Source organism: Algoriphagus zhangzhouensis, assembly GCF_900148515.1.
Lineage (GTDB): Bacteria > Bacteroidota > Bacteroidia > Cytophagales > Cyclobacteriaceae > Algoriphagus > Algoriphagus zhangzhouensis.
The window spans coordinates 230,240-287,910 of record NZ_FRXN01000003.1; the positions used below are offsets into that span (position 1 = coordinate 230,240).

Sequence of the window (57,671 nt, forward strand, 5' to 3'; positions counted from 1 at the left end):
AAACTCTTTTACCCTACATGGAAATCACTTTGGAGCTTTTTGGTCCAGAAAGATGCATGTATGGATCAGATTGGCCAGTATGCTTAGTAGCTGGAGAATATGAACAAATCTTTTCTACCGTGGCGGATTTTACTTCTAGCCTTTCTGATTCCGAACAAAAACTAATTTTAGGGGAAACAGCGACCCAATTTTATAACCTACACTAATATGGATTTACAATTAAAAGATAAAGTCATCCTGATCTCAGGTGGCGCAAAAGGAATCGGTGGAGCCATTTCCAAAATGCTTATTGATGAAGGCGCGATTCCTGTTTTCATTGACCCATCTGAAGAAGAAGGAAGAGAGTTAGTGGATTATGCAAAAGGAAAAGCCTTACAAATTCCTGTTCGCATGTTCACTCCTGAGGATGCCCAAGCTGCAGTCAAGATCTGCCTAGAAAAATACGGTCGAATCGATGGAATCGTCAACAATGCCGGAGCAAATGATGGAGTTGGCTTGGAACATGGTACTCCTGAGGCCTTCGCAAAGTCTGTTACAAAAAACCTGAATCACTATTATTACTTGGCGCATTACGCTCTTCCTGAATTGAAGAAAACTCAAGGAGCGATTGTCAATATTTCTTCAAAAACTGCCATCACAGGCCAAGGAGGAACATCAGGTTATGTAGCTGCGAAAGGTGCTCAATTGGCTTTGACCAGAGAATGGGCTGCTGAATTATTACCATATCAAATCCGGGTAAATGCAGTAATCCCAGCCGAAGTCTACACTCCTCTTTACAAAAACTGGATCAATACCTTCCCTGACCCTGAGAAAAAACTGGCTGAAATCAATCAGAAAATCCCATTGGGCAGAAGAATGACTCAACCTGAGGAAATCGCATCTATGACGGTTTTCCTCCTATCCAAACAAGCAACTCACATCACCGGCCAACACCTATTTGTTGACGGAGGCTATACCCATTTGGACAGAACCCTATGAACAACAAACCCACACTAATACCCAAAAACCTACTCCTCCCCTTTATCCTTATCACTTCGCTTTTTGCCCTTTGGGGCTTTGCCAATGACATCACAAACCCGATGGTCGCGGCATTCAAGCGTGTATTGGAGCTGAATAATGTCCAGGCCTCCTGGGTTCAATTGGCATTTTATGGAGGTTATTTTACCATGGCTTTGCCTGCAGCTTTTTTTATCAAAAAGTACTCCTACAAAACAGGGATTCTTTTGGGACTTGGCTTGTATGCTTTTGGAGCCATTCTATTTTACCCAGCAGCGGCATTTGAAAGCTATGGGTTCTTTCTGGCTTCTCTTTATATCCTCACATTTGGATTGGCTTTTCTAGAAACAACTGCCAACCCCTACATTCTATCCATGGGACCGGAGGCCACTGCTACTCAGCGATTGAACCTTTCTCAGGCATTCAATCCGATGGGAGCTTTGGCGGGTTTATTTGTAGCCAAACAGTTTATCTTAAATCAACTTCAATCCAATGCAGTTGATGATGAAGGAAACTTGATTTACAGCACCTTGGATGAGGCTTCCAAAGCCATCATTCGAACCAACGACTTGATGGTGATCCGTAATCCTTATGTAATGTTGGGTTTGGTAGTCTTAGGCATGTTTGTCGTGATTGCCTTAGTAAAAATGCCTGAGAGCAAAGACTCATCTAATAAAGTGGACTTTGGACCAACCATGAAAAGACTGTTTAAAAACAGAAACTTCGTCGAAGGTACTTTGGCACAAATGTTCTATGTTGGCGCCCAGATCATGGTTTGGACTTACATTTATCAATACGCTGAAGCTTTGGGAATCGACAATGCCTCAGCCGTTAACTATGGGTATGCAGCATTGGTTGTTTTCTTAGTGGGAAGATGGGTTTGTACCTTCTTGCTTCGCTATGTATCCTCTTCCAAGCTACTAGCAATATTTGCTGTTCTTGCGATGGGCTTTACAATTGGTGCAATTTTCATCCCTGGAATCACCGGACTTTATAGCTTGGTAGGAATCAGCTTTGCCATGTCTTTGATGTTCCCTACTATCTACGGAATCGCATTGGAAGGTTTGGGTGAAGATTCTAAATTCGCAGCCGCCTTCTTGGTAATGGCCATTGTGGGTGGCGCTATCATGCCTACACTACAAGGAATGATCTTGGACTGGGGCGGAACCGGATATACCGACATTACCATTATGGGAGTTTCAGAAGTGAATTTCTCATTTGTTCTTCCTCTTGCCTGCTTCTTGATGGTATTCTTATTCGCTGTTAGAGTAAAAAACCTTTCAACAAACCAATAATTAGAAACTCATGCAGACATTTCTATTGATTTGTGATCTCAAAGATGAGCCAGAGGCGATCCAAGCTTATGTGGATTGTCATAAAACTGTAGCACCTGAAATCCTGGAAAGTATCCGAGTTGCAGGAATAGTTCAAATGAGTATTTATCGCTGGAAAAATCGGCTTTCCATGATTATGGTAGCGGATGATGATTTCTCTTTTGAGAAAAAGGCCGAGCTAGATAATGCCAATCCAAAAGTTCAGGAATGGGAATCTTTTCTTGGACAATATCAAACGAATTTACCGGGCACTCCTCCCAATTGGAGATGGGCCATCACAGAAAAAATATTTGATTTTAAAGCTTGAATTTAGCTTAACAAACCTGAGGGAAACCTCAGGTTTTTCATTTTTGAGCTATATATTTGAGTATTAATTATTGACAACGGGGTGCCTAATAATGGCTGAGATCATACCCGAAAACCTGATCTGGATAATGCCAGCGTAGGAATTGTGAATTGCTATTTTTCAATTTGTACCCTCTCTTGGTATTCATTCTGGTCTAGACAAAAAGACGAATGAAAGAACTTTTAAAGCAGAAGAATTTTGAGGTTGCCCCTGAAGAACTCCGAACTTGGCAGGGAAGAAAAGAATGGTTTTTCAACCGAGACGATACCGATCATTACGAACAGTACTACGAAGGTCCATACAAGGAACAAGAGATTTGGCAAAAGAAAACCTTGGAAGGTTTGATCAAGCAGGATTCCCGCGTGAAAACTCTATTGGAGTTTGGTTGTGGAACTACCCGTTTTACCCGTTGGTGGCATGAGATAGGCTTAGAAGCAACCGGAGGAGACATCTCCCCTTTCATGCTCGCTCAGGGAGTTCAGCTTTTTGATGGGGACCTGGTTTTGGCCGATTCACATCACATGCCTTTCAAGGATCATTCGTTCGATGCTTTAGCCTTTGTGACCACTTTTGAATACTACAAAAACCCAATTGAAGTAATTCGTGAAGCTGTAAGAGTGGGTAAATATGGGATCATCTTTGGAATGATGAATCGAAACACACCCAAACTCATCCGAAGACGAGTCCAGCAGGTTTTTGGTAAAAACAATTACTATGTGACTGCCAATTTTTATACTCCAGCAAGCCTGAAGGATCTGATCGCTCAAGCTCTTCCTGACCGAAAATATACCATTGAATGGAATGCCACTGGATTACCTAAATGGTTTCCAAAGCAACAATGGAAAGTTCCCTATGGAGATTTCTTTGCTCTTCATGTCAAACTCCTTGATGTCTAATGGCTGCCTTTGAAGATTTCTCCGGAAAAATCAATGCAGACCTTTTCAAACAAGAACTGAAAGGGAATTGTGGTGCGATTAGAAAGGAGGTTATTTGTGGGCCTCAATTCGGAGTAGACACGGCTGTGATTGACCTAGGAAATGCAAAAGCACTAGCAGTTTCTAGTGATCCACTTTCCCTAATTCCATCCTTAGGAATGAAAGTTTCTGCATGGCTTTCGATCCACCTTTTGGTCAATGATATGAGTACTACAGGCTTTAAACCTCAATATGCACAGTTTGTATTGAATTTACCCTCAGGCTTATCACAGGAGGACTTCAGAGATTACTGGAATCATATCCATATACTTTGTCAAGAATTGGAAATTGCCATCACAGGTGGCCATACTGGTCAGATTCCTGGACAGGAATCCACCATTTCCGGAGGAGGCACTATGTTTCTTCAGGCTCCAAAAGACCAAATCCTAAGCTCCAATCAAGCTCAAGCCGGCGATTCTATTATCATGACTAAACAGGCAGCAATCTCAAGTACTGCCTTACTGGCAATGGCTTTTCCTGAGTTAGTCAAAGAAAATCTAGGGGCAGAAATCCAAAAGAAAGCTGTTTCGAATTTCTGGAATATATCTGTCCTGAAAGAGGCCTTGCTTGCTTCTCAAACTTTGACTCCACGGGTTGAATTACATGCCATGCACGATGTAACAGAAGGTGGGATTTTGGGAGCTTTAAGCGAAATGGCTGATGCCTCAGATTTAGGGTTTCGTATTGAAAAAGAAAGCATACCTTTCACTAAGGAAATAATGCAGGTAGCTGAGCTTTTTGAAATAGATCCTTTGATTTCTATTGGTGCTGGTTCCATGTTGATGGCTGTCAAAGCCGGAAAAGAAAACCAACTCATCCAAGCCTTAAATCAAGAAGGAATTCAAGCGACCACCATTGGCTCTTTCACTTCCGAAAAAGAAAAATTGATCCTGGAGTCAAATAGATCTTGGAGTCCATTTCAATTTGACGGGAAAGATCCCTACTGGGATGCTTTTTATAATGCTTTTAAAACTGGTAAAAAATGAAAAAACTAGAAGGCCTTTATTTGGTTTTAGACCCAAAAAAGGACGAGAATTTACTTTTGGAAAAACTTGAAAAATCTCTGAAAGCAGGAGTCAATGTGGTTCAAATTTGGAATCATTGGGATCCTGAACTTTCAAGAGCAGGGCAAATTAGATTTTGCATCAAAGTCAAAGAACTTGCCCGCAAAAGTGGAACCCCAGTGCTGGTCAATGAAGATTGGGAACTGGGAATTCAAGCCGATTTGGATGGTGTTCATTTTGATCAAGTCCCAGAAGATTGGGAAAAAATCAGACCTCAGCATGAAGGGAAGCTTATTGGTTTGACTGTAGGAAACAATCTCGATTTGATTTCTTGGGCGGATCAAAATGCTATTTCCTATATCAGTTTTTGCTCGGTTTTCCTCTCATCCTCGGTGGATACCTGTGAATTGGTGCAGCCTGAAAACATCCAAAAAGCCAAAGAATTGACTCAAATACCCATTTTCCTTTCCGGAGGAATCAATCCTGAAAACATCCATCTCTTGGAAAACTATTCCTATGAAGGTGTGGCTGTCATCTCGGGAGTTTTAAACGCTAAAGAACCGGATACCGCTGTGAACTTATATCTCAGCAAAATGAAAAAAATGCTATGAATAGAAAATTATTAAATAAGCTCTGCTGTCCCTTTGACAAAAGTGATTTGAATGTGGAAATCATCCAAGAAACTGAGGATCAACAGATCATTGAAGGCATCTTGACTTGTCCTAATTGCCAAAGATATTTTCCGATCATCTATGGAATTCCGATCATGACTCCAGATGAATACCGCGAGAAGGCACTGGAACTGCCCAAATTGCAGAAATGGGGTTTGGAAATGGCTCCAAATCAAGAATCCTTTCAATTACAGGAGCCATCAGGACATGATAAATTAGATATTTGATTATTTTCCAATCTGTTTGGAATCAAGCTTTTCAAACGGATTGGAATTTTTAATCATTCTCAAAATAACCTCACATGAAAACCCTGTTTTCCACCATCCTATTTACCCTTTTAGGCAGTTTTGCAATGGCTCAAAATTATACTCTCCCACTTTGGAATGGAACTCCACCACTTCAAAAAGAAATGAATCTTCAAGAGGATGTCAGGGATGAAAATATCATTAGAATAGCCAATGTTCAGACGCCAACGATTGAGGTTTATTTGCCAAACAAGCAAATTGCAACTGGAGAAGCTGTTGTAATTTATCCTGGAGGTGGATATGCAATCCTAGCCTATGATTGGGAAGGAACAGATTTTGCCAAATGGCTTAATTCACAAGGAATCGCAGGCATAGTTGTCAAATACAGACTTCCAATTTCTGAATCTTTGACCGATCCAAAAGAGGTTCCTTTGTTGGATGCCCAACGCGCAATCCGTATGACAAGAGCCAATGCAGAAGCTTGGAATATTGATCCTGCTAAAGTTGGTGTTATGGGTTTCTCGGCTGGCGGTCACTTGGCTTCCACCGTTTCCACACAGTATGATCATGAAGTAGACAGAGCCAAAGATGCTATAGATGCTTTATCTGCAAGACCTGATTTCTCGATTTTGGTCTATCCGGTGATTTCTTTCAGAGATGCGGCTGTTCACAGCGGTTCTCGCAAAAACCTGATCGGTGAAAATGCTTCCCAAGAGCTTCAAGATAGATTTTCAGGAGAATTGAACGTGGACGAAAACACCCCTCCGACATTCTTGGTTCATGCTCAGGATGACAAAGGAGTTCCTATCGAAAACAGCTTACTTTACTACAATGCTCTCAACAAACATGGAATTCCGGCATCCCTTCATATTTACCCAAAAGGTGGACATGGATTTGGATTTGGCATGGGAAAAGGAGCAGTTGAAAACTGGAGATCTGTATTATTAGACTGGATCAATCATTTGGATTAATGGCTATTAAAGTAATCACATTCGACGCAGATGATACGCTCTGGGTCAACGAACCATTTTTCAGGGAAGCGGAAGAAAAATTCGCTTCCCTATTGGAAGATTTCCTTCCTGCACACCAAAGTATCAAAGAACTCTATAGAACTGAAATAGAAAACCTCCACCTCTATGGCTATGGGATCAAAGGCTTTATGCTTTCTATGATCGAAACGGCTATGAATGTGACCGATCAGAAGATGCCAATTTCATTGGTGGAAAAGGTCATCCGGATCGGGCGGGAAATGCTGGAAAAGCCTGTGGAACTGCTTCCCGGAGTAGAAGATGTACTCAAATCCCTCAACGGAGATTATCGAATCGTTTTGGCTACCAAAGGTGATTTGTTGGATCAGGAAAGAAAATTAAAAAAGTCCGGCTTGGAGGATTACTTTCATCATATCGAGATCATGAGTGAAAAGAGGCCATCCGATTATGCCAAATTGATCCGACATCTGGATGTGGAGCCGGAGGAATTTGTGATGCTGGGAAACAGCCTTAAATCAGATATTTTGCCTGTATTGGAATTGGGAGGACATGCAATCCATATTCCTTTTCACATTACTTGGGTTCATGAGCAGGTCGATCATGTCATCGAGCATGAGCGATTTATGGAAGTTGAAAATATCAGTCTTGCAGCCGAGCTGATAAGGAAAATGTAAAGGGAAGAATTACCCCTCTTTCCGCTTCACCATCTCATTGATCCAAATCGGAGCAAATGGAGATGTACATCCCTTGGAAGTAGGATAATCCCGAAGCACTCCCAGCTTCTCACCGATTGCCAAAGCCCGGTCTCTATATTCTGCATGATGGATGCCAATATATGCCAAGCAGGTATTCATAGTCCACTGGACCAATGGATCTGCCGAACCCATTTCAGCCTCCAGTCTATCCAGAAGCTCAGGGATATTGACCTGATCTGGATCTCTAGCCACTTTTCCGGCCGTCAAAGCCCATGCTGCACGAGCTTCCATTGGGTGCGAGGATTTCATCCCTTCTATCCTAATAGCATCTTTAAAATCCAATTCCTTGATCACATAGGACTGAAACCAATCTGCAACTTGACTATATTGCATGGATTTGATCATTTCACTCACCTGGTCTTGAGATAGCTCTTTGGGTTTCATAATCAAAATAGCCAGTAAGCGCGAATCCACATTTCCGGTTTCCCATAAAGCCAAAGCCAGTTCATGATCTGTTTTGATCTTTTTGGCCAAAGCACGGATATCTCCCATTTTCACTCCAAACACATTTTCCTGAGATCCGAATTTGATATGGTGGGCTTTCATCTTAGGATTCCCCAAGGCCTCTAGTTGACTGATTACTTCCTCTTTGTTCATAAAAAAAAGCTCCAAATGATTGAGGAATGAAGATAAGTCATTGAATTCAAAAAATGGAAATCACTTCATCATAGCACCCATTTTTTTCACGATAAACCGAACCGCTTTTTCTGGACTCAGTCTGTAAAATTTATCCAAAAATGAGGCATCCTTACCAACCAAAATTCTAAACTTATCTTTCTCAATTCCTGAAATCATGATTTCTGCAGCTTGGGAAGCCGGCAAGGCCATTTTTTCAGCTTGAGCAGAATCAGCAGCCGTTTTGGTGCTTACGCCTGAGTTTTCTGTGATATGCGTATTAACTGCTCCCGGATGAATCACGGTCACTTTTACATTTGTATCCTTCAATTCGGCATACAAGCCCTCTGTCAAAAGCTTCACTGCTGCCTTGGAAGCTCCATAGATCGTTTGGCCGGGAAAAGGAATAAAACCTCCCATACTACTTACATTGGCGATATGTGCTTCAGGACGTTTTAACAATTCAGGAAGAAAAGCTTTGACCATGTACAAGGTGCCATAAAAATTAATCTTCATCACCTGTTCGATTTTCCCATACTCTAAATCATTCACATCCACAAAGGGTTGAATGATCCCAGCATTGTTGATGATGCCATCCACCGCTCCATGAGTTTTGATCACTTCTTTAGGAAAGTTGGAAACCTTTTCCTGATCGGTAATATCCAGCACATGGATAGATAGATTGCTTGACAGATTTCCAGCTAGTGAAAGCGTTTCCTCCATGGTCTCCTGATGGATATCACAAGTTGCCACTTTGGCTCCTTTGGCAAGAAGTTGAAGAACCAATTCTCTTCCCATGCCACTACCTCCACCGGTAACAACCCATACTTTACCTTGAATTTTCATAAACGATCGCTATCCCAATTTTTCTTCAAGAAACAAACTCCATGGCCTCTTCCATCTGAGAGATATCAAAGTACTTTTCAAGTCTACCTTTACTTGCTCTTTCAAAGAAGAGATTATCGATCGGCACCAAAGCCTTCAACACTTTTGAATGAGCAACGATGGCCAGATGCCCCAACTTTTTATAATTCCGAAGCACCCAAATCGTATCCTCCATAAAAGCCTTTACTGAACTGTTTGAAATTTTCAACTCATCCAATTTGACCAGCACATTTACCTGATCAAATCCCTTATCTAGCTTTTCTTGAAACAGTTTTTGAGAGAGTTTTTCATCGGTTTCATCAAAACCATCAATCACCTGGATTGCCAAGGTGTTTCCTTCGAAAGTTTCCAATTGCTCAATCATTTTAGAGGTATTTTTTGGTTAATTTTTTATTGATTTTTACGCTTTTGCGAATATTAAAATTTACCCAAAATCGATCAGAATGCCGAACAATTAACAGCTTTTAATCCCTGATTTAAATCATCCAGAAAACATACAATTTAGCTTTTAAAGCTTTTCCTGAATTCTCTAATCAAAAGGATTGAAAACAACCAAAAAGGAAGACTTGAAACAAGAATTTTCCAGTTTGGCCCGATGATGCCAATAAATAAAATCAATCCAAAAAGGAGCCCTAAACCAATAATCGCTGCAATCACCAACCACTTTTTCGGCGCTTTTTGAAAAAGGGAAATCAATAGCAGAATTTGTCCGATAAATGGAATCAATGTGAATGGATGAAGCACTGAAAGTGGGTCTTTAATCCCTTTCGAAAAAATCTCCAATTCGGACTCGATTAAAAAACTAGATTGATCATCTCCCCATTCCAAATAGCCAAAGAATGTACTCAGGAATAAAAGAAGTATTAAAACCCGCTTTTTCTGATGATCCATTATTTTTTCTTTTTGGAGGACTTTGCCCTTTCATTGAACTCCAAACATAGATCTATCCAAAACTTAAATTCATCTGGGTTTTGAAAGCCCAATGGCTCTACGTAGCAATAACCTTTCATCGCCTTTCCCTTCATGATTGTTGGCAAATACCCAGACCTCTCTGCAATCTCTTCTTCCCGAGCTGGGTCAAATCGGCACATTAGATTTTCTCCGGAAATATTCACACACATTTTATCATTGATCAGAAAAGCCATGCCACTAAACATCTTCTTTTCTTCAATCTCTAAATGGGGAAATTGAGCCAAGTACTCTCTAACTCTATCTGCCAATTGAATGTCGTAAGCCATTGCATCAAATCATTGATAGACAGATAATTTACATTATTCCGAGCAAATATTTGAGACCTTTTTAGTAATTTGAACCGAAAGGAATACCATTCAAAGTATGGGTGCAACAAGTGCAAAAAGGCTCTAAATCAGCCGCTTTCAATTCTGGATTCACCAATTGCAATAGTCCTTCTTCATCAATAAACAAACCCGAAAAATACGAGGACTCACCCACCCGAACATAATCCTGACCTTCTTCCTGATCATCTGCAACCAACACAAAAATAGGGTCTGGCCTATCCAATCTGGAAACTGCTTCTGAGTACACGGAATCCCAGTCAGCACCAACTTTTGAAAGCAAAAACTTATACAGAGGAGTATAATCCAACCCTCGATTTTTACTTCCATGCATGGAGCCTTTAACTAGCTCTCTGGACTCATCCTTTTGGTTCCTGACATGTTTGAAATCCCCACCAAAATCATGATGAACCCCTCTTGCCTTGGTATTGACTTTTCGATAAAGCTTCTTTTTGTGTGGGTCTGGTTTCATAATTTCGAAAATACTTAAAATTGAATTATAGAAACCTCATTGGTAAAAGCCTAGGTCTTCCATTTTTTCAATATCCTCTGATCTTACCTCCACTAGAATTCTTTGCCCTGTTCCACATGCACATGACTCACAGTAAACATCTAGTTTAGATTTATCATCAAAATCCAGATTTTGAACCTGTACTCCCTCATCTTCCAAAAATGAAATAACCGCAGTCTTAGTCTCTTCATTGGTCTTGTTTTCACCATTTCCCCATGGATCCGCACATTTGGTTTGGTCCCAAATAAATGTGAGTTGATTGAAGGGTCTATCATTATCTGATTTGCAAGAAAAGAGAAAAACGGATAGTACAAAGAGGGTAAAAATGGATAGCTTATTCATTTAGTTTTTATTTCAAAACGCAAAGGTTTTGCTTTTTGCTACAGGTAAGAGAGGTAAAGTTTCATTCCCTCGTGGCTTGCTTCGAAACCGAAGCCTTCATAAAAACGAATGGCTTTGGATCGTTTTTTATTGGAAGTCAATTGAATCAATTGAGCCTTGCGTTCCTTAGCCCGAGCAATCGCCCAGTTCATCATCTTACTCCCGATTCCTTGACTTCTATGTTCCTTCTTAATCTGTACCGCTTCAATTTGGGCTCTGATCCCTCCTTGGTACATGAGATATTGGATAAATGTCAATTGCATAGTGCCGATTACCACACCTTCTTCGTTTTCTATTACAATCAATTCTTGATTTGGATCAGCAATAATCTTCTCAAAAGCTTGAACATAGGAGCTTGGTAAAGGAATCTTAAAATCCTCCCTTGTTTGACCGATTTCATCATCAGTCAGCATTTCAACAATAGCAGGAAGATCATCTAATGTCGCTTTTCTAATTTCCATAGTTTATGGCTGGTTCAATTGAATAAAAGACGCAAAATCATTCTTCTTCCAAGATGGATTTGCCCTCAGACATATCTCCGGAAGTCCAGCGCCATTCCTCATGCAGCCGGGTTTTCCCATTGGGTAAAACTTCAGGTTTGGAATGGCAAATTCCGGTCATCAACTCTCCTTTTTCATTCACTTGATGGTATCTCATATTGATATTTCCATGCTCATCCACCAATCCTATCAAATGTCCTTTTTTGATTTTCCCACCCTGATACTCTGAAGTCAAAACATTACCTTCTTGCTTATAAATAAACACCGTCTCCCCACTGGTTTCCCCATTCTCGGAGTTTAATACAGGTCTAAAAATTCTATTGTTATAATTAATCATTTTGGAATATTGTTATTTCTTATCCGAATACTCTTAGAGTTTTAAGCTTCACTTTTCCCATTCCTTTTCGCAAAGAAAAGAGCTCCTATTCCCAGCAAAACATAGATGGAAAGGATATAGTAAAACTGCTCTTTGTTGACTGTAAATTCAAAATAAATGATCAACAAACCAGCAAAAAACAACCCTAAAAGTGCTACGATGGTCAAAAGAAGGGAGGAATTGGTTTCTTTTCTCTTTTTATAATTCGTGTAAGCCATCAAAAGGGAAACCCCGATAAATGTAATACTCCCGAATTCTAAAATCACCTGAAGACCTCCCGTTGCCAAAAGGATAAAAGCTAATACACTCATCGTAATAATGGCTCTATCAGGAATATGAACTTTAATTTTTCTCCCCAGAGACTTGGGGAAATAACCGTCATTAGCTATGACAGCCATCAGTCTGGAAGCCCCAAACAAGGTTCCACTGATCGCGCTAGAAGTGGCTAGCAAAGCTCCAAAAATTACCATAAACTGCCCCAAAGTTCCCAAATAAGTCTTTGCGCCAGCGGCCAATGCATATTCCTTATCCGAAATGATAATTTCCTTGGGGATGGTGGCCAATGCTGATATCGCCAATACCACATATAGGGCTGTAGCAATTCCTATGGATGAATAGATGGCTCTGGGAATATTCTTCTGAGGATCATCCATTTCATTGTAAGCATGAATCACCAATTGAAAACCTTCAAATGCGACAAAAGTGATAGCTGCAACAACAAGAATTTGGTCTAAAGTGGTCTGATTTTCAAAGACTGGATAAAGATTCTGAATATCCCCTTTCCCTACCAACATCCCTGAAATAAAAAGTAGGATAATGATCTTTGAATAGACCAAAAGGTCCTCCAACTTCCCCATTCCTTTGACACTAACCAAATTGACTACTGCGAAAAAAGTGATCACCAAACCAGCAACAATCTTCTGCCAAAGAGGGTCATTCAATGCCTCAATCTGGCTGCAAAAGTAAGATGCGAAGGTAAAGGCATACAAAGCCAAGGTGCTGATATATCCGAATACAATCAACCAACCAATTGCTGAGGATGCCAATGGGCTATTAGGAAAGGACTTTTTGAAAAAGGAATAAGTTGCCCCTTCATCCTTATAGTACAAGGCCAACTTCACATAAGAGTAAGCCGCAAAAGAAGCCAAAACACCTCCGATCAAAATCGCTATTGGAGTTGCATTCCCAATGTACTCTGTCGCAATTCCCAAAATCGAAAAGATCCCTCCTCCTACCATGCCTCCCAATGCAATGGCAATCAACTCCCCTAAACCCAACTCTTTCTCTCTTTTTCGAATGAGTTTGGTAGTTCTTTCTTTTTTAAATCTGTCGGAAAGAAATTGATTAAAAGATTCTTTAAGAGACATTGTTTTGAGGTTTGGAAAGCCTTAGTTGTTTGGTAAATAAAGTCTCATCTCTCCTATCACCAGCTCATCCAAATGCCCCATTTTGCTTTCATCCTTTGTAATCAAATGCATATGCAAATAGGAGTCATGGTGAGTAAAGACCCCTTGATGTTCGGTTGAAAAGAAACCCACAATTTCAACTTCTTCTTCCCCAATTGGATAGCTAATTTGGCCTTGATGAGCTTCATCCGGATTGGACACCTTGGTTCCTTCTGGAAGATTCTGGATATGGATTTTGGCTTTGGAAACTTTCCCAGTCAATTTAAAAGCAAATGGGCGCTTGAGCTCCAAGGACTTTTCATCGATGAATCCCTCCAAATCCTGAATACTTTTAACCTGAGAAGGTAATTCTACTTGATCCCATTCAATTACATTTCCAAAGACAAAAAATGGAGCTGAGATGTCAAAACTTTGGATCACTTCCATAGTCGAATCTGAAGTCACTTTGGAAAAATAGCTTTTCCCATTATTGATCAAAATCTCTCCTTTCAGGAAAGCCAAAGGTCCTAAGCCATATAATCCTGTTTTCTCGGAAATTGTATCTAAGCCAATTTTCCCTTCCAATTCTCCTTTCCACATGACATCCCTCATGGCACCCGCGATTTTCAATTCAGAGTTGTTATTTGGATTTTGGGATTCCTTCTGATCTTTTTTGCAACTGACAATCAAGACAAGAAATAGAATCCAAGAGAAATTCTTTACTGACGTTTTCATAGATGAGGCGCTGGTTTTACTTGGGATTATATTTCGGTCCAAGAATTAATTTATCTCCTGAATCATCCATTTCAAACAAATTGGGATAGCGGATATACCGACCATTTTCACTTCGATGACTATGTACGGACATCAGGAGCTTTCCTTCCAAGGTTCTGAACAACATACCATGACCGAAATTTGGAGGAGTGATAGGTTCCTCTTCCTGAATCCAAGGTCCATCCAACGTTCCACTTTCTGAATAGGCTACTCCCTGAGTATAGACATCATAAACCCAACTTGTCCAAAGCATTCCCAGCTTTCCAGTTTGAGTTTTGAATAACCAAGGACCATCCGTCACCTTACTTGGCAGGGTATCTCCTTCACTGTTCACTTCTCTACTCCAGGGCGCATCAAAAGCGCGAAACAGCGTATCACTTTCTCCAATAGAACCTGATAAATCGGATTTTAACTCAATCTTGGACATCGTTCCATTCCAGTTTTGGAGCCACTCTCCACAATAAATCATGTAGGGAATCCCATCTTCCTCCCAAAATGTCCCATCTAAAGTTGGTGCATCTGCAGGAAGATAAGTAGGATCTTGCATCGGGACATAAGGACCATCAGGTTGATCGCTAACTAAGATATGGCTAGCACGCCGAGGAATCACATTGTCTTTGACCGTATCAATCTTGATTTGATCATTGGTGAAAGTGCCAAAAAAGTAATACTTGTCTTTGTATTGATGGAGCTCAGCCGCCCAAATCATAGGCCTTTTTCCCATCCAGGAATTCGAATCTGTTTCTGCCACCCAATAGGGACCATTCCAAAGTTTTAAATCTTTGCTTTTCCAAAGCCAACCGCCGGTTCCGGTCATATAATACATTCCAGACTTTGCATCCGCCAAAATCGCCGGATCACTCAAGCGAATTGAATCCAAAGGAACATTTTCCTTGACTTCACGAATCCTCCTGCCACTATTTTGTTCCTGAATAATTTCTGGTTCTTTAGAATTACAGGCAAAAAAGATCAATAAGCCAAAAAGCAGGAGATATCTCATTTCATTTTTTGTTTCAGACAATTCTAAAAATAGCCATAAATAAAAAAAGAGGGAATCCCCTCTTTTAATCTTGTCACTCTATTTTTTATTCAGCTTGTACCTGATATGAGTGGTATATTCTGAAGGAATTATCTCCATTACTTTCAGTTCATATTTATCCTCATCTATCCCTTCAAACAGCCGGATTCCCTTCCCCAAAAAGATGGGGGTGATATGGAGAAAAAACTCATCAATCAGGCCCGCATTGAGGAACTGCTGAATGGTTTCGGCTCCCCCTTGAATCCGCACATCTTTACCTTTTGCTGATTTAAAACCTTGTACAAAGCGTTTTCTTTTCCCTCATTCAATTAAAATTCTCCAGAAAGCCCATCCTTAGACCTAATCTGGTGAAAATTCATTGTTCAATTACCTATTGTGAAGAAAGTATTCAAGACCAAATGGCATTTAATAAACATGCGCGGTATGTCAAGGAAACCCTGTTTTTGGGTCTAAAAGAATTCTTATTCATATCTCAAAACATAAATTGGGTTTCGAGTCGCTGCTCTCCAGCTTTGCCAGCTAATAGTCAATAATGCAACTACCATCGCCAAAAGACCTGTTGCTGCAAAAATCCACCAGCTAATCGCCGTTTTATAAGCAAAATTTTCAAGCCAAGCATACATTAAATAATAAGAAATAGGAACTGCCATGCCAAAGGCAATACATACCCATTTTACAAAATCTCTATTGAGCAGAACCATTATTTCAGAGATTTTGGCACCGTTTATCTTTCTGATTCCGATTTCTTTTGTCCTGCTCAAGGCCATTTGTTTGGATAAACCATAAAGTCCCAAGCTTAATATCAGAAAAGCAACTGCAACAAAATATGACAGAAGCTTCAACATTTTGTTTTCATCACGATAGGTTGCAGTAAATTCCTCCGAGAAAAAATAATATTCAAATGGAAACTCAGCAACGTAATTTTGATATTCATTTTTTACCAAAGAGATGATTTCAGCTTTGTCTTTATCATTCTTATAATGAATATATAAATCATGGGTATCCGTGCCATAGGTGATCATCAAGGGCCTTATTTTATGCGAAAAATGGCGACTGTGAAAATTCTTCACCACTCCGATGACTTCATAGGTTTCATCCTTTAATTGTACTGATTTCGATATTGGGTTTCCCAAACCCATGATTTCAGCTGCTTCTTCGTTGATGATTACTTTATTTTGATTGGAAGTTTCGGTTGAAAAATCCTCTCCTAGTAGAAGCTCCAAATCAAATGTATTAATGAAATCAGCATCTGCTCGAACTATTGCAATTGAATGCTTATCCTCCTTATCAATCCCCTCCCAAGTCCATCCAGGTGTTTCAACTCCCGATTTAATCATGGGAGAAGTGTTTGTAATGTTTTCAATTTTGGAATTTGTAAGAAGTTGTTCTTTGATGATGGAATAGTTCTCCCCCATCTTTCCTTTGAGCGGAACATGAATTACATTCTCTTTAGTATAGCCCAAATCTTTATTAAAAATAAATGTTAACTGCTTGTAAATAAGAAATGTAGAACTCATTAATACAAGAGCAAGTGTAAACTGGAATACAATCAAAAATCTCTTAAAGCCCCTTCCAATTGCCAATTTCTTAAGCCTAAATTCATTTGACCGAGAAAAGTTGACTATTAAACCAAAGGAAAAAATCCCTACGATAATGGCAATAAGCAAACCCATTCCTATCAGAGCACTAATAATAAACCCGTTTTGATGAAATCCTATATTAGGATTTTCTGAAAACTGACTAAACAATGATCTGAAACTATTAAAAAGTAAAAATGAGCCAAGCAAAGAAATCAAAACCAAAATAAATGGCTCCGTTAGAATGGACACTACAATTTCATATTTAGAAGCACCCAAAATCTTTTTTAAACCCGTCTCTTTTTGTCTATTGGCGATCCAAACACTGACAAAACTGGAGAAATTCAAAACGGCAATTATAAAAATGAAAATAGCTGCAATAGAAAAAATATAAACATATTGGATCGAGCCAGGATGATAAACAAACTGTTGAAAATCGCTATGAAAGTGCATATCCTTCAATGGATGAAGGTACCATTCAATATCAAAACCAAGATTTTCATAATCATAGAATTGGGAGATTTTCTCTTCAAAATTAATTTGATCAACCCCATCCGGCAATAAAACAAAGGTGGATTCACCAAAGGCAAACCAATTATTGGGTTCATTTAGGGAATTGGGAATCAAAAAGTCAAACTGAAGCGAGGAATTATCCTGGATAGTTTCATACACACCATATATATTATATTCCCTTTTTTCATCTGTATCTACAAAAAATGAAATTGACTTATTTAAGGGATCAGTATTTCCAAAAAACTTGTCAGCTAATCTTTGGGAAATCAGAATAGAATTGGGATGAGTAGCGATTGCTCCAGCCTCTCCAACTTTCATATCCACAGTGAATACCTCAAAAAATGAAGGCTCTATTGCGAATCCCTGCTCCAGAAATTTTTTACCTTCAACTTCCAAAAACCTTCCGCCAAATTGCTTTTCAAATCTAGTACTTTGAATCACCTCAGGAATATTTTCTTTCAAATAGGGTCCTAAAGGCATGGGGGTTTCCATGATAAAATCGGACTTTCCATCAGAATATTTCCATTCAGAAGCAACCATGAAAATATTTTCATAGTTGTCATTATGCTTATCAAAGGAAAGTTCGTGATGGATCCAAATTAAGATAAAAATGATAGAAGTGATTGCCGTCGTTAACCCGATCAAATTCACAATCGAGGCATTTCTGTGCTTCCATAGATTTCTAAAACTTATTTTAGGGCTCTTCATAGCGGCAATTTTTACTTTCGGCAGACATTTTCAAAAACTATAGAAAACATAGCCAATTATTAATTATAAATGTGGTCCTAACCTAATCGCTTAATAAATAGGAGAAAATCAATATACCGCCTTCAATTTCAAATTTGAAACAGTCTCTATTCTTGTAACTCTATTTTTTATTCAGCTTGTACCTGATATGAGTGGTATATTCTGAAGGAATTATCTCCATTACTTTCAGTTCATATTTATCCTCATCAATCCCTTCAAACAAGCGAATTCCCTTCCCCAAAAAGATGGGGGTGATATGGATGAAAAACTCATCAATCAGGCCTGCATTGAGGAACTGCTGAATGGTTTCGGCACCTCCTTGAATCCTCACGTCCTTTCCTTGAGCTGATTTCTTAGCCAATTCCAAAGCACTCTCTAATCCATCATTGATAAAGTAAAAAGTCGTAGATCCTTTTTGTACCCAAGGTTCGCGCATTTCATGGGTCAGAACAAAAACATCTGCCTCAAATAGATCCTCGGCCCAGACTACTTCCCCTTCGTCAAACATTCGCTTCCCCATGATATAGGACCCTGTTCGGGCAAAAACATCATCAATCAACTTTCCATCTTGTCCATCCTCTTCGCCACCTTCCTGCTTGATATGCTTCCAAAATGCTTTTTGCTTAAACATCCATTGATGAAGCTTCATAGAAATGCCTCCCATGGGATTACTGGGACTTCTATTTTCCCCTGCAAAAAAACCATCCAAAGAGATCGCACAGTCAAAAATTACTTTTGTCATAGGTTATTAGGTTTATTTCAATTTAGTCTGAAATCACCAAAAAATCACTCTTTATCAATATGGTCCTTGAGCTCTTCTTTTAATCGGTAATATTGTTTCAGTTTCCTCTCAAGAATCTCTTCTTCGGAAAGATTCTTTCTTTCACTTACCGGCTTATCAAAATTATCCGAGATCACTTCAATTGTCACTTTATCTCCCGCATCCAAGGCATTAATTGCCCAATCAAAATGCTGATGGGTTTCGGAGTTCATCCCCCCGATTTGCATATTCAATTCCTCAGATTCATCATTTGCCCTTCTGACCGAGTGTAGGATACAGGTCACAATTGAATCCTCTTTTTCAAAACCTGCTCGGCAAATCACCTGTTCATTTAGGCTTACTTTGAAGCCAAATATTTTTTTCATTTTTGATTGATTTCAATTTTAAAGCTCATAAAAATATTTTGTAAGAAACGATGGCAACTATATTTCTCACAAACCTTCACAACTCACTTCTGTTTGGCCAACGTAACCCATCAAAGGGTTGGATCCTTTCATACTGGACAAAAACACCAATCGACGAATACATAAATCATCGGAAATTTTATAAATAATATCCGGTTTGGAGTCGCTATCAATATCGCCGATTATAATTTCAGAAATATTGAATCCATGGTCATGAGGGAATTTGTATAATGCTTGGTGGACGCCTGAGTCACGATTAACCAGTTCTAATTCAACATTAAAATACGTTGGATCGATAGTTCCAAATCCTTGAAAAGAAAATCCATTTTGGCTAAAATCAGCCGAATAGATCAACTCGTAATCTTCATTGTTCAAACTGAAATTGAACTTGACGTTTTTCTCCAAAGGATGTTCTCTTGGCGAACTATTCCTAGGAAGATCAATGGGATTTGCTGGAGAAATTAAATGCATCTCAAGTTCTTTCTCATTAAGTTCAATTGTAGGATCAAATAAGCTGATGACCTCTCCAATATTTACCCCCTCGACTTCTATCGTTCTCTTTATGAAATAACCTCCACCGGTTTCTTCAAATAGGTAATGTACAATGCCGACAAGTTTTTTAACAGCAAACTGGTTATCTACAGATTTGATTACCCCAAAATATTCATTCTCTTCCCCATCATCAGTAATCCTATTCTCTACTTTCCATTGGTTTAAAATATCCACGATTTCACTATTCCACCAAGAGGTATCAATGTGCAGGGCTACATTCTCAATCAGATGATTTTCCAATTCATACCAATTCGGAAAAGCAACGCTATCTACCAAGTACTTGTTCGAGGCATCTATTCTCTCGACACTAGTGTAGGGAAGTGAATCTCTTGGAACTTCCTGACTTAAAGAATTAAAAGTCAGCAACAGGAAACAGATAAAAACTGAATGACAAATTCTGGACTGCATTATCATTGTAAAAGTTTTTCGGGTTTGAAAAAAAATATTTACCCTGGCTTCTCAACAAGAAATCTGCCAAGTAGAGCTAACTGGAATTTAGAAATGAATTGAAAAACCCGCCGAAAAGAGCTATCTGATTGAATGAATCAACTTGCTTTGGTTATGATTCCAGAAATTGAGCAGGATGATTTCACGGTATTAAAAATGGTCCCAAAATTCTCAATATTCCTTTTCAATAGTTCAATATTCAGTTTTTCATCTTGACTATAAATAGTCAATTCATACTTGATTTCATCCATTCGGGGAGGTTTTTCAAGCCTGATTCCTTTTACGGTAATCTCAGCTTTATCGTATTCAAAATTCATCAACTGAGAAAAACGCTCAACATTTTTTAACATACAGGCGGAAAGAGAACCAAGGAACAGTTCAGCAGGATTGGGCAAAGTATCGGCTGTCTCTGGAGTTATCCCAAAACTTATATCAGCATCTTTGACTTGGAAAGAAGCATCTTTTTTGGAATAAGAAACAGCCTGGGTGATATACTCCATAGAAATAAATGATTTGGTAAAAACTTGAAATCAGGCAAAAACTGGATGAGGAACCAACTTTTAAAGGAACTCCTCTAATTTACTCATCCTGTTCTATTGAATCATAATACCCTGCCAATTGCCCAGCTCTATTTCTCACAATATCTGTCTTTCGTCCTGCAGCTATCACTATCCACATCGTTCCTTGCATTTGCCCGGGATATAGTTCATTTATCATCTCAAACTCCTTATCCCGAAACTCTATCCATTGCCTTTGAGCGATCTTAAGCTTTTCTTTACCTGCTGAGTCGAGCAAACTCATTAGCAATTTGTAGTACTTATTCAATTCTTCATCCCATTCTTGCCTGGCAGTAATTTCACAATTGACCATTCCTGAAGTGGTGAGGTTAGTCTCCAAGGAAAGACAGTTTGAACGTTTCCTATCTATAGAAAGCGCTTCAGATCCTTCAGTTTGGCTAAAAGCCAGAGTTGAAATAGTAAAAAGTAGAAACAGAAGGGATGTTTTTTTCATGGAATAAAATAACGAAAAAGCATTTGTTCATTTGATTTTATATTCTGTCCAATATGTGTTTGGTCAATTCGTTTTCTGTGTCTCCAGTATTCAAAGTTGTTGCCGGTTCAAAAAGCATAACCCATACTTCTTCGTCAGCTACGGGTTTGTGTTCTACACCTTTTGGCACTATCAAAAATTCATTTTCATTTACAATTACTGTTTTGTCTCTATACTCCATTTTGAAATTCCCCTTTACGACAAAAAAGAGTTCGTCTTCGTGATCGTGTTTGTGCCAAACAAACTCGCCTTTGAGTTTGGCAAGTTTGACGTGCTGTCCGTTGAGTTCGCCTACTATTTTGGGAGACCAATGTTCCGTAAAAAGTTGAAATTTCTGTTCTAGGTTTACTTTTTCCATTTTGTTGTCTTTTTTTTTTTCAAAATTGAGTATTCAATTTCGTATCCGTTTACTTGTAGTCTGTTACTGTTTGGTTTTACAAATTGACTCCTAACCGTGAGTATTTGCAAAATAGGTGATTGAGGGCTACAAACTTGAATTTACTGCTATTTCGCCTATTTTGTAGATACATTGTTAGCGCTTTGTTGTTGTCAATATGTCCGTTTTGTTTTTTGAAAATCTTCAGCCTTTGTGAAAAATTCTATTGTCAAAACCAACAGCATAAAACAGAGAAACGTAACTTTTTGCATCACAGCCAACAATCCCCAGTTGCCTGCACCAAACAAATACAAGGTGGAATAAAATATCAGAAGACTGACTATACAAAGCCACTTCAACCAATGAATCTTTGTCTTTAAGATAAATATGGTAATGTAAAACAATCCTATCATGGTCAAGGTACTAGAAACTGTAACCATGATATCATGCAAGGATGTCGCTATCAGGAAAGTAAAAAGCATATTTACAAGCCCTACAGCCAGTAAAACCAACTTCGTATGTTTGTGGGGTATTTTTCGAGAGGTATGAATAAAAAAAAGTCCATATCCTATTGAATTGAATACCATACCGATAAGCGCCCAAATCCTTGAAGGATTCACAGAACCATTGAGGGCTATGGGTAAAAATAAATTACTGAAAAAATTTGTGGACCAGTCAAAGCCTAAAGAGTTTTTATCCTCGATAGAACCTCCTGGATAAAGATTAATGGCAATTCCAAGAAAAAGCACAGAGAGAATAACGCATAGTAGAACCCAATACCTTTTCATATGCTATCGGAATTTAATTATTACTTTTCTCAATCTAATTGGACAACTCGTTTCCTTCAAAAAATCCTGACTCAATCCCCATAAGAACCTTTCCGGTTCCGTGCAACATAGGTTTCATCGTTCGTGCTACGCACGCGACGAAAATCTAGTTGTTGGGTGCTGGCCTTCTATCCAATCCCTTGTCCAAATTGGAAACATTCATAGTGTGCCAAATAAATTATCCAGTCCCTTTTACTGTTAATAATTAAAAGGTCGTCCGAGCTTGGGCAATAGAAGACCTCCCAGTTGTCAATGAATGTTTGAAGGTCTGTTAGAATAGCTTGTCCGGTTTCCCAAATTAAAATTACTTCATCTTCTCTATTTTCAAATTCTAGAAGTCGCTTCGTTGTCCAACTATAGTCGTCATTGAAATCTTTTTCTTCAAAAGTCTTAAATCTGTCCTTGTTCAGCGTGAATTTACCAACTATGTTATCATTAAATAATTTGTCCCAAATTAAGTCATAAGCTTTTTGGTCAAAGCTTTTAATTTGAGTCAAGACTTCCTTTTTATCCTCAAACCTCCAATTCATGTCAAGGTTTTCAGAAGTTACATATTTGTCTAAGTTGTCAATCATTCTCTTTTTGTCTCAAAGGCTTGCGCCCAACGGCCTCGCATAACCCAAGGCACGGGTTTAAAGGTATATTGTTTTCAGTTGGTTCTCTTATGGTTTCCCTCCTCGATCATTCAGTTTTGCGGTTCAGCCGTGCTTTGGGGTATGCGTTGTTGTGCACAGTTTTTTTTATTCATTCAGTTTCTTTTCGGAAATACGTTTTATATTTTTTGTCAGTCCAAAATGCTATTAATTTTCTCAAATCAAGAGTTCCATTTTCGTTAATCCGATAAAGTTTGTTCCTTTTCCAATAGAGTTTGCTTGGTGGTTTAACTCTGTTTTGTCCGCCACTTGATAATGATGACATTATAAATTCATTTAATTCAATTCGGTTAATTTTTAGGTCAGCTGAAAGCACTAATGAATCTTTGATTTTATTTCCATTTGAATCTCGAACTTGCAAAGAGTCCGAAACTAACTCGGTTTTTAAATAAATAGTGTCATTTGACACTTTCCATTTTCCAGTTGTCCAACTTGAAGAAAGGTCAAATCTGTAATTATGAACAAAGGTTGAGTCCGATTTCAATTCAATACTTTCAGAAAAACGGTCATTATAAATTCCGACATACTTGTTTTGTCCAAAAGTAAAATTGGATATCAGCAAAATCAGGATTAATTCGGTTAGTCTCATTTTTGGTCAACTTGCACACAACACTTGTATAAACTCAACTCCTTCTAAACCTACTAATCTTTTTTTATTTAATAACCCACCCAATTAGCCCAAAAACAAAGATTATCCGACAACAAACGACTACTATCGGATACTGTCGACTATTCACCGACTAATCTTTGCTCTTCCCATGAACTTTGGATCATCAAGTTTTCCCTCTGGCGAAAACGAAAAATCAAATTCTTATTTAAACAATACTTATTATGAATGCGCTAAGAAACAAAGTACAGCTAATCGGACGTATGGGTGACAAAATCGAAATCAAAACCTTTGAGTCTGGAAGAATTATGGGCAAGGTAAATTTGGCAACCAATGAAACCTATAGAAATGCCCAAGGAGACAAGATCACAGACACTACCTGGCATCACCTCGTTATTTGGGGTAAGCAGGCCGAAATCCTAGAAAAATATACTGACAAAGGTTCTGAAATCGCAGTTGAGGGAAAGATCTCCAATCGAGACTATACAGATAAAGATGGGGTAAAAAAATATATCACAGAGATTGTGGTACATGAGTTTTTACTACTAGGCACTCCCAAAGGAAAATCCGAATCTAATTCGGCAGTAACCGACGAAGATGACCTTCCATTTTGATTAAATAAGTTCTATTGAACTCCTAATACACCTAAAGCACAAGTCATATGGCTTGTGCTTTTATGATCTTTAGACTCAGGTCAAGAAACTTGAATCTTTTTAGGCAACATGAGTAAAGGTCTTTCCAACAATATTATCGACACCTCCTCGGCATTTTATCGATTCCCCTAACAATGCTTTCGTGGCCGAGGGAAATGGAAAGCCACCTAAAATACCCTGGGCTAAAGCCCAGGGCTATTCAATCCCAAATCTTTAGACCTAGGTTCAAATTTTGTAGCCAATCAAAATTATAGTAAGGACCCGCCTTCCAGTTTTGGGTGTTAAGAAATCAATTGTGAGGGAGGCAATTAGGAAGCCTGCCTGCTGCAGGCAGGCTTGTTTGACGAAAATTTTGCTAACTCTAACTTTCAGTTTAAAAGAGATTCTATGCAAAATTGAGGAGTTTGCCGACGTGTGGGGAGGAAATTGATTTTAACCCAAAAATGGACAGCGGTGGTTTTTTTGGTCCTTTTTCACCTACAGGAAAAAGGACGGAAAAGTAAAGTCAAAGAATAGATACCATAGAGAAAACGTCACCCCCCTTTCTTCAACCATCCAATAATTTGATTTTAGTTTGCAAACTCTATGATTAAGAGTTCGAGATTACAAATCTCAAACAGCATCGGATTCGAGATTGCAAATCTCGAATAGCATGTCTAGTTAATAATTGTTCGTGATTACTCCCGCATAGCTATCAGGATCTTAAACAGCAAGAATCAAAATTCCACATTTTAAATATTTGAAGATAGCTTAAATCTATCGGTGCGGTGGGAGGATTTGGCAGCGGGGTGTGCGCGGGACTTGTGCGGCTGAAGCTTTGCCAAATCTTGATCTTTTGGTTCTTTTGTATCAAGACAAAAGAACAGGTTACTCCCACATAGCTATCGGGATCTCGAATAGCAGGTCTCCTGCTTTGAACCGTTTTTGCCAAGACGGATATCATCCCCTCTCTTTCAATTAAAGTAAATTCTCTTCCTCTCTCATTTTGAATGTACTTTTGGCATGGCCCAAAAGTACGAAAAGGCCTAGTCGCAGCTAAGCTTCCCCCCGCAAATCCTACCCACACCCCGCGGCTGCGACGACCCACCGCACAACTAGAGTTGAGTTATGAAGACGATTTAAAAAAAGTGGAAACTTAAAAGATTCCTGAATTTGCTTTGAAGTGGCTGGTGACGGATTGGAGGCAATAAGCGTTAAGAAAATCGGCTAGTTCCGAACATGTTCGGAAATCCGCCGATTTTTAGCATTTGACCCAATCCGGCAGAAGATGTCCGAAGGCATTTTCAAGCCACTTCAGGCAAAAGACTTTTGTAACTTTTGGTCTTTCAAAAGTTAGATAGAAAAACACCTTAAGCTCTTCGTATGAATTTAATAAAAATCTAATTAGGCTTGTCCAAGTCAGGAGACTTGAACCACAAGGGTACTTGATGCCGAGGAGAAAACGTCACCCCCCTTTCTTCAACCATCCATTAATTTGATTTGAAAGTTACAAACTCGATGGATATGGGTTCAAGATTGCTCCTGCATAGTAATCGGGATCTCGAATAGCATGGACACGTTATTTTTAACCTTAATTAACTAAAAACCAGCCCCTTTTAAAAGTAAAAACCTCCGAGACATAGTCCCGGAGGTTTGTTCAAAAAAAACCACCAACCTTAAATCAATCATGCTTTCACTTTGCGAAGCTTCATATTCAGCTTATCTGCCAGTAAATACATGACTGGTACGATCACTAACGTAAGGAAGGTCGCAAAGGTTAACCCGAAAATCACTGTCCAAGCCATCGGGCCCCAGAAATCTGCGTTATCTCCACCTACGTAGAATTGCGGATCAAAAGAACTCAAAAGAGTTCCGAAATTTATATTCATTCCGATTGCCAATGGGATCAAACCTAGTACAGTTGTGATCGCTGTAAGCAACACCGGACGAAGACGAGTCTTCCCAGATTCAACGATACTTCCTACCAGATCAGTATAGGAAAGCACATCATTTTCTCCGATTCCCAACTCTTCTCTTTTTCTACTTCTCACCAGATTGGTATAGTCAATCAATACAATCGCATTGTTCACCACAACCCCGGCTAAGGAAATAATCCCGATACCTGTCATGATCACTACGAAGTCCATATTGAAAATCACCAAGCCCAAGAATACCCCAATCGTACTCAAGACCACGGAAGCCATAATGATGAATGGAGTAGTCACTGAGTTAAACTGCGCAACGATGATCAAGAAGATCATGGATACTGCAATTGCCAATGCACGCATCAAGAAAGCCTGAGACTTTGCCTGCTCTTCCTGCTCCCCTGTGAACTTCACCTGAATCCCATCAGGGATCTCATAGGTAGCCATTAGGTTTTTCAACTGAGCATTGATTTCAGTAGCATTATACCCTTCCAACACATTGGAAGAAACAGTAATCACTTTCTCCAAGTCTTTTCTTTTCACAGAACCATAAGTTGAACCATATTCTACATCAGCCACTGCCGAGATAGGCACTTCTCTTTTGGTTCCAAACTTATCTCTGAATCCGATTTTCTTATTGATCAAAGTATTGATATCATATCGGTATTCATCCATCAATCTCAATTGAATCGGATAATCATCTTCCCCTTCTTTGTACTTGGAAACTTCCAATCCAAATAGAGCTGTTCTCATTTCTGTTGCAATATTGGAAGTGGAAAGGCCAAATCTTCTGGCTTTCTCTCTATCAATATTCAGGATCACTTCTGGACTTCCCAAAGACAAATCCGTCTTAAGTTCTTCAACACCCGCTACATTTTGTTTGTCGAGGTATTCCTTGGTTTGGTTCACAAAAGCAATCAATTGCTCATAATCCTCACCGATAAACTCAATGTTTACTGCTTTACCAACAGGAGGTCCATTTCTCTGTTTATTTACAGTAATCTGAACACCCGGATATTTTTCTACCAAATCACGGATATCTTCCATCACTTCATTGGTGTTCGCACCTTGACGGTCGATGTAATCCACAAAACCAATGGTGATTTTAGCTTTATGAGGAGTAGCCTGGTTACTAGGTCCTTCCAAAGGATCTCCTGTTCCTTCTCCTACCTGAGTAATCATCGATTCAATGATTGACTGATATGGAGTCAAAGTAGCCCAAACCTCATCCTCCATTTGATCCACAAATTTATTAGTCGCTTCGATATCTGTTCCGATAGGAAACTCCACAAAGACATTGATCAATTGAGGCTGATTATCTGGGAAGAAAAGAATTTTTGGAGCTCTGATCCCCAACAATCCTAAGGATAAGAATAGAAGCAAAATCGTACCTCCAAAGAAGAAGTAAGGTCTTTTCCCATCCAAAGCGTAAGACAAAGTTGACTCATACCAGTTTTCCAACTTCACCAACAAGACAGTCTGGAACCAACGGATTGCTTTTCTCAATGCAAAAACATTGAACAAGGTCAATACGCATGCAATCAGCATCAAGGATCCAAAAGCGGTCCATCCCATCAAATAAAGAATGGTAGAAAGCACCAAGAAAATCCCCGCAATAATGATTGATTTTTGCTTCGGCTTGTCCTTAGTCACATCCTCCACTTTCATATACATGGCAGTCAAAACCGGGTTGATTACCAATGCCACAAACAAAGAGGAAGACAATACAATGATCAAGGTGATCGGAAGGAACTTCATAAACTCCCCTACGATATCATCCCAGAAAGCCAATGGTAAGAATGCCGCCAAGGTCGTCGCTGTGGAAGTGATAATTGGCCAAGCCACTTCACCCACACCTTCTTTAGCTGCCTCAATGGCTGATTTTCCTTCAGACATCAATCGATAGATGTTTTCGACCACCACGATACCATTATCCACCAACATCCCCAAAGCAAGAATCAAGGAGAACAAAACCATCAGGTTCAAGGAAATTCCCAATGCATTCAAGATCAGGAATGAAATGAACATGGAAAGCGGAATCGCAATACCAACAAACAATGCATTTCTAAATCCCAGGAAGAACATCAAAACCAAAACCACTAAGATCACCCCAAAAATGATGGAGTTTTCCAAGTCACTCACCTGCAATCTGGTTTGCTTGGATTGGTCATTGGTAATTGTAATCTCCAAATCAGAAGGGAATCGATTAGCTTTTGCCTTGTCGATGATTTCCTTGATTTTATCTGCTGCGATCAACAAGTTTTCACCTGATCTTTTGGTCACGTTGATAGTGACTACTGGAAGGTTTTTACTTCGTGCATATGAACTTCTCTCCTTATAAGTATCGTCGACAACAGCCACATCTCTCAAGTAGACGATTTTCCCATTATCAGTCTTTACGATGATATTCAACAGATCATATGGATCAGAAAATTCTCCATCCACACGAAGAGTTCTGGTATAATCACCAGCGCGGATATTACCCCCAGAAATAGTTACGTTTTCTGCCTGAACAGCCCCAGAGATATCACCAAAGGTCACTCCAGTAGCTTCCATCTTATAGGGATCTACATTGATCTGGATTTCTCGCTCTACAGTACCTGCCAGGTCAGCCTTGGAGATTTCAGAAAGCTTCTCGATTTCATCCTCTAGGTATTCACCGAATTTCTTCAGCTCCGTCTCAGAATAATCCCCCGAGATATTTACGTTCATGATCGGGAAATCCGAAGTATTCACTTCCAAGACATTTGGATCCTGATCCAAATCTGTCGGAAGCTCACTTTTGGCCTTATCGACAGCGTCTTTTACATCCTGAATCGCCTTGGAGATTTCCACACCAGGGTTAAACTCAATGATGATGGAAGAGAAATCCTGAACGGAAGTAGAATTAATGTCTTTGACATCATTCATCCCTTTCAGCTCCTTCTCTATCGGTCTGGTGATCAAGTTTTCCATATCTACAGGTGAGTTACCCGGATACGGAGTCCCTACATAGACTGTAGGAATAACGATTTCAGGAAAACTCTCCTTCGGCATGGTTCTATAGGCACTTAAGCCCAACACTGTAATAATCAGTGTCAAAATCACCACCGAGGTAGAGTTATCTACACTCAGACTGGACAGTCCAAATTCCCTGATATGCTTAGATTTTGGTTGCTCAGCCATAATTTATTGTTGTGAAATATTAACCTTGAAATTATCTCCAACTTCACGGAAACCTTTGTCAACCAAAGTTTCTGATCCCTGCAGTCCTTCAAGCACTTCAGTTTTGTCGTCGAAAGTTCTTCCTCTCTTGATGTAATGCTTTTTAGAAACTCCTTCTTCTACGGTATAGATATAATCTCCTTTGTTATCACTCAAGATCAAATAAGCAGGAACGATGACCGCACTCTTATTTTCATAATCCTTGATCTTCAAAACTGAAATCATATTTGGCTTCACCTGAGGGAGATTTGGAAGGAAAACTTCTACTTTGAAAGTTCTGTTGTTAGGATTGATGATTGCACCAACTGCGCTCACCTTCGTTTTCAATTCCTGATTGATAGAAGGGAATGAAACATCCACGCTATCTCCTTTGCTCAGCACTCCGATGTAAGATTCAGAGATATCAGCTTCGATAAACAAATCGCTTTCTCCCACAAACTGGAACATGGAAGATCCTGGCTGAACCAATTCTCCCAATCTCACCTGAACAGTTTCGATAGTTCCGTTAAAAGGAGCCACAACAACTGTTTTATCCAACTGAGTTTTCAAAGAAGCCAGACTTCTCTCCAATCCTTCTTTTCTGTTTTTAGCTTCTAGAAATTGAACCTCAGTCCCGATTTCCTGATCCCAAAGTCTCTTTTGCTTTTCATACAAAGTAGTCGCCAAGTCCAGGTTATTCTGCAGCTCGTCGATATTTCTTTGGATAGTCTCAGAGTCGATTCTTGCCAATACTTGACCTCTTGTCACTCTCATACCCTCAATAGCTGGCACTTCTAGTACACGACCTCCAGTCTCAGCACTGATGATCACGTTTTTCTTTGATAAAACAGATCCAGTCACCTCTACATAGTGATCAAATTCTCCTTTTTCAGTTTTGGTAGTCGTAATCAAAATTGCTTTCTGATTCTGCTTGGCATACTCAGGATCCAAGGTGGCAATCTCAGCTTCCAACTCAAGAATGGAGGTCTGCAATGTGGATGCTTCTGTGCGAAGCTCTTCCAATTTTGCTTTCTTTGCCTCCACCGATTCATCTGAAGCACATCCGTAAGCAACAAGCATCAGGATGGTAATAGGTAAAAATTTTAAACTTGCTTTCATTTCTATTCAGATATTTTCTTTACTCCCTTTCGGGAAAAGTTGGATTAGTTAAGATTATTGATTTTTAAAAGGCCCAAAGCTTTTTCCAAGTCTACCTTAGCAACTAGGCCGTCATACAATGCCGATAGGTAATTGATTTCAGCCTCGATCAAAGCTGCATCTGCTTCTACCACCTCTAGGTTTGAGCCTACACCTTCATTGTATTTGATTTTTGCGATGTCATAAACCTCCTGTGCCAAGTCCAGGTTTTCCTGCTGGACTTCCAAGATGGTCAGGTCATTTTTCAGATTGGTTTTCGCAGTATAGATTTCATTTTTGATGTTTTCATTCAGGAAAAACTTCTGGTTTTCCAATTGCATCATCTGAATTCTATTCTTTTGGATTCTTGCACTTTTGGAAAGGCCATCAAAAATCGGAATCGACATACTCACACCTAATAAGGATGAACCGAACCAGTTTTGCTTATTAAATACCGCATCCATTGAATTACCTGCTCCTGCTCGTTGCGCATTGGCTACGAAATCAATGGTTGGCATGTACTGGGCTTGATTGTTTTTCAGATCCAAATGAGTCAGTTCCAAATTGGTTTGCAATTGACTCACTTCCACTCTTTCTATTCCCTCTTCCAATAGCAAAGCATCCAATTCCTCTCTAGGATTCAGCTCCAACAAAGTCTCAGTCAACTCAACATCATACTCCATTGGCATTCCCATCTGGATTTTGAGAATCTGCTTGCTCACTTCCAAAGCTGTCAAGCTTCTTTCCAATTGGGAATAGGTATTGTTTCTCTGAACCTGAATTCTGGATACATCGATTTTCTCAGCAAAACCCGCTTCATTCAAAGCTCTGGTTTCATTTAAAAGCGTGTCGATTCTTGCCAAGTTGGCTTGAGACAATCTGATTCTCTCTTGATTGACCAAAACGCCGAAATAGGCCTTTTTCACAGATTCGATGACATCATTCTCAGTTTTCACCAAATCCAAGTCAGTCAATTGTCGGTAAGTCTTAGCTGCACGCAATCCCACGAAGAAGGAACCATCAAAAATCATCTGGGTCAGATTAGCTCCCAGATTGGAAGAATAGCTCAGGCCAAATCGGGCTGGAATCACATCACCAGGAATGCTTGGGTCTCCGAAAGGAGGCTCATTAGGCAAGAAAACCACTGGAATAGAAGGATTGTAATTCAATCCAAATGATCCAGTAATCTGAGGCAAACCAGTGGCAGTGGTTTCCTTCACGGTAGCTTTGGAAATCAAGGTTTCCAATTGCGCATTCTTAACATTGACATTATTCTGCAAAGAATAGGACAAGGACTCCTTTAATGTCAAAGGCAAAACTTCCTGTGCCGTTCCCCCAAACGAGATGGTCAAAAATGCAAAAATTAATAGTAGGTATTTTTTCATCACAAATAATTCAAATGTGCTTTGCTTTTTGGGTTTTATAGGCTTCCCTGCCTTTTTCAGTAAATATTCCATGAAGAAAATGATCCATAGTCTGGAGCTGCTCTTCTGCTAAATTGACGCTTCTATTAGAATAATTATTTGGGTTCATGGCCTCAGAAATTTGGTTGACACGAAGTCTCGCCATGATCTGAGAATCAATTTCATCCCTGAAATAACCCAATTGTTTTCCTCTCTCTATAATATTGACGAAATCTGTCATAATAACTTTTTCACGGTGCTCCTCGAACAGATCCCAAATCTCAGGAAAGTACTTCTGCACCTCGAAAATTGCCATGGGATTAATCTCGCTCAACCTTCTTCTGATCATCTTGGAAATCTTCACCAAATGATCCACCACATCGGTTCCTGAGTCCTTAATAAAGACCATTTCCTTTTGATCTTTTTCCAATATCAACTCGAAGGTCACCCGCACCAAATCCTTTTTATCTTTGAATTCTTGATAAAGTGTCTTTTTGGAAATCCCCATCAACCGCGCAATATCATCCATGGTGGTATTTCTTACCCCATACTTGGTGAATTGCTCCATTGCTACATCCAAAATTTTTTCTCTTGTCTCCACTCCAAATTTGATTTGAGCGCAAAACTATGGAAACGATCAGCAACTCCAAAGTTTCCTGAGTTTATCTTTAAAAGAATATTCTGATTTTCAGTATGAAACAATGTCTCAAAACGTTCAAAACCGAACATTACAGAACATTTAAAACACATTATTTTGCACACTTCCAAGGAAACTTTGTTTAGGTATTGGCTTTTCCACCATAAATTCAACTGAAAAGCCTATTCAAAGATTTTAAATTGAACGGCCTCAATTGATTATTGAAAAAGTAAAAAATTGAAATGGGAAGATCCCTGATTTGAATGTTACTATTTTATTATAATCCGCTATAATGTCAGAACGGCTAAAAAGCAGCTTTGATATCCTGTTAAACTTCTGTCTCCCGTCTTCTGTCTTCAAGCCATTTTTGCAAAGGAAATTAGTGCCATGGTACAAAAGCGAATGTACTCATACAATCCTATCCATTTCAAAAGCAAAAAATACTTAATAGAAAGGCTTGAATAGAAGGATATAAATTCAATTCTAGTTTTTCACAATCCACCCAATTCCTTACCTTTGCAGCTTACCAGCTCAAGGACATGATTTTCTTCTTTGAATCCCCTCAAAAAGTAGTCTACGCAGTACAGACTCCACAACCTTTCGCCCAAGAAGACATCGAAAAACTCACCTGGCTCTTTGGCGAAGCCACTCCTATCCAAACCTCTGAAGTTTCCGGTAAATTCTCCGGCCCTCGGAAAGAAATGATCACCCCTTGGTCTACCAATGCCGTAGAAATCGCCGGCAATATGGGAATCTTGGGAATTCAGCGAATTGAGGAATTTTTCCCAATGGCTGAAGGCGATCAAATCGACCCTATGCTTCAAAAGGCTTATGATAATCTGGATCAGGAAATCTTTGATATCCACTTGGAGCCAGAGGCAATCCAAAATATCGAAGACATCGCTTCCTACAACCAAGAGCAGGGCTTGGCATTGAGTGAAGAGGAAATCACTTATCTGGAAAATGTGGCCTCTCAACTGGGTCGCCCTTTGACTGACTCTGAGGTATTCGGATTTTCTCAAGTAAACTCCGAGCACTGTAGACATAAGATCTTCAATGGAACCTTTATCATCGATGGAGAAGAAAAGCCTAAGACCCTTTTCCAACTGATCAAAGAGACTTCCAAGCAGCACCCGAACAGAATCGCTTCCGCTTATAAGGATAACGTAGCATTCGTTCAGGGACCAAAAGCTTATCAGTTTGCTCCAAAGACCCAGCATCAGGCGGACTTCTTTGAGCAAAGAGAAATCGATACGGTGATTTCTTTGAAAGCTGAAACTCACAACTTCCCAACTACTGTAGAACCTTTCAATGGTGCAGCTACCGGTTCCGGTGGTGAAATCAGAGATAGATTGGCAGGTGGTACAGCTTCCATTCCTTTGGCAGGAACGGCTGTTTACATGACTTCCTACTCCAGATCCGAAAAAGGAAGAAGCTGGGAGAAAAATCTAGCAGAAAGACCTTGGCTATACCAAACGCCAATGGATATCCTGATCAAAGCTTCCAATGGAGCTTCTGATTTCGGAAATAAATTTGGTCAGCCATTGATCGCAGGATCTGTGTTGACTTTTGAGCATGAAGAAGACGACAAGCAATTTGGCTTTGACAAAGTAATCATGCTTGCAGGTGGTATCGGCTTCACCAATGCCAAATACACCAAAAAAGACGAACCGAAAGCAGGTGACAAAATCGTCATCATGGGTGGTGACAACTACCGCATCGGGATGGGTGGATCTGCTGTTTCTTCCCTGAACACAGGAGAACTTTCCAATGCCATCGAACTCAATGCGATTCAGAGATCCAATCCTGAAATGCAGAAGCGAGTGGCAAACGTGATCCGTGCCATGGCGGAAAATGAAAACAACCCAATCATTTCCATCCACGATCACGGAGCTGGAGGACACTTAAACTGTCTTTCTGAATTGGTAGAAAATACCGGAGGAACGATTCACATCGACCAACTTCCTGTAGGTGACCCTACCCTATCCGCGAAAGAAATTATCGGCAACGAATCCCAGGAAAGAATGGGATTGGTAGTCGGATCCAAAGATATCGATACCCTTCAGCAGCTATCTGACCGTGAAAGAGCTCCTTTCTACGTGGTTGGTGAAACTACTGGAGACATGCATTTCAAATTCGAAAACCAAAAAACCGGTGAGAAGCCAGTAGATTGGAATTTGGCTTACATGTTTGGTTCCTCTCCAAAAACTGTTTTGGAAGATAACACCACCAATGCTGCTTTCTCCGAAGGAGCTTATGATCCACAGGCGATCAAAGGCTATATCGAGGAAGTATTGCAATTGGAAGCTGTGGCTTGTAAAGACTGGTTGACAAACAAGGTGGACCGTTCTGTAACAGGTCGAGTAGCAACTCAGCAGACTGTCGGTGAAATTCAGGTTCCTTTGAATGACGTAGCTGTGATGGCTTTGGATTTCACTGGAAACAAAGGAATCGCAACTTCCATTGGACATGCTCCTGTGGCAGCTTTGGCTGATCCTGAAGCAGGTAGCCGATTGGCGATTGCTGAGGCTTTGACCAACTTGGTTTTTGCACCTGTTTCTGATGGCTTGAAAGGTGTTTCTCTTTCTGCCAACTGGATGTGGCCTGCGAAAAACAAAGGCGAAAACGACAGATTGTACAGAGCTGTGCAGGCGGTTTCTGACTTTGCTATCGAATTGGGAGTAAATATCCCGACTGGAAAGGATTCACTTTCCATGACTCAGAAATACCCTGACGGAAAAGTAGTTTATTCTCCGGGTACGGTGATCATCTCTTCCGTAGGTGAATGTTCTGATATCAACAAAACTGTGAAGGCAGCAGCACTTCCAGTGGCAGGATCCAAAATCCTGTACGTTGACTTCTCCAAAGATGCAGCGAAATTGGCGGGATCCAGCTTCTACCAAGTTCTAAACAAGGTAGGAACTGAAACCCCAACCGTTCAGGACTCTGGATATTTTGCAAAAGCATTCGAAACGATTCAGGAACTGATCAACCAAGGATTGATCTTGGCTGGTCACGATATTTCTTCCGGTGGTATCATCACTGCCCTTTTGGAAATGTGTTTCCCTACTCAAAACTTGGGTATGGATGTGCAGGCGGATCGATTGGCTGAATCTGATTTGGTAAAAGCCCTATTCTCTGAAAATCCGGGAATCTTGATTCAGGTGGCTGATGATCATCAGGCTGAGGCCTTCTTGACTGCTCAGGAAATTGACTTTGTCGAATTGGCGAAAGTGAATCATTCAGGAATAGTCAACTTGGAAGGAAAAGGCCTTGAATTGAACGTTTCCGAGCTTCGTGACACCTGGTTCAAGTCATCTTATCTATTAGACAAAAAACAAAGCGGCGAGCAATTGGCGAAAGACCGTTTTGACAACTATAAAAACCAGCCACTTTCTTTTGAATTTGCTGAATCTTGGAAAGGTGACTTTGCGAAAGCGGGTATCGATCCATTCAGAAGCGAGAAAGGAAAAGCGAAAGCAGCTATTATCCGTGAAAAAGGTGTGAATGGCGATCGCGAAATGGCTTATGCGCTTTGGTTGGCAGGATTTGAGGTGAAGGACGTGCATATGACGGACTTGATCGCAGGTCGTGAAAACCTGGAAGATGTGCAGATGATCGTCTTCGTAGGTGGATTCTCCAACTCCGATGTATTGGGATCTGCCAAAGGATGGGCTGGTGCCTTCCTTTACAATCCTAAGGCAAAACAAGCACTGGACAACTTCTATGCAAGACCTGATACTTTGAGTTTGGGTGTATGTAATGGTTGCCAGCTGATGGTGGAACTAGGCTTGGTAGGTTCTGAAGATCCTAGCCAAAAAGCCAAGATGCTTCACAATGCCAGCCATAAGTTCGAATCCAGCTTTGTGAGCGTTTCTATCCCTGAAAACAACACCGTCATGCTATCTAGTCTAGCTGGACAGGATCTGGGAGTTTGGGTAGCTCACGGGGAAGGTAAATTCTCATTGCCAAAAGCTGAAAGCGAATACCATATCGGTATGAAGTATAGCTATGCGGCTTATCCAGGCAATCCAAATGGATCTGATTATGCGGTAGCGGGTATAGCATCTCAGGATGGCAGACACTTGGCGATTATGCCACATATCGAGAGATCCTTGAAGCCATGGAACTGGGCACATTATCCAATGGATAGAAATGATGACTTCACTCCTTGGGTGGAAGCATTTGTGAATGCCCGTGCTTGGGTAGAAGAGAAAATCTAAAATCTAAAGTCAGAAGTCTGAAAGGATTAGAATTCAAACTTCAAAAAACATAATACTAAATTCTAAAAAATCCCCTTCAAGTTTATTTGGAGGGGATTTTTTTTGGCATTTTTTAATATATTGAATCACTTTTAGTTCAGATCAAATGAAAATCAGTTTTATACGAAGCCCAAATTTTTGGAAAAAAGAAAGAGTTCTAATGGAATTCAATTATGCTGAAAAGCTCAATGACAGCCTAGTGTCATATCTTTTTATAACTGGGGCTGTCTCCATGAATGTGCAAGATCTATTGGGGCCTTATTCCATTCCAATTCCTATCGGGATAAACTCATGTGAGCAAGAAAAGTCTTCAAAAAGTACGGAGTCCTTTTGATGAATTATAAAAGAATAAAACCAATAAACCCGTGTTTAGCGATCCAAATCAGATAAATAAGCACGGGAAATTCGTATAAATAAACAAGTTGGCATTCATACAGAATAGATGAAAATAAAAAATGTTACCATAAACAAGTTTAAGCGATTTACAGACTTATCAATCGCGGATATTCCTGAAACATCTAGGTTGATTGTCTTAGTTGGACCAAATGGTAGTGGTAAAACTTCATTATTTGAAGCTTTTAATCACTTTTATCAATTAAGTGGCTATGGACAAGCAGGCACTCAGGATTACTTTGAAAAAAAGAGTGAAACACCAGTAACTGGAACTTGGTATCAAAACCGTGTGAAAATTAACTTTCACAACATCCAAGCCCCTAATCGGCAGCAACTAAAAGGTAAATTCTATTTTAGATCAGCATATAGAAATGAACCTGACTTTACTGTCAACAATCTTAAAAAACAGAATAACCCGACAAATAGCATAAAGCTTGAAACATTAATGCTGAATGACCAGACTGTTTCTGAAAATTATCAGCGACTTGTTGCACAAACATTAGCAGGTGTATATGAAGCTTCAAACGACAATAAATCAGTTCAAGAATTAAGAGAAGAACTAATAGGTAAAGTTAAATCATCTTTATCCTCAATTTTTGATGACTTGAATTTAAGTTCCATAGGTGACCCTTTATCAAGTGGTAGTTTTTTCTTTGAAAAGGGTTCTGCCAAGGATTTTCATTATAAAAACTTATCTGCTGGTGAAAAATCAGTATTTGACTTAATTCTTGATATGATTATTAAGTCAACATTCTATTCAGATGCTGTATTCTGTATTGATGAACCTGAAGCTCATATGCATACTAGACTACAAGCTAAAGTCTTGGCTGAACTATATGCTCTAACACCAACGAACTCTCAACTTTGGATTTCCACTCATTCTATTGGCATGCTCAAGCAGGCAGAAATAATTGAGCAAGCAAACCCTGGTACTGTGGTGTTTTTAGATTTTGCTAACAGAGACTTTGATTTAAATGAGGTAATGAAACCAGCACAAATCGACAGAGCGATATGGGATAGGTTTTTTGATTTAGCATTTGCTGATTTTTCTCAATTGATTGCCCCAAGCAGAGTGGTATTTTGCGAAGGTACTTCACAAGGAAGAAAGTATAAGGATTTCGATGCTCAGATTTATGCTAAAATATTTGAAAGCAAATACCACGACACAAAGTTCGTTTCAATAGGCTCAAGTACAGAATTAGAAAATATTGAAAATCAATCTGTAAAAATTGTCGCTAACATTCTCAAATCATCCACTATTATCAAGTTCGTAGATAGAGACGATAAAAGCCCTCAAGAAGTCCAAGAAAACAAAGATAAAGGAATAAAAACATCAGGAAGAAGACACATAGAGAGTTACCTTTTTGATGATGAGTTAGTAACTAAGTTGTGCAATTCAGTGGGCAAACCTGAACTCATACAAGATTGTTTAGATGCAAAAAATCAAGCAATACAAGATAGTGTTAATCGTGGTAATCCAACCGATGATATTAAATCTGCAAGTGGTAACATTTTTACAGAATTAAAGCGAATTCTTGCTCTTACCCAATGTGGAAATAACAAATGTGCCTTCGTTCGTGATACTTTGACGCCATTAGTTACTGATGATACATCTGTTTACCAAGAATTGGAAAATGAAATATTTAATTAAAACGTACGAAATGCCAACAAGGTGCATAGCTACCCTGCGGGATAGCTACGACACCTTATACAAACCGTTGTGCAATATTAAATAAGATATGAGTTTAGAATCTGAATACTACAGTAACCTAAGCAAGATAATTGCTTCGACAAAATTCAATCTCCCTGAGAATTATCTTGACAAATTGAATGAGTCTTTAATGTCACTTCAGAAAATAGACTTCAATAATATCCTAAAGAATTTACCGGCAACCAGAAAGTCAACGACACCGACTGCAATTAAATACTTGAAGCAAGCTCATGATTCAGAAAATTTAAATCTTGTATTGGGAGCAGGAATTTCTAAGCCTTATGGGTTACCCACCTGGGACTTTCTCCTACAGAGATTGTTACTTAAAACAATTGAAGAAACTCCTGAAAAAGCAGTAGTACTTTCAAAAGTGTTTACCAAAGTATTCAATCCAAGCCCGCTAATAGCTGGAAGATATCTTCAAGAGTCACTATTTGACACCAAAGACAAAAATAGATTTGAAAAGGAAGTAAGAAAAACCCTTTATGATTCCTTTGACAAGGATGCTGAATCTCCTATAATGGACGAAATCGTAAAACTCTGCGCGGCTCCGGGTAATAGTCCAAACCTTGATGGAATTATTACATATAACTATGACGATGTTATAGAAACTAAAATTAAGGAAAAGAACATGGACATACCTTTTCAGTCAGTATATGGACAAGCTGTAGACCCTGATAACAGAGCATTGGCAATATATCATGTACATGGATTTTTACCACAAGAAGGCACAATTAATGAATTGAATAATATAACTCTTGGCGAGTATGTTTACCATGAGCAGTATAGCAATATCTATAGCTGGAACAATATAGTTCAAATCAATAAGTTTAGGGACAAAACTTGCTTATTCATTGGGACATCATTATCGGACCCAAACATTAGACGACTACTTGATATAGCAAACTCACAAAAGAAGGGGAGGAAATTTCATTATATAATTAAAAAGAAGTCACCTAGAGTTTGGGTTCAAGAAAGATTGAAGCAAATTCTTGATGATAATCCCCAAATATTCAATGAAAAAGTAAAAGCTAAACTTGACTTTGATGAAACTGTGGATCTCCTAATTGAAATACAAAACAGGTTTGAAGAAAAGGACTCTGAATCTCTCGGAGTAAAAACTGTTTGGATTGAAGATTATGACAAGGATATTGCAAGTATCCTGAAGAAGATTAGAGAATAGAAACATTGCACAACAAGGTATATAGTGCATGGCTTCCTAACCTCAGCCACTTCACCATATACAAACCGCTGTAGCAGTAACCTTGAACAGACTTTACAATGAAAAAATACAATGAACATATCGAAAGTACAAGAGAACATTCAGTTCTTTTTCAAAGACAAAATTTAAGTGCCATTAGACAAGCCTTAATAGAGGAGTTTGATAACAGTTGTGCGTACTGCGAATGTAGGTTGGGATTGACTAGCCCACCTGAGATTGACCAATTTTATCCTAAAAGTCAATATCCAGACAAAGCATTTCAGCTTGACAATCTATTGCTTTGTTGCAGTGTCTGCAATCGAAATAAAGGCAATGCATTTCCTTTAGATAATGATGGTTTACCTCTATTACTTAATCCCCGTTTTGACAATTTCGATGAACATTTAAAATTTGAAAAAGATGGAATTGCGACCGCCATAACCGAAAGAGGTAAAGTTACTATTGAAATATTGAACTTGAATAGGCCAGCTTTAATCGAAGAGAGAAAGCTCAGACAGTTGGAGAAGGATTTCCTAGAAAACTATTCAAAAATAAGTGATACTTACTACACAATTTTTACTGAGAATATTAAAAATATTCGTGAGCTAAATGGGTTTTGTGACTTGACAAAAGATAACGTTAAAGAGCATTTAAGAAATATGCTGTTTTCAAATGTTATAACAAGTCTCGAGACGTATTTGTCAGATGCGTTTATCAATACAGTAAAACGTGACAAACAATATCTACGAAAGTTTGTCGAAACTTTCCATAATTTCAGAAGCGAGAAATTCGACCTTACAGAACTATTTAAATGCTATGACAAAATAGAAGATAAGGCGACCAAGGCGATGCTTGACGTAATTTATCACGACTTGCCTAAAGTTAAAGGGATGTATTCTGATACTATAGGAATAGACTTTCCTGATTTAAGTGTTATTTACAAAGCTGTTCTTAAAAGACATGACTTCGTTCATCGAAATGGGAAGACTAAGGATGGGAAAAAGCATGAACTAACGAATAAAGACATTTTAGATTTGTCACAATCGACAGAAGACTTTGTAAATAATATAAATGACCAAATAAAGAAATTGAAATTACCAAAAAAGGCTGCTGATAACAAGGTATTGCTAAAAGCGGGGCTGAAGTAATACTAATAAGCTGACAGTAGTAAATAAACATTTGTAATTCTTTTGAGCAGTAGTGCTGAAATCCCCACTAAGCGTAGTCTGCGACTACGCTTTCCTATTTCTTGAATTTGAAATTCAAAAGCTATCTATTTAGCTAATAAGTTCCCTCCTGTTTTGAAGTAGAATTTTACCTAGAAAAAGCTACACCTTCCTGGATTGTTTAAACAAATTGAATTCCGGCATTTTCGTAGACTAAATGGAGATATAGCAATCTTATTATTAAGGTTTGGAATCCACCATATTTAGAAGGGACTGGTTGGGATGAAGTTTTAACTAAAACATCACAAGAAGGTACCCTACGAGATTTCAAATACGAGCCTATTAAAGTTTGCGGGACTCCAATACCTGGACACGAAATCCTTTTTTTAATTCAGCAAACTTCTGATAATTTTATCCTAGTGACTCCAGCTTCTGATAAATTGTTTCATACCGGAGTTCCTTGTCCTTAAAAAATGATAAATATCAATGGCATTCAAAGCCATCTGGAAATGAGGCTTAAGAAAGACTGTATTATCTTAATTTTAAGCCAGTTACCACCCATATTCAATAATATTCTAAATTATTCATTAAACATTTTGTTTAATTTGATACATTGTTTGAAATTTACGGACGTAAAAAAGGAGGGGATTGATCCCCTCCTAACTCTTAGCAAGTCCCTAATGGGAATTCAAGACCTGGCCGTCTAGAACCCCATCGCTCCAAAAGCTTTTTAAAAAGCTCAAGAAGCAAATCGAGACCAAAAGAGAAAACTGGTACTAAGAACTCTGTTTTCATAGTAATTTTGGTTTTAATTAATTATTCAGAAAAGCCCTGTCAATTATACACTAAAGATTGACAGGGCTTTCGCAATCTATAGTGTGCCAGAACGCTTAATAAAGGTAAATCCTTCAATTGGATTTGAGAGTTAATTTTTTGGACAATTTTTCAACAAATTTTTCAAATGTTATCCACATTTCTCTATCGCTTCAACCTTACTTCAAATATATGCCCGCTCCCCACTTTTCAACTATAATACGGGAATAAAGGCAATGACAATTTGAAAATAGTTTGACAGATTGACTCAAAACTGCCTTTGGAGCGTGTTTTGAGTCTTTATTTGTCCCCCGTTTGGGTGTAGTCAGGTCTTTCGTCTTAGCGTAGTTTGAAACTACGCTTTTTTATTTCTTGAATTTGCAATTCATGAACTTGAGGCGCAGTAGAATTAAATATAGAACTAGGTAAAGTTTGAAAACAATTATATATTCAACTAACCTTTACTTTTTAAATATCGAAAACCATTGTTTTATGGGAGAATCTTATCAAATCAAAGATCAAGAAATGCCCTATTTCCTTACATTTCAGGTTGTAGGTTGGGCAGATGTTTTTACAAGAAAAGTATATCGGGATTTGATATTGGAGAACTTTTCTTTTTGTCGTTTGGAAAAAGGGTTGTATTTGTTTGGCTATGTAATTATGAGCAATCTTGTTCACCTAATAGTCCAGCAAAAGAATGGAAAGCTTTCCGATTGGGTACGGGATTTTAAAAAATTCACAAGCAAAAAGTTATTAAAAATGATTTTGGAAAATAACCAAGAAAGCCGACGAGAGTGGTTGAAAATTATTTTTGAATATCATGCTAAGTTTAATAAGGGGTCAGGTGACTTGCAGTTTTGGACCCATGAAAACCATGCAATAGAATTGTATAGGCCAGAGATGATCGAAAGTAGGATGAAATACATTCATGAGAACCCAGTTAGGGCAGGTTGGGTCGAGAAACCAGAAGAATACCTATATTCCAGTGCAAGAAATTATTCAGGACTCAAGGGCTTGATTGAAGTCGATTATAGGTAATAGGTTTTTTAAAACCAATTGAATTCCGGCATTTTCATTGACTGTAGGGATATTAGGGTGATTTGCAAAATCACCCAGCGCCAGAGTCTACGCCTAGATGGGGTGCAGTAATGAGGACTTGATTTTAAATCAGATGTGATAATTGAACAGCTTTCAGTTTAATAAAAATGCCCTACAACATTATGTATAAGCAATAGCGGTTTAAGAGCAAACTTGAACCGTTTTTCTTTTAATTAAGTACCTTGCTTTCCGAAAAGTAATAGCTAGAAATCCGCTACTACTCATATACGAGACCGTTACATAACATTATCAAAAAATTATGAACACTGATGAATAAACTACCTTTCTGCTGTTTTACTTTGATCCTTATGGTTGCCTGTCAACCAAAGGCCAAGGAAAAATTTGATTTATTAATTATCAACGCTTCGGTTGTTGATATAGCGGATGGTAAGGTTTCATCAGGGAAGTTGATCGGTATCAACAATGATACTATTCGATTGGTAGCCAATATGGCATCCACCGATAGGTATGATGCTGATCAAATTATCGATGCCAAGGAAAAATTTGTCATGCCGGGCTTGTGGGATAATCATGTCCATTTTAGAGGAGGTGATTCCCTAATCAACGAAAATAAAAACCTGTTGCCTCTATTTATTGCCCATGGTGTGACCACCGTTAGGGATATGGGAGGTGATATTTCACCAAGCGTACTGCAATGGAGAAATGAAATAAAGGAGGAGCAACTGGCTGGGCCCAACATTTTCACCTCTGGGCCAAAGCTTGACGGTGCTGATCCGTTTTGGGCTGGATCAATTCCAATCGGCAAATTAGAAGAAATAAAACCGGCTTTGGATTCACTGGAAGAACTGAATGTCGACTTTGTGAAAATCTATGCCAGTTCATTATCTCCGGAACTGTATTACCAAATTATAAAAGCTTGCGAAAAGCGTGGTCTTAAAGTAACCGGACATATACCCTTGTCTGCAGATCATTTTGAAGCTATTGAATTCGGCCTCGATGGTGTTGAACATCTTTTTTCTTTTCTAAGCCTAGCATCTCCTATCGGGGATAGCTTAAAACAACAAAACTTGGGTTTTGGAATGTTTCCACAGATACTTGAATCTTATGATGAATATCTCGCAAGAGATGCTATAGCCAAACTTGCATCTGAGGATTTCTATGTCACCCCGACTTTATATGTATCACAGGTAATCATGCAATTGGCCGATATGGATCACTCTACGGATAACCTTTTACCGCTGATAGGACCTGGGATTCAACAAACGTATAAAAGAAGGCTAAAGCAAGCGCAAAACCGGAACCTTGAAGGAAAGCAATTGATGCTTGATATGGACATACGGGAACGGAGCCTAGTGTTACCGATGTTTCAAGCGGGTATAACTATTTTGGCTGGATCAGATTGTGGTCCAGACAATTCCTATATTTATCCGGGGGCCTCTTTACACAGTGAATTGGAATTACTGGTTGAGACGGGACTTACTCCTAGAGAGGCCTTATCAACCTCAGTCATAAGCGGACCAAAGTTCTTTGAGCTTGACGAATATTATGGCGACATTGAAGTCGGGAAAGTGGCTCATATAATTTTGCTCACCGAAAATCCACTTGAAGATATTAAAAATATCGGAAGTATAGATTTGGTCTTGAAAGGAGATCAAATTTACGATCGAAGTAAACTTAAGGCATTGAAAACATCTACGAAAATGCAGTGAATGCCAGCATTTAGTTTTTACAGTCTGCCAAGCCAAGTTTTTGAATTACTCTTTACTTAACATTATCAACATGAGCAGAATTATCCTTCTTTTTTCGTTTGTCTTTTCTATCACAACTCTAAACGCACAGCAAAAGATTAGCTATTTGCTTAACAAGAAGGAAGATACAAATAAAGTAACTATTCAAATCACATTTGATGCGCTACCGGCCAGTGATGCCAATTTAGTGATACCAAGAAGTGCACCGGGTACTTACATTCTGACAAACTACATAGCCTTTGTTGATGATGTTGTTGGTTATACCACAACGGGTAAACAGTTGCAAGGAATGATAGGGGACGGAAGCTTCTTTACTTTTGGAGAAAGTAATGAGCCTCTGAATAAGGTGAGTTATACGGTCGACATTGAAAAAATGGAAATTGATTTATTGGATGCCTCCACGAGTTCCAAAGCCAGAGAAGACTATATGGGATTGTTTGGCTATTCAGTATTCGGATTTATTGAAGGAATGGAAGCAGAGGCCATCAATTTAAGGATCAATACTGACCCTTCTTGGCCTATTTTCAGTACGTTAAGACCTGATACCAATCGGAATTTCGGAACAGATACATATGAGGTTGAAAACTATGCCGCACTGGTTGATGCTCAGTATCTATTAGGTAAGGGCGTTCAGGTTATTCGTGTTGAAGAAGCACAAATTCCATTATTCGTAGCGGCCTATGGCGAAACGACAATTGATTTAGAAGGTATTGGAAACCAAGGCCTATTATCGCTGCAGAAATTGGGTGATTATTTTGGATACATTCCCATGCCTCATTATACCTTAGTTTATGAGTTTCTAAAACCACTTTCAGAAAGACATGACTATGGTTTTAATATGGAACATCTAAATAGCATGACGGCACACAGGGATATTTCGGAGGAATATAATCCCAATAGAGGTTTAGGAACCATCATACATCATATGGGGCATTCATGGATTCCGTTAAGATCCTGGGGGGAAGGATACCGCCCATTTTCATGGCAAGTGGCACCACTTGTAGAAACAATCTGGCTGAATGAAGGATTTATATGGTATGTTTCTTTCCAGCAAATCCTCAGCGACGAAGCAAGGTTAAATTGGTGGAAATCCAACATGGACAATGCTCCGGATTTTATTAAAACCAAAACCTTAAAGGAATTATCTCTTCTGGGTTCAACCCAATATGCCTCTGATTTTAGAATAGGTAAAAATCTTTTTTCTAGAGGAGCTCTAATGGCTTATGATTTGGATGAGTATATTCAAAAACAAACGAACGGAAAAAAATCCTTTAAGGATGCTATTCTTGGATTGCTTAATTGGTCAAAAGACAATCAAAGAGCATTTAAATACAATGAGATTGAACCTATCATGTCTAAGGCAACAAGTGTGGATTTAAAGCCGATTTGGAATAAATGGCAAAATCCGCCGGAATAAGTAAAACGTTATGTAACATTTTGTATAAGTAATGGCAGGCAATGTGTTTAATATCAAAGTTTGCAGCCCGATTGAACTGCTGAGCGGTTTGACAGATAAGCACCACGCAATTTGCCACTATTCATACAATTTACCGTTAGGCAACATTAAAATTAGAAATGGAAAAAAAATCTGAAGAGACATTATCGAATTGGACAAGACCAGCCAGCGATACCCCCTCTAAGCGTAGTCTGCGACTACGCTTTTTTATTTCTTGAATTTGCAATTCAGGATCCAAATAGGCATTTCTGCAATTAGCCCACTCGGAATTGCTAAGGCCAGACCCAAACTGAAAAAATTGCGTACTTTAACCCGTAACTGAGGGTTATAAGAAAACGTTATCCGTCATAATAGTGCTTGAATAAATAATTGTAGGATTCAAATCCAATAGAATGTCAACTATAAAAAGGGCTTTTAGTCTTTTATTGTTTTTACTTGTAGTTCTTTCCTGTTCACAGTCTATAGATGAAAATGATGATCAGATCAAGATTCTGTTTATCGGAAATAGTTATACCTACTTTAACAGCAGCCCTGAATTAGTAAAGGCATTAATACAGGAGAAATTTCCTGATCAGATAGTAGAAACTCAGTTAATAAGTGGTGGTGGGATGAGCCTTGCCGATCATTGGCAAAATGAAGCTACAATTCAAACCATCAGAACAGGGGATTGGGATTATGTGGTACTCCAAGAGCAAAGTAAGTTGGGTATGGCTGTGATGATCGATAACGACATATTTTTTGGACAAACAGAGCGATTCTATGAATATGCCAGGAAATTCGATGCTGAAATTACAAAAGCGGATTCTAAGACGGTGTTCTTGATGACATGGTCAGTAAGGGATAAGCCACAAGAACAAGCCATTTTAACCCATGCTTACACAAGCATTGCCAAAGAATTAAAGGCTAAACTGGTCCCTGTTGGTTTGGTTTGGGATGAACTGCGTACCAATCCGAAGATTGAATTATATGCCGATGATGGTGGACACCCATCACCTTTGGGCTCCTATTTATCAGCTGTTACACTTTACTCCGCTTTGATGGCTGATGATCCTTTAGGGCTTTCGGGGAATATCTCTGGTCATCCCCTATCAAGTACAGGTGAGCCCTCAGCAGATAGGGACTTGCTAATTGATATTCCTAATGAGGAAGCTAAATTGATTCAAGAGGCAAGCTGGAAAGTGGTCCATGCCCTACAAGATTCAAATGATTACCCTGATATAGATCAGCCAGAACCAGGCTTTTCCATTCCTGTCTTGAGCAAAGGTGAGCCAATGGAGCTAAAAAACATGATCGGAAAATGGTATGGAACCAGCACTTATGGCTCTGACTACCTTGGCCAAATCATGGAGATCAAAGCTATTGATGGTAAACCACAAGCCAGCCTTTCATTTTACTCAGCCCATGTACAGGATCAAATGCGAGTAGATAATGCTGTTATTAAAGATGATCAATTGATTTTGACTCTTTATGACTCTTTAAGGACCCTAAACTCCACAGTACGAATTTCGCTAAGCGGAGGAAAAATGGAGGGGATATTAGAATCCTCAGGTAATTTACAGATGTATAAGCATCTATATTTTTCAAAAGAATCTTCTCCTAACGAAATTGATCTTTCAGAAATAGAGTTGCTGATGGAATCCTACCAATCCAACATTCTCAAAGAGGGTTATATAAAAGCTTCCCTGGAACATTACGAACAATACAGCAAACTGATTGGTGAACCGTACAAGCCAGATGAATTTTATTTGAATGCCGTAGGATACAATTTCCTGAGAGAGGATAAAGTGAAAGATGCCCTCAATGCTTTTGAATTAGCTATGGTTTACTATCCTATGTCAGTCAATGCTTATGACAGTTATGCAGAGGCTTTGATTGTTGATGGTCGAACGGATGAAGCATTGGAAGTTTATACTAGAGCCTATGAACTCGCCAAAAAGACAGGATATGAAAATCTGGCCTATATTGAAGAGAATCTAAATAAATTGAAAAATAATATTGCTGTAGATTTAGAAGGAGAAGCAACTCCACCACCCCCTCCTCCTCCATCACAATAGTTAATTTTTTCAATGCTAATCATCTTGTCTGTTCAATTTGGGTAAGCCTCCACATGTGCCAGAAAAGACTTCTAAAAATCAGGAGACCATTCGATGACTTGTAAAAAAATAACCGCTATAGATTTCGAGCCTTTATGGCGTTTATCCATCCGAATCAGAAAAGTAACCGCCAAAAAATGGCGCAAATAAACAAGTTGTGCATAATTATCCAAAATCAAATGAAAAGAATATTAATAATTGTAATTATAACTCTTGTAAGTTGTTCTGATAAAGTAAATGAAGAAAAATTAATGTCTTTAAATATCGATAAACTTTACCTAAGTGATCAAGAAGATAGAAAAAATAATGAAATAAATAATTGGTCAATTGTCTCGAAAAGGGATGAATTTAGAAGAAAACGTGTAGGTCAGTTGATAGACTCTAATAAAATAATATCTGCTAAGGATTATGCCAAAGCTGCAATGATTTTTCAACATGGTGTAGATTCTTCCGATTATTTAAAAGCAGTCGAATTTATGAAAACAGCAATGAAAATTGATTCTACTGTTAATAAGTCGCTGTTTGCAGCAGCTACCGATAGATACTTACTAAGTATTGGTAAACCTCAAGTCTATGGCACACAATACATTCAAGAAGGAAATGGAACTTGGGAATTGAAAAACTATGATACAACAGCCATAAGCGATGAAGAAAAGAAAAGATTTGGTGTTGGTAGTTTAAATGAACAAATGGAAAAATTAAAAGAGTTAAATAAAGGAAACTGAAAACAACTATGTACAACAATGTGTATAAGCAATAGCGGTTTAGGTGCAAACTTGAACCGTTTTTACCTTTCAATAAGTATCTTGCTTCCTGACAATTTAGTGGGTTAAAATCCGCTACTGCTCATACACGGACCGTTAGGCTCAATTTAATCAAATATTATGATGAAAATTTTACAGTTGCTCCTCTTTTGCATCGTTTTTCAGAGTGCATCAGCACAGCTGAATAAATCTCAATTTTCAGAGATTGATAAAATTGTGAAAAAACTATACTCTGAGGGAAAACTACACGGAGGTATTCTCATTGCTGAAGGTGAAAATATTATCTATGAGAATGCCTTTGGCATGGCTGATAGAAACCTAGAAATTCCCAATAGTACAAAAACAAGGTTCATTATTAACAGCATGGGTAAAATGTTTACGGCTATCTTGACCCTGCAACTTGTGGAAGATGATTCAATTAAACTTGATGACCCTATTTCCAAACATTTGCCTTGGTTCAAACACCCTAAAGCAAACGAGATAACTGTTCATCAGCTTCTATCTCACCGTTCAGGTTTAAAGGGCTATTTTGATGAACAGATTGAAGGGAGATTGCCCTTTTTTATTTCTCAACGAGAGGTTTTGGATAAAATGGCTCAATTAGACCTTAATTTCGAACCTGGCAAAGGCTATGATTACAGTAATACGGGCTATTTGTTGTTAGGAGAAATTATAATGAAATATAGAAACGCTGATTACTACGATGTTCAGCGAACAAGAATTTTTGAACCACTGGGAATGACCAATACTTATAACTCCACCTCTATTTATGGGCCGGGCGCACCTGTTTATTATCTCTCAGACGGTAACCCAGCCACTCCATTTCCTCATAGTAATTATCGTGGCGATGGCGGTTCTAAATCTACATTAAAAGATTTACATAAATTTATGCTGGCTATTGGGTCTGATAAACTTTTAAAGACTGAAAGCTGGGACTTGATGTTTACTGAATATTCTTTCCCCGATGAAGCTACAAGACCTTTTGGAGCTCATTTTTTTCCTTATGGTTATGGTTGTGGTTTTTTTGAATTACCATACAACAATGAAGAAAAAGCAATAGCCATTGGGCATGCCGGTGCCGGATATGGCTCCTCTGACCTTATGATTAAATTTAAAGACAAAGACAGGATCATAATACTTTGGAACAATGAATATCTTAATCCAATGCCGATGGAATTATTTGAAGAATTATCAAAACTATAATGAATCCAAAAAAGAGCCTAACACTGTATATAAGCCATTAAAACGGCTCATATACTAACCGTTGTGCTTCATTACCAGAAACCAATAACAAATGATTAAATTCTTTAGAAAAATTAGACAAAACTTACTCTCTGAAGGTAAAACTGGAAAGTATTTAAAGTATGCGATTGGAGAAATTGTACTTGTGGTTATTGGAATTTTAATTGCACTTCAAATCAATAATTGGAATAACAACAGAATAGAATACAAAATTGAAACGAATATTTTAAGTGAAATTCTAGTAAACCTTGAAAAGGATGTCATTAACCTTAACTTAAAGATTAAGTATAATAATGATAAAGCCAAACTCAACAGAGATGTGTTGGAGCATTTAGAACAGAGAACACCCTTAACTGATTCATTAAAATGGTCTTATGCTAGAATAATTGGAAGAGGTAATTTTGAACCAATAACTGTCGCTTATGAAAATCTAAAATCTAAAGGAATAGACATCATTCATAATGATTCGCTCAGAATTGCTATTTCTGAATTGTATGATTTCAAATATTTCTACTTAACTGAAGATTTAAGGTCCGATTATGAGCATGTGAAATCATTGCATGAGACTGAAGCATATAAGAATATCAAGACAATATTTAGAGGTGATTTAGCCCAACGATGGGCAGAACCCGTAAACCTAGCAGAAATACAAAATAACATCTATTTTCAAGAAATATTAAAACAAGCTATTGGCTTTTATTCGTATATGAATAGTACTTATGAAAGAGGAATAAAAGAAAATATGGCAGTACAGAACCAAATTAAAAATGAATTAAAACAAAGAGAAAAATAACGAAAGCACAACAATGGATCCCCCTCTAAGTGTTTTTGCAACTACGCTTTCCTATTTTTTGAATTTGCAATTCATGATCCCCTCTGGATACAGTAGAATTATACTTAGAAAAAGATACCCTTCTATTCATAGATTGTATCTACGCTATCTTATTGAAAAGAATCTGAACCTCTTTACTTTTCAAGCTTTATTGTAAAATACTTAAATAGCCTATTCTGTAGAATAAATTAATAATGGCTAATTGTGAAATAGACGAAATTCTTAATTTTGATTCTAAGAAATGACCGCTCCTTTTGAAAAAAGTTCTTTAGTGTTTAGCGGTCAATTTTATTTGAGTTAAGTAATGAACAAAACATAAATAGAGTGCGCCATCATCCAATCTATAGCATAATAACTCTTTTTTTATTCTCCTTTCTTCTTCTTTCATGTTCTAATGATAGACCAGATATCATCCAGACTAAATCAGGATTATATGGATCTTCGGAAGGAAAATTTCTAGCAAAATTCCCACGTGAACCTGGTGTCAGTATTCAAAACAATAGTTGGGGTTCTGAAAGCATCGAGACAGTCACTTTTAATACTAATTTAGGAGGCGAACACTATTATGTAGTTAGTTATACTGATTTGCCCAAAGCGATTTTGGAGTCATGGGATGTTGAAAGTTTGTTCGACCAGTCGACAAAAACAATGGCGGCAACTTTTGGAAATTTCTCGGTGAGTGAAAGGTCAGAAGTAAAACTTCATGGCTTTGAAAAATGTGTTAATTATACGCTGTCCTCTACTTCCAAAGATATTAACTCGGTCGTTTACTTACGATTAGCAAAAAACGGCACAAGGATTTATACGGTTTCTTTTGCTGGATTGCGCAGAATTCCCGAATCATCAAAAATCAATGAATTCATAGAAAGCTTTAGGCTTTATGAACCGAATGAAACAGCAAAATAAAAAGCCCCCTCTAAGCGTTTTTGAAACTACGCTTTCCTATTTCTTGAATTTGGAATTTATGATCAACTTGAGGCGCAGTAAAATTATCCCAAGAGAGGAAAACCTTCCTAATTTACTGCCTCTGATTTTTCCCAAATGGATAAAATATCCCAGCACTCGACTAAATTACCTAAGAAATTCAGTCTGGCATTCTTTCTAGAATGTAGGAAAGGCTTAAATTTGATTAGAACAATAGTCCGAAGCCAAATACATTACAATTCTTTTTATCTAACCTTCTTTACCCATGAGCGATTCTTCATCCAAACAAATCCACCAAGGCAGAAATATCAAACGCTTTCGTGAAATGCTGGGTATCAAACAGGAAGCATTAGCCTACGAACTGGGTGAAGACTGGAGCCAAAAGAAAATCTCTCTTTTGGAACAGAAAGAAGAAATAGAAGCTAGCCTTTTAAGCCAAATCGCTGAAGTATTGAAACTTCCTGTAGAAGCTTTCCAGAATTTCGACGAGGAACAAGCCGTGAATATTATTTCAAATACTTTTCATCATACTCAAGGTATTGTTAATTACAACCCAACTTTTCAGAACAATCCCATCGACAAAATCATAGAGCTTCACGAGGAGAAAATTTCCTTATACGAGCGCATGCTCAAGGAAAAGGAAGAGATGATGCAGCGATTGGAAAAATTGATCGGAAAGTAGAATATCCGAGTTTTCTCCAAGTTGAAGCAGGTGGCAATTGAATCTCAAATCTCCAATCTCTAAAATATCGAACATCGAATGATGGATATTGAATAATGAAGATTTGGAAAGCCACTTCTATCGTCTATGGACTATGGACAATCTCTAATCTCTGAAATTTCGAACTTCGAATGATGAATTTTGAATAATGAAGATTTGGAAAGCCACTTCTATCGTCTATGGACCATGGACAATCTCTAATCTCTCAATCTCCAATCTCTGAAATCTCGAATAATGAAGTTTAGAAACTGATTTCGTCTTTAGATAAACTTCCTACATCCTACCTCCAACTCTCCCCACTAAGCGTTTTTGTTACTACGCTTTCCTTTTTTTGAATTTGCAATTCATGATCCCCAGCTATCTCGATAATTACCAAGACAGGTGGCAATCGAATCTCAAAATCTCCAATCTCTAAAATATCGAACATCGAATGATGGATATTGAATAATGAAGATTTGGAAAGCCACTTCTATCTTTTTTGGACCATGGACAATCTCTAATCTCTCAATCTCTAATCTCTTAAATATCGAACATCGAATGATGAATATTGAATAATGAAGAATTGGAAACCCGCTTCTATCGTCTATGGACTATGGACAATCTCTATTCTCTAATTCTCCAATCTCTGAAATCGCGAATAATAAAGTTTAGAAACTGATTTCGTCTTTAGATAAACTTCCTACATCCTACCTCCAACTCTCCCCACTAAGCGTTTCTGCGACTACGCTTTTTTATTTTCTTGAATTTGCAATTCAAAAGTCTTCCATCCAATTAGGTAATCAGATCCCTACTATTAGTGCAGTAGAATTATCCTTAGAAAAAGCTACACCTTCTTGGAGCCTTTAAACCAAATAAATCCCGTGCATTTTTGTTGATCGTAGAAATATTAGGATGATTTGCAAAATCACCCAGCGCCAGAGTCTACGCCTAGATGAGATACTTGGGTTTCATATTCATTACTATCTGTTCAATACCCAAGTTGGAATAACGTTTACACTGCATTCCCATTTGGCCGGCTCAACAATTCTGTTGGACCGTAGCCAAAATGTTTTTTGAAGGCATGGGAGAAATGGGACAGGTTCTCGAATCCTGTTTCATAACAGACATCTACCGGTCGTTTTTTCTTTTCGGTAAACTGATAATGGGCCAGCTCTAATCGTTTTTGGGTAAGCCAACGTTGCGGAGAAGTGTGGAATACCTTAACAAAATCCCTTTTAAAGGTGGAGAGGCTTCTTCCGGTCAGATAGCTGAATTTTTCAAGGGGGAGGTTAAACATGAAATTTTTCTCCATGTATTCGGTCAGTTCAATTTTCCCGGGTTCCTCAAAGTTTGCCAGTGTCTGATCAATCCCGGGATCCACGGTTCTGAGAATATTGATTGCCTCGGTAATTTTTAGGGAGGCTAGCGTGGGAGGAAGATTATCCATTTCGAAATAGGGAATTAAAGAGGAGAGGCAACTGGAAAGCAAGGGGTGCTTGTTAAAATGATAGATTTTAGATGTTTCCCTGCTTTTAGGTTTGATGTCCAAGGGAGCATAAAACTCGCGTAAGCGGTCTGTTGACAGATGCATGACCACTGTTTGATGGGGCCTTCCATCCTTGGGGTAATTCAAAATAGTAGCCAGTTGATTTCTGGGAATCAGGAAAATATCCCCTTCTCTGAAAACATAGGAAGCGTCTGCCTGGACAATCTTTGTTTCTCCGGAAATAAACCAAATCAACATATGTTGCCCGAACATCACGTCGGATTTAAAAAACTTATCCTCATAACAGGAAAGTTTGATTTCTTCAGAAATGTATTTTGCTTGGTATTCCATACCGATTCATTGTTTTAGACAAAAATGAGGTAATTAAATATAGCGAATATCCCGAACAGCGCTTTGTTTAAAAGTCCATTCAATCCCCAATCAGTGGAAGGGGAATCTCCCTTTCACTGATTGAGATGAGAATAAAGATCTTTTTCCAGAGGAACCATTTTTCTTAAACTGAAAAGGGTATTCCACAGGCCTTCTCACTCCAAGCCCAAAGACGTTGGGCATCAGCTTCATGGAGAGAATAAGGTTTGACTCCTGAGCCTATTGTGTTTTCAGCTGCAATGGAAGCGACTTCTACATCTTCACAATATACACCTCCGATTCCATTAAATTGGGGGGATGTGGCGCACCATACAGTCGTTGCTGCCCCCTGGGGAATAGTTTTCAGTGAAGCCAAAACTTCTGGCTTCATCATACCCTTTTCATCCACAAAACCCATTTTTTGAAATAATTCCAATGATGCTTCTCTGGCCAACTCTGTTCCTCCAATAGATCCGGGATGGAGACTATAGGCCCGAACACCATATTGCTGGGCTCGTTTATCCAACTCCATAGTAAATAAGTTACAGGCAGTTTTAGATTGACCATAAGCTTGGAGGGTATCGTATTCACGGGTATTGAAATTGGGATCTTCGAAATGAAAGGTTCCAAATTGATGTCCTTGAGAGGAAACATTGACCACACGGGCTCCCTTTGCTTTGAGAAGGGCTGGCCATAATCTAGCTGTCAATTGAAACTGCGCCAAATAGTTGGTCGCCAGTTGGGATTCGATACCCCTGCTATCCACTCGTAGAGGAACCCACATGATTCCGGCATTATTGATCAAGATGTGAAGTAGGCTTCCAGAAGTGATAAAGCTTTCAGCAAAGGCATCTATGGATTCATGATTCATTAAATCCATACGGTGGATTTCAATATTGGGAATTCCATCGAGATTTCGCCTAGCTTTTTCCAGATCACGTGCCGGAACGATTACTGAAGCTCCAGCCTGAGCCAATGTTTTACTAGTTTCCAGTCCGATACCTGTATTTCCACCGGTCACGATTGCGACCTTACCTGTAAGATCAATTCCTTGGATCACTTCATCCGTAATTGAAATTGCTGAAAAGCCCGAGCCAATCGGCTTCTGTAAGGCTCCTTGATAATTATTCTGATTCATCGTATTAGTAGTTTTTAAATAGTGATGAAGCAAAAGTAGTGTGGGAAGCGCTCCCTAACTTTGTTTAAAAGTTCAAGTTTGCTTTGTTCAAAAGTTCAAAAAAAGTCAGCTCTCTGTTAGTCTCATGAATTAATCCTTGGAAAATTGAGTAACTGAACATTGCCATTGAAAATGGAATTAAAACTATAAATTACTATCTTCTTCAAATTTAGTCCCCCACTAAGCGTTTATGTTACTACGCTTTCCTATTTCCCTGAATTTGGAATTTATGATACCCAGCTATCCCAATAATTACCGGGACATGCGGCAATCGAATCTCAAAATCTCCAATCTCAAATTCTCTAAATCTCTAATAATGAAGATTTGGAATGCCGCTTCTATCGTCTTTGGACCATGGACTATGGACTAAGGAAAATCTCTATTCTCTCAATCTCCAATCTCTTAAATATCGAACACCGAATGAAGAATATTGAATAATGAAGATTTGGAAAGCCACTTCTATCGTCTATGGCCTATGGACTATGGACTATGGACAATCTCTAATCTCTCAATCTCCATTCTCTAAAATATCGAACACCGAATGATGAATATTGAATAATGAAGATTTGGAAAGCCACTTCTATCGTCTATTGACCAAGGACTATGGACAATCTCTATTCTCTAAATCTCCAATCTCTAAAATATCGAACATCGAATGATGAATTTTGAATAATGAAGATTTGGAAAGCCACTTCTATCGTTTTTGGACCATGGACTATAGACCATGGACAATCTCTATTCTCTCAATCTCTAATCTCTTAAATATCGAACACCGAATGATGAATTTTGAATAATGAATATTTGGAAAGCCACTTCTATCGTCTATGGACTATGGACAATGGACTATGGACAATCTCTAATCTCTCAATCTCTAATAATGAAGATTGGATTACCAGTTTGCGAACAAGAGCTTTTCTGGAAAAGCAATCCCATGTAAATAGAATATTATTCCCTATCCTGATATAGGTAAGGCCTATTCATCCATACTCGCCTCCCTATAGGTAGATCTAGCTATCATCAGATTTATTCAATCCATATCATGACCAATCCAAAATCAATCATAATGCAATCCTTAAACAATAATGGATTGCTCAAACATTGATCATTAATTAGTGAAAATTAAATATTTCTTTGATTTGTTTTATAGTTACATCAAAATGAACTATATTACTCTATAAGCAAACACTGGGAGAATGGCTAGAGTGATAAGTTCTTTTTTGGAAGGAGTATCAGGAAGTTTAGGTGAACTGGTCATTTATAAAGTGGGAGGAAAAACCTATATCCGTAAAAAGCCCGGAAAACAAAGCAAGTCTACCAAAGCAAGAACTTCCGAAAGGAAACGCCACTCACAGTCGGTCCATACCCAAGCTCATAGATTTCTGAGAAACATCACGCCTATTCTACGTTTTGGCTATCAAAACTACGAGGATGGTGCTAGAAAAGCCTATCATGCTGCCGTGTCTTATACTATGAAAAACTCCTTTAAGTTTGAAGGCAAGGGTGCTTCAAAAGTACTGGATATCAGCTTGGTAAAAGTAAGTCGGGGAAACCTTCTGGGGCCTCAAGAACCTAAAGTCGAACGGGTAACTGAAGGAGTAAAATTCTCTTGGACAAATAATTCCTGGCAGTCTTCAGCAAGTCCTTATGATCATGTTTTTGTTTTTCTACTTTCGATAGAAGGAGTTCTTAGCGGTTCATTATGGGAATTTCTCGGGAATATCAGAGAAAAAGAAAGCCATATCCTTCCTC

Annotated in this window: 53 protein-coding genes, 1 pseudogene and 1 riboswitch (2 of these 55 running past the window's edge); of the genes and pseudogenes, 25 read left to right on the forward strand and 29 right to left on the reverse strand. The window is 38.6% G+C overall.

Features of this window, described 5'->3' with window-relative positions; translation table 11 throughout:
• The 10 genes from BUF13_RS11365 to BUF13_RS11410 form a co-directional block, all read left to right on the forward strand.
• A protein-coding gene (locus tag BUF13_RS11365; RefSeq protein WP_073571928.1) for an amidohydrolase family protein crosses the window boundary here: on the forward strand, positions 1-206 show its final stretch. Its footprint begins 622 nt before the window's first position; 206 of the gene's 828 nt are visible here — the last part of the coding sequence; the start codon falls outside the window, past its left edge; the stop codon is at positions 204-206.
• Between the two features lies 1 nt (position 207).
• Positions 208-978 carry an L-fucose dehydrogenase gene (locus BUF13_RS11370; RefSeq protein WP_073571929.1) on the forward strand — a complete coding sequence of 257 codons (771 nt, stop codon included), beginning with the start codon at positions 208-210 and terminating at the stop codon, positions 976-978.
• Positions 975-2,291 (forward strand): L-fucose:H+ symporter permease, encoded by a 1,317-nt coding sequence (gene fucP, locus BUF13_RS11375; protein WP_073571930.1) that lies wholly within the window; start codon positions 975-977, stop codon positions 2,289-2,291. The genes BUF13_RS11370 and fucP overlap by 4 nt, the downstream gene beginning before the upstream one ends.
• A gap of 10 nt (positions 2,292-2,301) precedes the next feature.
• Positions 2,302-2,637 (forward strand): L-rhamnose mutarotase, encoded by a 336-nt coding sequence (locus BUF13_RS11380; protein ID WP_073571931.1) that lies wholly within the window; start codon positions 2,302-2,304, stop codon positions 2,635-2,637.
• 67 nt (positions 2,638-2,704) lie between these two features.
• A riboswitch (TPP riboswitch) is annotated at positions 2,705-2,796 on the forward strand.
• Between the two features lie 50 nt (positions 2,797-2,846).
• Positions 2,847-3,572: a class I SAM-dependent methyltransferase gene (locus BUF13_RS11385; RefSeq protein ID WP_073571932.1), complete on the forward strand. Its 726-nt coding sequence runs from the start codon at positions 2,847-2,849 to the stop codon at positions 3,570-3,572.
• The gene (locus tag BUF13_RS11390) at positions 3,572-4,636 is read left to right on the forward strand and encodes an AIR synthase family protein (protein WP_073571933.1); all 1,065 of its coding nucleotides are present in this window, start codon (positions 3,572-3,574) and stop codon (positions 4,634-4,636) included. The genes BUF13_RS11385 and BUF13_RS11390 overlap by 1 nt, the downstream gene beginning before the upstream one ends.
• Positions 4,633-5,265 carry a thiamine phosphate synthase gene (locus BUF13_RS11395; protein WP_073571934.1) on the forward strand — a complete coding sequence of 211 codons (633 nt, stop codon included), beginning with the start codon at positions 4,633-4,635 and terminating at the stop codon, positions 5,263-5,265. Before BUF13_RS11390 ends, BUF13_RS11395 begins: the two co-directional genes overlap by 4 nt.
• Positions 5,262-5,552 carry a Trm112 family protein gene (locus BUF13_RS11400; protein WP_073571935.1) on the forward strand — a complete coding sequence of 97 codons (291 nt, stop codon included), beginning with the start codon at positions 5,262-5,264 and terminating at the stop codon, positions 5,550-5,552. The genes BUF13_RS11395 and BUF13_RS11400 overlap by 4 nt, the downstream gene beginning before the upstream one ends.
• Before the next feature lie 74 nt (positions 5,553-5,626).
• Entirely contained in the window at positions 5,627-6,541 is a 915-nt protein-coding gene (locus BUF13_RS11405; protein WP_073571936.1) for an alpha/beta hydrolase, read from the forward strand.
• A complete protein-coding gene (locus tag BUF13_RS11410) occupies positions 6,541-7,233 on the forward strand; it encodes an HAD family hydrolase (RefSeq protein ID WP_073571937.1) in 693 nt (230 codons plus the stop codon). The genes BUF13_RS11405 and BUF13_RS11410 overlap by 1 nt, the downstream gene beginning before the upstream one ends.
• A 9-nt stretch (positions 7,234-7,242) precedes the next feature.
• Here BUF13_RS11410 and BUF13_RS11415 read toward each other — a convergent pair whose 3' ends face one another.
• The 23 genes and pseudogenes from BUF13_RS11415 to BUF13_RS11525 all read right to left on the reverse strand — a co-directional run bounded on the left by BUF13_RS11415 (position 7,243) and on the right by BUF13_RS11525 (position 23,564).
• Positions 7,243-7,911, reverse strand: coding sequence for a DNA alkylation repair protein (locus tag BUF13_RS11415; RefSeq protein ID WP_073571938.1), 669 nt, complete (start codon positions 7,909-7,911; stop codon positions 7,243-7,245).
• A gap of 60 nt (positions 7,912-7,971) precedes the next feature.
• Positions 7,972-8,775: an SDR family NAD(P)-dependent oxidoreductase gene (locus tag BUF13_RS11420; RefSeq protein ID WP_073571939.1), complete on the reverse strand. Its 804-nt coding sequence runs from the start codon at positions 8,773-8,775 to the stop codon at positions 7,972-7,974.
• 25 nt (positions 8,776-8,800) lie between these two features.
• Entirely contained in the window at positions 8,801-9,178 is a 378-nt protein-coding gene (locus BUF13_RS11425) for a SpoIIAA family protein (protein ID WP_073571940.1), read from the reverse strand.
• Between the two features lie 137 nt (positions 9,179-9,315).
• Positions 9,316-9,705, reverse strand: coding sequence for a hypothetical protein (locus tag BUF13_RS11430; RefSeq protein WP_073571941.1), 390 nt, complete (start codon positions 9,703-9,705; stop codon positions 9,316-9,318).
• On the reverse strand, positions 9,705-10,052 hold the full coding sequence (locus tag BUF13_RS11435; RefSeq protein WP_073571942.1) for a TfoX/Sxy family protein: 348 nt from the start codon (positions 10,050-10,052) through the stop codon (positions 9,705-9,707). Before BUF13_RS11435 ends, BUF13_RS11430 begins: the two co-directional genes overlap by 1 nt.
• A gap of 61 nt (positions 10,053-10,113) precedes the next feature.
• Positions 10,114-10,581, reverse strand: coding sequence for a hypothetical protein (locus BUF13_RS11440; RefSeq protein ID WP_073571943.1), 468 nt, complete (start codon positions 10,579-10,581; stop codon positions 10,114-10,116).
• Positions 10,582-10,617: 36 nt separating this feature from the next.
• Complete coding sequence (locus BUF13_RS11445; protein ID WP_073571944.1) at positions 10,618-10,962, reverse strand: hypothetical protein; 345 nt, start codon at positions 10,960-10,962, stop codon at positions 10,618-10,620.
• A gap of 38 nt (positions 10,963-11,000) precedes the next feature.
• Entirely contained in the window at positions 11,001-11,462 is a 462-nt protein-coding gene (locus BUF13_RS11450; protein WP_073571945.1) for a GNAT family N-acetyltransferase, read from the reverse strand.
• 37 nt (positions 11,463-11,499) lie between these two features.
• On the reverse strand, positions 11,500-11,838 hold the full coding sequence (locus BUF13_RS11455; RefSeq protein WP_073571946.1) for an avidin-fold protein: 339 nt from the start codon (positions 11,836-11,838) through the stop codon (positions 11,500-11,502).
• 41 nt (positions 11,839-11,879) lie between these two features.
• Complete coding sequence (locus BUF13_RS11460; protein ID WP_073571947.1) at positions 11,880-13,244, reverse strand: APC family permease; 1,365 nt, start codon at positions 13,242-13,244, stop codon at positions 11,880-11,882.
• A 21-nt stretch (positions 13,245-13,265) separates the two neighbouring features.
• Positions 13,266-13,997, reverse strand: coding sequence for an acetolactate decarboxylase (locus BUF13_RS11465; protein WP_073572444.1), 732 nt, complete (start codon positions 13,995-13,997; stop codon positions 13,266-13,268).
• A 16-nt stretch (positions 13,998-14,013) separates the two neighbouring features.
• Complete coding sequence (locus BUF13_RS11470; protein WP_073571948.1) at positions 14,014-15,036, reverse strand: glycoside hydrolase family 43 protein; 1,023 nt, start codon at positions 15,034-15,036, stop codon at positions 14,014-14,016.
• A gap of 78 nt (positions 15,037-15,114) precedes the next feature.
• Positions 15,115-15,342: pseudogene (locus BUF13_RS11475) on the reverse strand (dihydrofolate reductase family protein); the annotation flags it as partial.
• A 194-nt stretch (positions 15,343-15,536) separates the two neighbouring features.
• On the reverse strand, positions 15,537-17,873 hold the full coding sequence (locus BUF13_RS11480) for an ABC transporter permease (protein ID WP_073571950.1): 2,337 nt from the start codon (positions 17,871-17,873) through the stop codon (positions 15,537-15,539).
• A gap of 160 nt (positions 17,874-18,033) precedes the next feature.
• Positions 18,034-18,654 carry a dihydrofolate reductase family protein gene (locus tag BUF13_RS11485; protein WP_073571951.1) on the reverse strand — a complete coding sequence of 207 codons (621 nt, stop codon included), beginning with the start codon at positions 18,652-18,654 and terminating at the stop codon, positions 18,034-18,036.
• 44 nt (positions 18,655-18,698) lie between these two features.
• Positions 18,699-19,058: a hypothetical protein gene (locus BUF13_RS11490; RefSeq protein WP_073571952.1), complete on the reverse strand. Its 360-nt coding sequence runs from the start codon at positions 19,056-19,058 to the stop codon at positions 18,699-18,701.
• A gap of 66 nt (positions 19,059-19,124) precedes the next feature.
• Positions 19,125-20,057 (reverse strand): hypothetical protein, encoded by a 933-nt coding sequence (locus tag BUF13_RS11495; RefSeq protein ID WP_073571953.1) that lies wholly within the window; start codon positions 20,055-20,057, stop codon positions 19,125-19,127.
• Positions 20,058-20,194: 137 nt separating this feature from the next.
• Positions 20,195-20,596, reverse strand: coding sequence for an OsmC family protein (locus tag BUF13_RS11500; RefSeq protein ID WP_073571954.1), 402 nt, complete (start codon positions 20,594-20,596; stop codon positions 20,195-20,197).
• A gap of 79 nt (positions 20,597-20,675) precedes the next feature.
• A complete protein-coding gene (locus BUF13_RS11505) occupies positions 20,676-21,107 on the reverse strand; it encodes a lysozyme inhibitor LprI family protein (RefSeq protein ID WP_073571955.1) in 432 nt (143 codons plus the stop codon).
• A 37-nt stretch (positions 21,108-21,144) separates the two neighbouring features.
• Positions 21,145-21,504, reverse strand: coding sequence for a cupin domain-containing protein (locus tag BUF13_RS11510; protein WP_073571956.1), 360 nt, complete (start codon positions 21,502-21,504; stop codon positions 21,145-21,147).
• 191 nt (positions 21,505-21,695) lie between these two features.
• Positions 21,696-22,310 carry a hypothetical protein gene (locus BUF13_RS11515; RefSeq protein ID WP_073571957.1) on the reverse strand — a complete coding sequence of 205 codons (615 nt, stop codon included), beginning with the start codon at positions 22,308-22,310 and terminating at the stop codon, positions 21,696-21,698.
• Between the two features lie 167 nt (positions 22,311-22,477).
• Positions 22,478-22,924: a hypothetical protein gene (locus BUF13_RS11520; RefSeq protein WP_073571958.1), complete on the reverse strand. Its 447-nt coding sequence runs from the start codon at positions 22,922-22,924 to the stop codon at positions 22,478-22,480.
• A 169-nt stretch (positions 22,925-23,093) separates the two neighbouring features.
• Positions 23,094-23,564 (reverse strand): hypothetical protein, encoded by a 471-nt coding sequence (locus BUF13_RS11525; RefSeq protein WP_134204432.1) that lies wholly within the window; start codon positions 23,562-23,564, stop codon positions 23,094-23,096.
• A gap of 269 nt (positions 23,565-23,833) precedes the next feature.
• On the opposite strand from BUF13_RS11525, the gene BUF13_RS11530 reads away from it, so the two are divergent.
• A complete protein-coding gene (locus BUF13_RS11530) occupies positions 23,834-24,223 on the forward strand; it encodes a single-stranded DNA-binding protein (protein ID WP_073571960.1) in 390 nt (129 codons plus the stop codon).
• 1,703 nt (positions 24,224-25,926) lie between these two features.
• Here BUF13_RS11530 and BUF13_RS11535 read toward each other — a convergent pair.
• Genes BUF13_RS11535 through BUF13_RS11550 form a run of 4 tightly spaced genes read right to left on the reverse strand, consistent with a single transcriptional unit; the run spans position 25,927 to position 32,490 of the window.
• Complete coding sequence (locus BUF13_RS11535; RefSeq protein WP_073571961.1) at positions 25,927-29,331, reverse strand: efflux RND transporter permease subunit; 3,405 nt, start codon at positions 29,329-29,331, stop codon at positions 25,927-25,929.
• Between the two features lie 3 nt (positions 29,332-29,334).
• Positions 29,335-30,468, reverse strand: coding sequence for an efflux RND transporter periplasmic adaptor subunit (locus BUF13_RS11540; RefSeq protein WP_073571962.1), 1,134 nt, complete (start codon positions 30,466-30,468; stop codon positions 29,335-29,337).
• A 44-nt stretch (positions 30,469-30,512) separates the two neighbouring features.
• Positions 30,513-31,871 (reverse strand): TolC family protein, encoded by a 1,359-nt coding sequence (locus BUF13_RS11545; RefSeq protein WP_073572445.1) that lies wholly within the window; start codon positions 31,869-31,871, stop codon positions 30,513-30,515.
• Positions 31,872-31,881: 10 nt separating this feature from the next.
• Positions 31,882-32,490 (reverse strand): TetR/AcrR family transcriptional regulator, encoded by a 609-nt coding sequence (locus BUF13_RS11550; RefSeq protein WP_073571963.1) that lies wholly within the window; start codon positions 32,488-32,490, stop codon positions 31,882-31,884.
• A gap of 575 nt (positions 32,491-33,065) precedes the next feature.
• On the opposite strand from BUF13_RS11550, the gene purL reads away from it, so the two are divergent.
• The 13 genes from purL (at position 33,066) to BUF13_RS11630 (ending at position 52,872) form a co-directional block, all read left to right on the forward strand.
• Positions 33,066-36,749: a phosphoribosylformylglycinamidine synthase gene (purL, locus tag BUF13_RS11555; RefSeq protein ID WP_073571964.1), complete on the forward strand. Its 3,684-nt coding sequence runs from the start codon at positions 33,066-33,068 to the stop codon at positions 36,747-36,749.
• A 481-nt stretch (positions 36,750-37,230) separates the two neighbouring features.
• Entirely contained in the window at positions 37,231-38,832 is a 1,602-nt protein-coding gene (locus BUF13_RS11565; protein ID WP_073571966.1) for an AAA family ATPase, read from the forward strand.
• 88 nt (positions 38,833-38,920) lie between these two features.
• Complete coding sequence (locus tag BUF13_RS11570) at positions 38,921-40,075, forward strand: SIR2 family protein (protein ID WP_083586438.1); 1,155 nt, start codon at positions 38,921-38,923, stop codon at positions 40,073-40,075.
• A gap of 98 nt (positions 40,076-40,173) precedes the next feature.
• On the forward strand, positions 40,174-41,241 hold the full coding sequence (locus BUF13_RS11575) for an HNH endonuclease family protein (RefSeq protein ID WP_073571967.1): 1,068 nt from the start codon (positions 40,174-40,176) through the stop codon (positions 41,239-41,241).
• A 1,323-nt stretch (positions 41,242-42,564) separates the two neighbouring features.
• On the forward strand, positions 42,565-43,110 hold the full coding sequence (locus BUF13_RS11585) for an REP-associated tyrosine transposase (RefSeq protein WP_073571969.1): 546 nt from the start codon (positions 42,565-42,567) through the stop codon (positions 43,108-43,110).
• A gap of 329 nt (positions 43,111-43,439) precedes the next feature.
• Positions 43,440-44,840: an amidohydrolase family protein gene (locus tag BUF13_RS11590; protein ID WP_073571970.1), complete on the forward strand. Its 1,401-nt coding sequence runs from the start codon at positions 43,440-43,442 to the stop codon at positions 44,838-44,840.
• A 40-nt stretch (positions 44,841-44,880) separates the two neighbouring features.
• Entirely contained in the window at positions 44,881-46,296 is a 1,416-nt protein-coding gene (locus tag BUF13_RS11595) for a M61 family metallopeptidase (protein WP_134204434.1), read from the forward strand.
• A gap of 431 nt (positions 46,297-46,727) precedes the next feature.
• A complete protein-coding gene (locus tag BUF13_RS11600; RefSeq protein ID WP_134204436.1) occupies positions 46,728-48,389 on the forward strand; it encodes an SGNH/GDSL hydrolase family protein in 1,662 nt (553 codons plus the stop codon).
• A 218-nt stretch (positions 48,390-48,607) separates the two neighbouring features.
• Positions 48,608-49,153: a hypothetical protein gene (locus BUF13_RS11605; protein WP_134204438.1), complete on the forward strand. Its 546-nt coding sequence runs from the start codon at positions 48,608-48,610 to the stop codon at positions 49,151-49,153.
• Between the two features lie 159 nt (positions 49,154-49,312).
• On the forward strand, positions 49,313-50,395 hold the full coding sequence (locus BUF13_RS11610; RefSeq protein ID WP_073571974.1) for a serine hydrolase domain-containing protein: 1,083 nt from the start codon (positions 49,313-49,315) through the stop codon (positions 50,393-50,395).
• A gap of 91 nt (positions 50,396-50,486) precedes the next feature.
• Positions 50,487-51,227: a DUF6090 family protein gene (locus BUF13_RS11615; protein WP_073571975.1), complete on the forward strand. Its 741-nt coding sequence runs from the start codon at positions 50,487-50,489 to the stop codon at positions 51,225-51,227.
• 363 nt (positions 51,228-51,590) lie between these two features.
• The gene (locus BUF13_RS11620) at positions 51,591-52,172 is read left to right on the forward strand and encodes a hypothetical protein (RefSeq protein ID WP_073571976.1); all 582 of its coding nucleotides are present in this window, start codon (positions 51,591-51,593) and stop codon (positions 52,170-52,172) included.
• Between the two features lie 283 nt (positions 52,173-52,455).
• Entirely contained in the window at positions 52,456-52,872 is a 417-nt protein-coding gene (locus BUF13_RS11630; protein WP_073571978.1) for a helix-turn-helix transcriptional regulator, read from the forward strand.
• Between the two features lie 1,030 nt (positions 52,873-53,902).
• Here BUF13_RS11630 and BUF13_RS11635 read toward each other — a convergent pair.
• Together BUF13_RS11635 and BUF13_RS11640 are read right to left on the reverse strand one after the other, a co-directional pair.
• Complete coding sequence (locus BUF13_RS11635) at positions 53,903-54,727, reverse strand: AraC family transcriptional regulator (protein WP_073571979.1); 825 nt, start codon at positions 54,725-54,727, stop codon at positions 53,903-53,905.
• Positions 54,728-54,890: 163 nt separating this feature from the next.
• Positions 54,891-55,883, reverse strand: a complete 993-nt coding sequence (locus tag BUF13_RS11640; RefSeq protein ID WP_073571980.1) for an SDR family NAD(P)-dependent oxidoreductase — start codon at positions 55,881-55,883, stop codon at positions 54,891-54,893.
• Between the two features lie 1,232 nt (positions 55,884-57,115).
• Here BUF13_RS11640 and BUF13_RS11645 point away from each other — a divergent pair.
• Positions 57,116-57,671: the 5' portion of a DUF6266 family protein gene (locus BUF13_RS11645; protein WP_073571981.1), read on the forward strand. The gene runs 113 nt beyond the window's last position; the window shows 556 of its 669 coding nt (coding positions 1-556); it begins with the start codon at positions 57,116-57,118; its stop codon lies beyond the right edge, outside the window.

Coding starts and splice junctions, on each gene's coding strand:
- BUF13_RS11640 (WP_073571980.1), bottom strand. CDS start 55,883: ATGAATCAGAATAATTATCAAGGAGCCTTACAGAAGCCGATTGGCTCG.
- BUF13_RS11385 (WP_073571932.1), top strand. CDS start 2,847: ATGAAAGAACTTTTAAAGCAGAAGAATTTTGAGGTTGCCCCTGAAGAA.
- BUF13_RS11605 (WP_134204438.1), top strand. CDS start 48,608: ATGAAAAGAATATTAATAATTGTAATTATAACTCTTGTAAGTTGTTCT.
- BUF13_RS11380 (WP_073571931.1), top strand. CDS start 2,302: ATGCAGACATTTCTATTGATTTGTGATCTCAAAGATGAGCCAGAGGCG.
- BUF13_RS11450 (WP_073571945.1), bottom strand. CDS start 11,462: ATGGAAATTAGAAAAGCGACATTAGATGATCTTCCTGCTATTGTTGAA.
- BUF13_RS11600 (WP_134204436.1), top strand. CDS start 46,728: ATGTCAACTATAAAAAGGGCTTTTAGTCTTTTATTGTTTTTACTTGTA.
- BUF13_RS11530 (WP_073571960.1), top strand. CDS start 23,834: ATGAATGCGCTAAGAAACAAAGTACAGCTAATCGGACGTATGGGTGAC.
- BUF13_RS11585 (WP_073571969.1), top strand. CDS start 42,565: ATGGGAGAATCTTATCAAATCAAAGATCAAGAAATGCCCTATTTCCTT.
- BUF13_RS11370 (WP_073571929.1), top strand. CDS start 208: ATGGATTTACAATTAAAAGATAAAGTCATCCTGATCTCAGGTGGCGCA.
- BUF13_RS11460 (WP_073571947.1), bottom strand. CDS start 13,244: ATGTCTCTTAAAGAATCTTTTAATCAATTTCTTTCCGACAGATTTAAA.
- BUF13_RS11515 (WP_073571957.1), bottom strand. CDS start 22,310: ATGAAAAGGTATTGGGTTCTACTATGCGTTATTCTCTCTGTGCTTTTT.
- BUF13_RS11575 (WP_073571967.1), top strand. CDS start 40,174: ATGAAAAAATACAATGAACATATCGAAAGTACAAGAGAACATTCAGTT.
- BUF13_RS11545 (WP_073572445.1), bottom strand. CDS start 31,871: ATGAAAAAATACCTACTATTAATTTTTGCATTTTTGACCATCTCGTTT.
- BUF13_RS11470 (WP_073571948.1), bottom strand. CDS start 15,036: ATGAGATATCTCCTGCTTTTTGGCTTATTGATCTTTTTTGCCTGTAAT.
- BUF13_RS11590 (WP_073571970.1), top strand. CDS start 43,440: ATGAATAAACTACCTTTCTGCTGTTTTACTTTGATCCTTATGGTTGCC.
- BUF13_RS11540 (WP_073571962.1), bottom strand. CDS start 30,468: ATGAAAGCAAGTTTAAAATTTTTACCTATTACCATCCTGATGCTTGTT.
- BUF13_RS11520 (WP_073571958.1), bottom strand. CDS start 22,924: ATGATTGACAACTTAGACAAATATGTAACTTCTGAAAACCTTGACATG.
- BUF13_RS11440 (WP_073571943.1), bottom strand. CDS start 10,581: ATGAAACCAGACCCACACAAAAAGAAGCTTTATCGAAAAGTCAATACC.
- BUF13_RS11635 (WP_073571979.1), bottom strand. CDS start 54,727: ATGGAATACCAAGCAAAATACATTTCTGAAGAAATCAAACTTTCCTGT.
- BUF13_RS11410 (WP_073571937.1), top strand. CDS start 6,541: ATGGCTATTAAAGTAATCACATTCGACGCAGATGATACGCTCTGGGTC.
- BUF13_RS11415 (WP_073571938.1), bottom strand. CDS start 7,911: ATGAACAAAGAGGAAGTAATCAGTCAACTAGAGGCCTTGGGGAATCCT.
- BUF13_RS11400 (WP_073571935.1), top strand. CDS start 5,262: ATGAATAGAAAATTATTAAATAAGCTCTGCTGTCCCTTTGACAAAAGT.
- BUF13_RS11430 (WP_073571941.1), bottom strand. CDS start 9,705: ATGGATCATCAGAAAAAGCGGGTTTTAATACTTCTTTTATTCCTGAGT.
- BUF13_RS11610 (WP_073571974.1), top strand. CDS start 49,313: ATGATGAAAATTTTACAGTTGCTCCTCTTTTGCATCGTTTTTCAGAGT.
- BUF13_RS11615 (WP_073571975.1), top strand. CDS start 50,487: ATGATTAAATTCTTTAGAAAAATTAGACAAAACTTACTCTCTGAAGGT.
- BUF13_RS11395 (WP_073571934.1), top strand. CDS start 4,633: ATGAAAAAACTAGAAGGCCTTTATTTGGTTTTAGACCCAAAAAAGGAC.
- fucP (WP_073571930.1), top strand. CDS start 975: ATGAACAACAAACCCACACTAATACCCAAAAACCTACTCCTCCCCTTT.
- BUF13_RS11390 (WP_073571933.1), top strand. CDS start 3,572: ATGGCTGCCTTTGAAGATTTCTCCGGAAAAATCAATGCAGACCTTTTC.
- BUF13_RS11420 (WP_073571939.1), bottom strand. CDS start 8,775: ATGAAAATTCAAGGTAAAGTATGGGTTGTTACCGGTGGAGGTAGTGGC.
- BUF13_RS11535 (WP_073571961.1), bottom strand. CDS start 29,331: ATGGCTGAGCAACCAAAATCTAAGCATATCAGGGAATTTGGACTGTCC.
- BUF13_RS11455 (WP_073571946.1), bottom strand. CDS start 11,838: ATGATTAATTATAACAATAGAATTTTTAGACCTGTATTAAACTCCGAG.
- BUF13_RS11505 (WP_073571955.1), bottom strand. CDS start 21,107: ATGAAAAAAACATCCCTTCTGTTTCTACTTTTTACTATTTCAACTCTG.
- purL (WP_073571964.1), top strand. CDS start 33,066: ATGATTTTCTTCTTTGAATCCCCTCAAAAAGTAGTCTACGCAGTACAG.
- BUF13_RS11565 (WP_073571966.1), top strand. CDS start 37,231: ATGAAAATAAAAAATGTTACCATAAACAAGTTTAAGCGATTTACAGAC.
- BUF13_RS11500 (WP_073571954.1), bottom strand. CDS start 20,596: ATGGAGTATATCACCCAGGCTGTTTCTTATTCCAAAAAAGATGCTTCT.
- BUF13_RS11510 (WP_073571956.1), bottom strand. CDS start 21,504: ATGGAAAAAGTAAACCTAGAACAGAAATTTCAACTTTTTACGGAACAT.
- BUF13_RS11465 (WP_073572444.1), bottom strand. CDS start 13,997: ATGAAAACGTCAGTAAAGAATTTCTCTTGGATTCTATTTCTTGTCTTG.
- BUF13_RS11630 (WP_073571978.1), top strand. CDS start 52,456: ATGAGCGATTCTTCATCCAAACAAATCCACCAAGGCAGAAATATCAAA.
- BUF13_RS11570 (WP_083586438.1), top strand. CDS start 38,921: ATGAGTTTAGAATCTGAATACTACAGTAACCTAAGCAAGATAATTGCT.
- BUF13_RS11495 (WP_073571953.1), bottom strand. CDS start 20,057: ATGCAGTCCAGAATTTGTCATTCAGTTTTTATCTGTTTCCTGTTGCTG.
- BUF13_RS11405 (WP_073571936.1), top strand. CDS start 5,627: ATGAAAACCCTGTTTTCCACCATCCTATTTACCCTTTTAGGCAGTTTT.
- BUF13_RS11435 (WP_073571942.1), bottom strand. CDS start 10,052: ATGGCTTACGACATTCAATTGGCAGATAGAGTTAGAGAGTACTTGGCT.
- BUF13_RS11425 (WP_073571940.1), bottom strand. CDS start 9,178: ATGATTGAGCAATTGGAAACTTTCGAAGGAAACACCTTGGCAATCCAG.
- BUF13_RS11445 (WP_073571944.1), bottom strand. CDS start 10,962: ATGAATAAGCTATCCATTTTTACCCTCTTTGTACTATCCGTTTTTCTC.
- BUF13_RS11490 (WP_073571952.1), bottom strand. CDS start 19,058: ATGAAAAAAATATTTGGCTTCAAAGTAAGCCTAAATGAACAGGTGATT.
- BUF13_RS11480 (WP_073571950.1), bottom strand. CDS start 17,873: ATGAAGAGCCCTAAAATAAGTTTTAGAAATCTATGGAAGCACAGAAAT.
- BUF13_RS11485 (WP_073571951.1), bottom strand. CDS start 18,654: ATGACAAAAGTAATTTTTGACTGTGCGATCTCTTTGGATGGTTTTTTT.